Genomic DNA, 57,671 nt, shown 5'->3' on the forward strand with positions numbered 1-57,671 from the left:
TAATTCTGAAATCTGCGTCGGTTTTCTTCGCGGCCGAGCTGGACCGGCCCCAGCGCTGATCGTCAGATACATCAGCGACCACCAGGGCCACCGCGTCGACAGTGGCCTGCGATGGGGTGTCGAGTCGATCTGGGCCGCGCTCACCGAGCTCGGCGTCAAGATCGCCCCATCGATGTATTACGAACACCGCCGGCGGGTTTCAAGCAAGCGGGACCGCCGCGACGAGGAACTGAAGGTGGATATCACGCGGGTCCACCGCGAGAACTACGGCGTCTACGGTGTCCGGAAAGTATGGTTGCAACTCAATCGCGAGGGCATCGAGGTGGCCCGCTGCACCGTGGAGCGACTGATACGGCAGCTCGGGTTGCGGGGCGCGGTCCGTGGTCGGATCAAACGCACCACGATCGCCGATCCGGCCGCCGCACGGCCGGAGGATCTGGTGCAGCGCAGGTTCGCGCCGATGGCGCCGAACCAGCTGTGGGTGGCCGATATGACCTATGTGCCAACCTGGTCCGGCTGGGTCTACGTAGCGTTCGTGATCGACACTTACGCACGCAGGATCATCGGCTGGCGTACTGGCACCACGATGACGACCGAGCTGGTGCTCGATGCGATCGAGCACGCCATCTGGACCCGCGAAAGAGCAGGATGGGATGTGAAAGATGTTGTGCACCATACTGATGGGGCAGTCAATACACCTCGTTCTTCTGCTCGAGCAGACGGTTCCGGCGGCGCAATTCCCGCAGTTCATCCGACTCGACACTGGTCGTTCCGGGCTTGACGCCTTCGTCAATATCGGCTTGACGCATCCACTTGGTCAACGTCATCGGGTGAATCCCGAAATCAGCGGCGACCTGTTCCAAAGTCACGCCTTCTTCGCGGTTGCGGGCGACCCGGACCACATCGTCACGGAACTCCTGCGGGTAGGGCTTGGGCACGATGACAGCCTTCCAGGATTGCCTGTCGGCAAGCCAGATCGGTGTCACCTATCCGTGCAGCAGCCCCGGATCCAACCTTATGTGATACGAATCATAGAGGTCATTCAGTGACCTATTGCCGTCCTAGCTTTCTGGATGTATCGATTTCCTAGGAAAGGACACCGAGTTGGCAGCCACTTCAGCATTCCCGAGGGAATACACCCGAATCGTGCTCGCAGAACACCTTGTCCAAGAAGTAGAGGACAGCCAGTTCAGAGCCCGCACCGTCGAAACCAGGGAATTAGGGAAAGGCGAGGTGTTTGTCCGCATTGATTTCGTCCAGGTCGTTACGGCATTCACCGATCTCATGCGTGCCGACGCGGAGATCCCGATGCCGCCGTATCAGTTGAACGACACCGTCGGCGGTGCTGTTGTAGGGACCGTGCTTGAGTCGCGATCCGTGGACTTCGAAGTGGGGGACCTGGTCTTTGCGTTCAGCGGCTGGAGCGAGTATCAGATCGCCGATGCCGGGAAACTGACCAAGCTCGACCGGAATGTCGTCCCAAGTCCTGCCTATTACCTGAATCAGGGTGTCACCGCTTATTACGGCATGGTTGATATCGCCGGAGTCGGGTCAGGGGATGTCGTCTACGTATCCGGCGCGGCCGGTGGCGTGGGATCCCTTGCCGGTCAGATCGCGAAGATCCGTGGAGCCGCCAGGGTGATCGGCAGCGCTGGCACAGACGAGAAGGTTCGCTATCTGGTAGAAGAGCTGCATTTTGACGCAGCCTTCAACTACAAGTCCGGAGATCTGGTTGAGAACATCACCTCGCTGGCTCCCGACGGCATCGATGTCTTCTTCGACAATGTCGGCGGCGATCAGTTCGAGGCGGCGATTCGTGTGGCGAAGACACACGCTCGCTTCGCCCTATGCGGTGCGCTGTCGAGCCAAGTAGCCAAGGATCCGGGTAGCTGGCCGCAGCTGAATCTGATGACTGCAATCACCAAGCATCTCAAGATTCTTCCGTTCGCCACTTACCACACGCCGAAGCAGATTCAGGACTGGGCAACACATTTCGGGCTGTGGCTTTCGGAAGGAAAGCTGGTCTTCCCGCATACTTCCTTGAAGGGTCCTATCACCGACGCGCCAGTGATGTTGAAGGATCTCATCAACGGTAAGTACTGCGGCAACGTCACGCTTGAGTTGGAGCACGCACCGCTGCCCGGAAGATGAAAGCATTGTTCGAGTAGTCCTCTAGCTTGTCTGTGTAACCCTTCTCATGCATTCGTCCTGGACGAAACGAGCTTGCAGGGAAACAAATGAGAAGATCCATCATGGCTATAGCCATTGCGGTTGTCACAGCAGCGGCTCTGCTCAGCGCTGGAGCCACCAGCCAGGCGCAGGCATGCCAGGGAGCCGATGCTCGCGGAGGCTGGAATGTCACTGTGTCCTACGAGAAAGTCACACACACCGCCAGAATCGACTACGAACATTCCGGCGGGGCGGTCCTGTCCGACGGGCCGCCACCCGGTGGCAGAGGTTTCGGGCACTGGGAAAAAACCTCGAAGTGCGGTTTCTATGCACGAATACAAGAAGTGCTGATCTCCGACGGAGAATATCTCGGACGGATTGATATCGACTATGACGCTGTTCTCGCCGGTCGGGACAGCTATACATCCACAGGGATTTCCACGGTCTACGACGTAAAGGACAACCCAATCAAGTCCGTGACATCGTTGCAGAGCGCCACCCGAATACACTAGAAGAACTGGGAGGAAATATTGTGCACCAAGCAGCGGAGGTGTGGAAAGAAGAACCCGTAATTCGGGATCAGTCCAAATGGTTCGGGTTGGCAATCATTCTCGCGGCAGCATTCATGGATCTGGCTGATGTCACGATCGTGAATATCGGGTTGCCGTCCATCTCGGCTGATCTCGACCCCTCGCCCGCAGGGCTGCAATGGATTACGGGAGGTTACTCCGTGACCTTTGCGGCCACCATGATCATCGCTGGTAGGCTGGGTGATATCTCCGGACGGAAACGTGTCTTCATGGTGGGTATCGCGATTTTCACCCTCTCCTCATTTCTCGCCGGGATCGCACTGGATGCGGGCATGCTCATCGGGGCCAGGATTGTTCAGGGTATCGGTGCCGGGTTGATGGTTCCCCAAGTCCTCTCCATCATAAACGTTACATTCGAAAAAAATGAAAGAGCAAAAGCATTCGGAATGTATGGCGCCACCATAGGCCTCGCCACTGTCTTGGGTCAGCTGATCGGCGCCTCCCTGATCGAGCTCGACCTAGCGGGAACCGACTGGCGGGCCATCTTCCTGGTGAATGTTCCTGTCGGCGTACTCGCAATCGTTCTCGGAATACGGTTTCTAAAGGAGTCCTCAGATCGGAAATCCGAGGGGATCGATATACTGGGTGCAATCGGGTTCGCGGCAACGTTGTTCCTGATGTTGATCCCGGTCACAGTCGGACGCGAAGAGGGATGGCCGGTGTGGTGTTGGTTGATGATGGCGCTGGCCGTCGTTGTCGGTGCCGCAGTTGTCTATCATCAGATCGTGGTTGAACGTTCCGGAAAGAATCCACTGGTACCGCTGCGAATATTCGAAAAACGGTCGACAATGGGTGGATTCGTGGTTCAGGTGTTCTTCGCCACGGCTTCGGGCATGTTCTTTCTCACCTGGATCATGTACATGCAGATGGGGCTCGGTTGGTCGCCGATGCGGGCCGCGACGACAGGCCTCGCCTTCGCGATTGCTGCAGCTATCTCTTCCGGGATTGCGATCCAAATACTGGCGCCGAGAATCGGACGGGGAACCCTCTTCATCGGTGCAGGCCTCATGCTCGCGGGCGCAATCTTGTTTCTGGTTCTCACCGAGAAAACCGACATGACGCCGATGATCATGGTTGCCCCGCTGGCAGTGATGGGACTGGGTATGGGCGCTATCGTCTCGCCGCTCGCCGACCTTGTTTTGACCGAGGTGGATTCAGCGGAGACCGGATCAGTTTCGGGCGTCTTCAATACTCTGAACCAGGTCGGTTTGGCAGTCGGCATCGCCTTGACGTCCTTCGGATTCTTCGCCGTACTGGACAACCACGTAGAGGCTGACCCGGTCAGTTCCTATACGGCAGCCTTCCAGACGAGCCTGCTATGGATCATCGTTTTGCTGATCGTAGTCATGTCGACCGTCTTGATCATCCCGTCCCGGCTGCGGTTGACCACCGCCCTGAGAGCCGGTGACTTCGAAACGAGCGAGAGAATGAGAGCATGAGCACAGACCCGGCGGTCGATCTCTTCACCATAGACATTCCGGAGTCCGCGTTGGCTGATCTAAGAGCTCGATTGCGAGGGACACGCTTCACTTACGCTCCCGGATATCTCGGGAGTGACGCCGGAGTCGAAGCTACCCGAGTCGAGGATCTGGTACACAAATGGGCCATCTTTGATTGGCGTGGTGTTGAAGCAAGGCTGAACAACCTCGCGCAGTTCGTCACCGCCATCGATGGCCAGAGATTCCACTTCGTCCATGAGAAGTCGGATTCCGAAAGCGCCATCCCGATACTCCTGCTGCACGGATGGCCGACTTCGTTCATCGACTTCGAGCCGATCATCGACGGCTTGACGGGATCGGATGGGCCGCGCTTCGACGTAGTGGTTCCGTCACTACCGGGGTTTGCTTTCTCCGGGCCTCCCGTAGAAAGCGGCTGGGGCCGATACCGGACCGCGCGAGCGTTGGTCGAACTGATGGGTAGATTGGGATACGACAGATTCGCTGTTCACGGCGGCGATCTCGGATCGTATATCGCAGTGGAGTTGGCCAGGCGATTTCCCTCGAATATCATCGGCATACATGTGAATCAGCTCTATTCGATGCCGAGCGGCGAGCCTGCCGAGCTGGACGGCCTGAGGGCGGAGGACAAGGAGGCTGTCGTCAGGATGAAGCGTTTCATCGAGACCAAGATGGCCTACATCAAGCTGCACTCGACTCGGCCACTGGATATTGCACACGCGCTGGCGGATTCACCGGCCGGGCAATTGGCGTGGGCTGACCAGCTGTACGGTCCCAGCTTGCCCGACGAGTTCATCCTTACCACCGCATCACTGTATTGGTTCACTGAAACTATGAGTTCGGCGATCCGATTCTATTGGGAGGACGGTGATATAGGGGAACGTAATCCACCAGTCGACCCTCCCACCGAGGTTCCGGTAGGTGTGGCGTCGTTTCCGTGGGATTTTTCCGGAATCCGTAGACTGGCAGAACGCGATCATACCAAGATTGTGCGTTGGATGGAGATGGATTTCGGTGGTCACTATCCAGCCCAGCAAGCACCGGAACGGCTGCTCGCCGAGATCGAGGCGTTCTTCGGGAAAGACGTAAGCTGAGGAGTGGGCTCTGCCCTATCGGCCACAGAGGCTTTCAATGCTGGGCTTCGCCTCCGACCCCGTTTTCAGGCCGAGCTGCCAGCCTGCCGTTGCTGCCAGCCTGCCGTTGGCACCGAATGGTTATCCAAACGCTGGCTCTGTCCCGCTTTCGGTGGTGACTCGGGGGGCGGCACGATGTGCTGGTGGGTGATGTGAATATGTCTGTGGGCGTGGCATTTTTGGGATTGTCGCCGTTGTTGGTGGAGGAGGTCAGTGACGAGGGTTCTTGGATCAGTGTGCGGGTCCGGACCCCGGATCGCTCGGCAGCGTGCTCGGGCTGTGGTGCGGTGTCGGACAAGGTGCACAGCTATCACCAGCGCACTGTCGCTGGTCTGCCACTGGATGGGCGTGCGGTACGGGTGCGGCGGCTGGTGTGCCCGACTGTGTTCTGTCGCAATACTTTTCGTGAGCAGGGACCGGGAGTGCTGGAGCGCTACCAGCGACGCACCATGTGTCTGATCGGGCAGGTTCGGTCGGTAGTGCGGGAGCTGGCCGGACGGACCGGAGCCCGGCTACTGGCGCGGCTGGGGATCGGGCTGTCATGTTATACCGCAATATGGGTGCTGCAGGGGATCTTGTTCGTGTTGATCACCGGGATCGGGTGGGAAGACCTGCCGCAGGAACTGAGGTTCGGGTCCGGGATGACCTGCTGGCGCAGATTGCGGGACTGGCAAGCCGCCGGGACCTTCGAGCAGATCCATCAAGCCGTGCTCGCTCGTGCCCATACCGCCCGGTTGATCGATGTCGACCGGGTTCAGCCTCTACGCGGGCGGGCGGGCCGGCCTCGTCGCCGACTCACCAACCTGATCGCAGACAAGGGATACCACTACCCCAGCGTGTATTCCTAGCTGAGACAACGCCATATCACCAGCTACATCGCTCGCCGTGGCACCCGCGACACGGTGACCGCCGGTCGCTGGATCGTCGAGCAGACCTTCGCCCTGCTACACCAATACCGGCGGCTGGCCATCCGATGGGAACGCCGCACCGACATCCACCACGGATTCCTCAACCTCGCCGCCGCTCTCATCTGCTGGCGACGACTCAGCAACCGAACCCGATAGGAGCTCTGAGCCCACCCACTTCCTCGCTTTCCTCACCCTCGCCGCGACGTTGACCTACTACGCGAAACTCGCGAAAACAACCACATGAGGCATAGTTGGATAAATGACATTAAGACTAACCAGCAATGCGACAGCGTACTGAAAAATATGTAAAAAATACACAACTACCGAAAGGTGTGGCGCTAGAGATTGTTTTTCGCTGTAGAATTCGGAATAAGGAATCATTCGGAATCGGGGATGGGATCGCCATCTTTCGATTGCTTACCGAATAAAGTGAATTTAAAGTAAACTCTAGCACAAGGAGCGTCAGTGTGACCCGAACTATCATTCATATCGCGCAGCAAGATGTGCAATTGGCTGACAGATCGAGTTCTGTTTTCGGACAGGGTCTTGCGTCGCTCGTCGAGTAGGGCGAAGGAGTCGGCGTGCATTTCGGCGTATACCGGACGGGCATCACCCTGCGACGCTGGCTGCCGCTGCGGCATCGATACGGTCGTTCTTGCGCCGGTCGCCGCGGGAGAGCTGCCGAACTCGCGCGGTCGCGGAAGGTGCCACGTCGACTATTGCCTCGCCAGCGGCGACCAGCCACTGTGCCAGGTGGTGGCCGAGGCCTTCGGCGTTTTCCACGGCCCAGGTGTGTTCGGGCCATTGCCGTGCCCAGGCCAGCAGCTGTCGGTAGCCGACATGGCCGGCGTCGATGCGAAGCGATCCCCGATCGGAATTCGTCGCCGGATCCAGCGCGGTCGCCGTGTGAGTGGACTTGTGGGGATCAACGCCGATCAGCATCATCAGGTGCGGTTTCCTCGCCTCGTCGAATGGGGTGATCCACAGCCGACAGGTCGACTTCCAGAACCCTTCGCAGCAAGTAGTCATCACGCCTCTGTCGAGTCGGACCGTGAACGGAGACCAGGCGGTGGACATATCGCGAGCAAGTCAGCTACACCGGCGACAGACAGTTGGCGATTCACCCGCCCGGTCACCTACGGGACGTTACGAGGTAGCGAACCTCGACCACGAACCGCTGCGTATAGATGAGTCGGCGGTTCAATCCGGGGAGCTTCAACATGGAGCAAACCAATGTCCTTCACCTTTTCGGAACAGGATGCGATTGTTCTGGCCAAGAGTGCGATCTGATCCGGGGATGGAGGGCTGATGCCAGTTTTTGCTGGTTACAAAGGAATGTAGAGCTCTTCGAGTACCGTATAGAGCTATGGCTCAGGACAATCCGCGTTTCCTGAGCGGCTCCCCGCTGCCACGCCGACAGCAACCTGCAGCATCGCAGGCTGGTTCATTGTCCGCGCCTGAGTGCTCCGGTTAGCGCAGTTTCGCTGCCATTGCGGGGACCTCCACTGGATGGTTCTCTAAATAGAGACCGAATAATTCGACGTAGAGAAACTTTCGATACTTGGAGGGGTTCCTGCAATGGATGCGACCGTGTTGGGGCAATTCACCGTCACGCTAGAAGGCCAATCTATAGTCCCTACTGCCGCAATGCCGAGGCAGCTACTGAGCCTCTTGGTGCTACGGAGATCTAAAATTGTGACTCAAGACACACTTATCGACGAACTGTGGGGTGAGGCTGTGCCATCGAGTGCCCCAACAACCATTCAGACGTACGTGATGAAGCTACGCAAGCTCATCGACTCGGTGCTGACCGGCGCCTATCGCGGAAAGGAGATCCTGGTGACGCGGACCGGCGGTTACTCGATGGAGGTGGACGACGATATGTGGTCGCTCGATTTGGACACCTTCCGTTCGCACAGTAGACTGGGGGCGATCGCCTTCGAGCAAGGCAAGTTTGAGTGCGCCTCGTACCGATTTCGTGACGCGCTGGACAAATGGACCGGACCCGTCCTCCAGGACGTACGTCGCGGCGAGGCGCTGGAGATCGAGACGGTGCGGGTTGAGGCGGAGCGTGTGGCAGTTCTCGAACGCAAGATCAACGCTGACATCATGCTCAACGATCTCCCCACTGCAATCGCGGAGCTGCAGGTTCTCATGCGTGACGACCCGCTCAACGAGAACTTTTGCGCGCTCTACATGCTTGCGGCATACCGCTCCGGCTGTGCGGCGCAAGCGATTTCTGCATTCCACAGATTGCGGGATCGTCTCTCTCATGAGCTGGGGATAGAACCGGGACCGATATGTCAGGACCTCTTCCGAGCTGTGCTGCGGCGTAGCGAGGAACTCGGCAGCTTCAATCACGTCGCGCAATGGAACCCGCGATCGGCGCTTGTATCGTAGACGCATGCGGAGGCGGCCGTATTTCTCAAGGCTCGTTGCAAGGAGTCTGAGTATCGTGAGAGGCTAGTGTCGAAGCATATTCGAGATAGGTGATCGCAATCGAAAATTTTGCGTGCGAAAAATACCGTGAGGACTCCGGGACAGCCAGCCTTGGCGGCCATTCGGTCGGTGCTGCCGATTCGCTGGATTCGATTGCCGATCGCGTGCGAATGCTGTTCGCTAATACTGTTACACCCGAGGGCAAGAAGTGGACTGGCCGTAGTGTGGTAGCGGAAGCCAAATCGCATGGTCACGCCATATCGGAGGCTACACTGTCGGAAATCAAGAGCGGACAGGTGACCAACCCTTCTAAGCGAACGTTGGAGGCTCTTGCAGTCGCGTTTCGGGTTGATCTTTCCTACTTCGCGAACACCATCGATGATGCGGCGCAGCGGCGCGCGCAGCTCACCGAGCGCTATCGAGCTGTTGCAGAGAAGATCGGCTTACAGAACATCGAATATCGCCTCGGCTCGATGGATGACGCTATGCTGCGGTTTCTGGTAGAGATGCTGGAGACGGACTATGTCGACCCCGTCCAACTCTGACGCTCTTCGATCCGCACGATCATTGCCGACCAGCTGAACCCTCCGCCGACGCCCAGCAGGCAGACGATGTCCCCTGTGGCTACGCGGCCTTCGCTGATCGCGATGTGTAGACCAGCTATCTGGTCCCCTGCGCCGAGGTGCCCAACAGTGCGGCCCCAATCCCACAGCGTCCGTGCCCAATCCAGTTCCATCGGCGCCACCATTTGCGCTGACAGGCGTGCGCGCCCCATATTGGGCAGAACGAACAGCGAGACATCGCCGATGCCGATGCCTGCGCTCTCCAGTGCTCTGTCTAACACCTCGGACTGATGAGTTTCGAGCGCGCCGACGACGACCCCGAGCCCGAGCTCTCCGGTGCCTTGTACCTTGGGTTCTTGCAGGTCCAGCGGCCATCGATCGGAGGAGAATCGCTGTAGCGGACGCGAAAGCACCTCCAGATATGCTGCCGAGGCCTCCTCAATAGACAAGATCCTGGCTATGCGGTTGCCACCCGGCCTGAGAATCAACGCTGCGGCCCCATCAGCGTAGACGCTTCCCGGATCGCTCGACCACCGGTCGAACTGAGGAGAGGGGAACGTGTCCGCAGTCACAATCATCACAGTTTTGCCTTGCTGCGCATGCGGCAGGGCTAGCCCGACGGCAGCCAAGCCACCGTTAGACATCTGGCGAACCTCGATGGCAGTTGCGGTCACAGCACCGATCTCGTGCTGCAGATACGACATGACTGGCCAGAGCAAATGCCCTTCGTCGTGATTGCGGACATACAGGATCAAGTCGAGGTCGGTGCCGGACAGGTGGGCGGTGACAAGTGCGGCACGCGCGGCGGACACCGCCATTGATGGACCATCCGTGCCGCTCTTAGCCACGCAGACGGATTTGATGCCGGTGCGCCGCAGATCAGCCTGCGTGAATCCGTTCGGCAGCACGGCATCCTGGGAGAGCACACGTGGCGGGAGTTCGATTCCTGTGCTCGTGATGACGACATCGGAAATGTGCACGACTCGTTCACCCCGTTCTTATTCGTCGCTTGGATCTGTGATCGGCGAATACGGTACGGGCAGTGAGTCAACTATGACTGGAGTTCTAGTAGTTCTCGGTGATCTACTGTTCCTCCAGCGTGATGATGGTGAGCGGATGTCATAGTCCGATGCATGAGCATGCCCAATTCTCATCGTGACGATCCGATTGTCATAGTGGGTCGTTCTTTTCGCTTGCCTCATGCGAAAGGCGACAATACGTTCTGGGACACGATGCTGGCTGGCCGTACCGCGTTCCGTAGCCCTGGTTCCCGCCGCGGAGAAGATCCCGTATGCGTCGGCACCCCGCCGTTCGACATTGCCGCATTCAGTCTGAGCGCCGAAGAAGCCGAAAGCACCGATCCACAGCAGTGCCTCGCGCTTGAGCTGTCCCTGCTGGCCATCGAAGATGCGGGATTGTCGCTTCACGTTCTCAGGGAGAGCACCACTTCGGTGGTGTTCGGAGCTATGGCCTGTGATTTCCGTACCCGCGAAAGCGCCTATACGCCATCGGCGTATTCACTCGCTGGGACGTCGATGAGCTTTTTGGCTAACCGGGTGTCCCAGACGTTCGGGTTGCACGGCGCCAGCGCCGTGGTCGATACCGGACAGTCGTCTTCGCTGGTGTCAGTGTACGAAGCATCACTGAAAGTGATGACCGGGGAGTGCGACTACGCGCTGGCGGGTGGTATGCAACTCAACTCGGCGGACAGTGCAACCGACACTGTGGCGGCGGCCGGGGTGTTGTCCAGATCCGGTGCTCCGGTCTTGTTTTCCGAGGACAGCGACGGGTACGTGCGCGGTGAAGGCGGCGCCGTCGTCGTGCTGTGCCGCCGGTCCGTCGCGGCCGCGCACGGTCTGCGCATCCACGCGACCATCGTGGGCGCTGCAGTGAACTGCGGCAGGCAGGGAAGAAGCCTCACGGCGCCCGATTCCCACGCCCAGCAAGCAGTGATCGAGGCGGCCCTAGCGCGGGCAGGACTCGGTGCCGACCATATTGACTATGTCGAAATGCACGGAAGCGGAACCAAAATAGGTGATGCCTCCGAGGCCGAGGCGATGCTCAGGGTATTCGGAACCCGTAGCGAACCGGTGGTGGCTGGTTCGTCGAAACAGACGATAGGCCACCTGGAAGGCGCAGCGGGCATTGCGAGCCTGATCAAGACGCTCTTCGTTCTTGAGCACCAGATCGTGCCCGGATCGCACCTGGGGGAGTTGTTGCCAGTCGTCCGGAGGCAAGACACCATTCGGCTGAGCGCGACTGCGGTCGGCCTGTCCGGATCGGATGCTCGTGCCGGTCTCAACGCCGGAGTGTCGTCGTTTGGGCTGGGAGGGACGAACTGCCATATCGTTCTTTGCCGTGATCCGGAAAAATACGACACCCCAGCGTGTGAACCGGTTTCCGCCAGGAACGCGAGGCAATTCGGGATCGCCGCGTCGTCCCCCCGCCACCTCCGGGCACAGGCCAGCACTCTCGCGCAATTCCTCGATTCTGGCGCGGGCGCAGAATTTCCTCTTGAGGAGGTGGGGTTTGCTCTGGCTCATTCCAGGGATTTCGGTAGCCACCGTGCCGTGCTAACTGCGGGCACCCGTGACGATCTGAGCGCGCGCTTACGGGGACTCTCCTCCGGACAGACACAATATTCCATTGTGGAGGATTTTGCCGACGGAGGTTTGACCGTGTGCATGTTCCCCGGACAGGGAAGCCAGCGCAAGGGAATGGGGCGCAGGCTCGTGCGGTCAGACCCGGATTTCGCCGAGGCATTCTCCGTGGTGTGCGTGGAACTCGATCGCTATCTTGAGCTACCGCTTCAGAATATTATGTGGAGTGATAATCCCACCGCTGTTCACGACACGCGATATACCCAGCCTGCCCTGTTTGCCTTCGAATGGAGCCTGTTCCAGGCACTGTCCGCCCGGGGATTCGAACCGGATTTCGTGATCGGGCATTCGGTCGGAGAGATCACGGCGCTGTGTGCGGCAGGAGCGCTGTCGCTGGCGGATGCTGCCAGGATCGTGACCACGCGCGCCGCTCGGATGGCCGACCTGCCTCGGGAGGGGGGGATGCTTGCTGTCCGCGCACCGCAATCCGTCGTAGAACCCGTTGTCGCCAGGATGGAGGAGCACCTCCGCTTTGCCGCAGTGAACTCCCCGGAAGCATCTGTGGTATCCGGCTCCGGGGAGCAATTGCGTGCTGTGGAGCTGTGGTGTCGGGAGGTCGGCGTGAAGTGCCAGCGATTGCAGGTGAGTCACGCCTTCCATTCGCCGTTGATCGACCCGGTGAGAGGATCGATGATTGCATTGCAGCGCAGCGTCGAGATCGGTGTGCCACGGATCCGCGTGATCTCTACCTCGCTGAGGACCGAGATCAGCAGAGGCCCCAGTGGGCTTCCGGACGACTTTTTGGCAGTGAACGCATCGGGCACGGTGTGGTTCCGCGAAGCCGTCGACATTGCTGTGGCAGCTGGTGCGACGAAATTCGTCGAGGCTGGCCCAGGTCGTGCATTGACGACGTTCGTCGCCCAGAGCAGCTCAGCCCGTGGCTATGCAATCTCATCGAAAGCGCCGGGCGAGGAACGGGCACTCGATCGAGCAGCCGCGCGTCTGTTCTGCTGGGGTTCGGCCCCGCATATTTTGGCCGGCCCTCGCAATGGGCGCCCGGTTGCCAGGCTGCCGCATACGGTCTTCCTCCGGGCTCCGGAGCCCGAACAGCCAGCAGTGGAACCTAGCTTGCCCACGAAAGTGAGCCCGCATCTGGATCTCGTGCTCAGATCACTGGCACGGCTCCTTCCTGCCGGTCGGCTGGACCCGCACCGCAGCTTCTCCGATCTAGGACTCGATTCCCGTGGCGCTGTGCAGCTCTCGGAAATCTTGTCCGGTGCACTGGGCAGCCAGGTCGCCGACACCGCCGTTTACAGAAATCCGACCCCGGCCACCCTCGCGGACGCGTTGGCTTCTCGGTCGAAGACTGATCGTGCCTCGACACTACGCATGTCACGCCGGCGGCGGCGCCGGGGTGGTGAACGAATCGCGATAGTCGCCAGCAGCTGCAGGCTTCCTGGCCGGATCGACACACCACGGCAGTTGTGGGACATACTGCGCGGGAACAAATGCGTCATCGGTGATTTCCCAGGTGACCGTGGCTGGGATTTGGCGGCTCTCTACGATCCGCAGCCGGGCAAGGCCTGTAAGACCTATGTCCAGCGTGGTGGGTTCATCGAGGATGCAGGCCATTTCGACCCACAGTTCTTCGGCATCTCGGCGCGGGAAGCCCGGGCGATGGATCCACAGCAGAGGATCGCTCTCGAACTTTCCTGGCGCCTGGTCGAGCAGGCGAAGCGGAAACTGCCCACGAGCACCGGAGTCTTCATCGGTGCCACCAACAGTGACTACGGGCTGCGGCTCTACGAGCCGGGTATCTCGGACGGCCAGGGACATCGGCTGACCGGAACCGCGCCGAGCGTGTTGTCCGGGCGGGTATCCTACCAGCATGGGCTTACCGGTCCGGCTCTGACCATCGACACCGCCTGCTCGTCATCGCTGGTCGCCGTGCACACGGCAGCCGAATCTTTGCGCGCGGGCGAGTGCGAAGCGGCGATAGCGGGCGGGGTGACCGTGATGGCTACACCGGGAATGTTCGTCGAGTTCAGTGCCCAGCGCGGCCTGGCGCCCGATGGCCGCTGTAAGCCATTCTCCGAGGCCGCCGATGGGACGGTCTGGTCGGAGGGCGCGGCTCTGTTCTTTCTGGAACTCGAATCGGTTGCGGAAGAGAACGGACACCACGTCCTTGGCTATATCTCGGGTAGTGCGATCACACAGGACGGGAAATCCAATGGCCTCACTGCTCCCAACGGGCGTTCACAGGAAGAGGCGATCACTGCCGCGCTCAGCAATGCCCGAATCGATCCGGGAGATGTGGACTTGCTCGAGGCACACGGCACCGGTACGCCGCTCGGTGATCCGATCGAGGCCGCCGCAGCATCGAACAGCTACGGTCAACCCGGTCGGCCTGGCCCCCTGTTCCTCGGTTCGGCGAAGTCGAACACCGGCCACACACAGGCGGCTGCCGGTGCTGTGGGTGTCTTGAAAGTGCTTTTGTCCATGCGGCACAAAACCATTCCGAAAACCCTGTACGCAGAATGTCCGAGCACAATGATCGACTGGGCTGGCTCCCCGCTTGCCCTGGTGCAGGAGAACCTGCCATGGCTTGAACCAGAGCGACGCAGACGTATCGCCGCCGTATCCGCGTTCGGCATCAGCGGCACCAATTGCCACATGATTGTTGAGGAGGGCCGATGACCGCACTCTGGCATGCGCAGCCGCGGGCATTGCGCTATCTGCAATTGTCCGCCAAGACTCGGCCCGCGCTCGATTTGGCCGTGAAGACGAACACACGCTGGTTGAGCGAGCAGACCGATTCGGAGGCAGCCGTCGCGGCGTTACGGAGACAGCACACCGTCTTCCAGCACACTGCGGTCGCTGCCCACCACGAAGAGTCCAGTCTGGGCGAGGCTCTTGAGGGCAAGAGTGGCTGGTTCTCTCAGGGCGAGCTGATCCACGGTAAAGATGTCTTCGTCTTCCCCGGACAAGGTTCGCAGTGGGTGGGAATGGCGAATGCGCTGCTCGCTGAGAGCCCATTGTTCGCCGAGATCATCGGCGAATGTACCCGCTTGATTGAGCAGCATGCGGGCTGGAATCTGCTTCGCGAACTGGAAGTCGGAACTCTCACCACAACCCGGAAAGTTCAGCCCGCTCTATTCTCGGTGATGCTAGCCCTTGCCGAACTGTGGGCTCAGGTTGACCGGGTCCCGGATGCAGTGATCGGGCATTCTCAAGGCGAGATCGCCGCATCGTGTTTCGCGGGCAAACTTGACCTGGACTCAGCGATCAGGCTTGTCACCCTGCGGGCCAGGATTCTTTCCGAGCATGCGCCTGCGGGCGCCATGCTGGCGGTGGAGGCGCCACGAGAGCAGTTTTCCGGCGAGCTGGCGCGCATGGGGTGCGATATCGCCGTGGTCAACGGCGACGACGCTGTGGTGGTCGCGGGCTCGAAGACTGCCGTTCAAGAGGCAGAGGAATGGCTCGAACGGCACGAAATCGGCATGCACAGAGTAGACGTGGCATATCCGGCGCACACTGCCGCACTCGCTGGCGTCGCCGATCTCGTCGAGGCCGAGCTGGCGCACACCCCGCTGCGGGAAGGCAAGGACAGGAACATCACCTGCTTCTCAACAGCGCATCCCGGGCGGACAATCGATGCCACGGATGTCGGATATTGGCGATCCAATATTCTACGGCCCGTCGAATTCGCTGCTGCTGCTGCTGCTGCGGTCGCGGATGGCTGCCGGCGCTTCATCGAGGTGAGCCCTCATCCTGTCCTGAAGTCGCCTCTGACCCGTCATCTCCAGCCGATCGAACCGTCTGCGAGAGTCTTCCCTACACTGCGGCGCGACAGAGGCGGAATCGAAGAGTTCATGGCGTCCATCGTCGAGGTGAAGGCCACGCGGATCCTAGCCGACGAGATGGCCGAGGCCGACACCGCTGCCCCGGCTAGCGACCCGCCGGGGTATGTGTTCGCGAGACAGCATCTGTGGATACCCAGCGCGCACACATTCGTCCGGGCTCACTACCTGGCTGAAGATGATGCGCAGAAACCGCCCAGGTTCCGGGTCGCGGCCGAGCACGAACTCGTCGCCGATCATGTGGTTTGCGGAGAGGCGATGGTTGCGGCGGTGCATATTGCCTCGATGACACTGGCCGGTCGCTGGGGCAGTGATAGCGGGATGGTTGGCCTGGACGAGATCAGCATCATGAAACCCTGGATAGTCTCTGGAACTGGGGATGAATCGCTGATCGGAGTGACAACGGCCGATGCAGCATCAGGGTACGTCTCGACAGCCCTGACGACAAGCAGCGGGCGTGACGTCGGGTGGTCGGTGGACGCGGCCGATTCCGCGCTGCACCTTCCGGAAGGAGTGCTTCCGGAAGCCGAGTTCGGGGCCGAGGTCACGGGTTCCGATTTATACCGCACCCTGCGGAAGGCCGGCTACTCGTACGGGCCGTCCTATCGCACTGTGCGCGCATATCGTCGGTCGAGAGGCGCACTGATCGTGCACACACAGGTGATGAGCCCGCAACCCCAGAACCTGCCCTTCGCGCCGACGACGCTCGACGGAGCGCTGCAAGCATACCTAGGCGACACATATACGGGACATAGCCGATCGCCAGGAATCCTGGTGCCCTTTTGCTTCGAAGACTTCGTGGTGAATACTGCGCTCGGGAACTGCGCATCACCGTACTTTCATGTCATGCCGACCGGCCCGCTGACTATCCGTGTCGACGGATACGACGATACCGGTACGTTGTTCCTCTCCATCGGCACGATCCGCTTCGCGGAGTTAGGCGAGTTCGGAGACATGCCCGCAGCTGGAACCCTGCTCGCCAGATTCTGGGAAGAAGTACCGTGCGACACGGCGCGCCCGGATTCGCCGGTACCCGTCGCGGGGAGCACGGATGGACTGCCAGCTGCATCGGCAGTGCCTCTAAAGGAGTGGCTGCTGACTGCGGGGCCTCGCATCTATTGTTTGATGTCTCAGTCCTCCGCGCAGCACGATCCGCTGGCAGTCGCCGAGCAGACACGCCGGATCATCCGCGCAGTCCTGGATTCACCCGTGACCGGCCGGAGCACGATCGTGGTGCCCGCATCGGCGGAGTTCGGCTCGGCGATTGGACTGATACGCACGGCTTGCCGTGAGCATCCGAGGCGCTTCCAGCTGGTGCACCGCCAGTCGGATGCCAGCCCTGCAACCTTGTTCGAAGCTGTCCGCCATCCGGCTGCCGAGATCGCCGTCGGCCGCACGAGGCTCAGTGTTCCGCGCTACCGCACACAAGAGCTGATGCCTGCTACCCACGTCGGGACGGCCAACGACAGAAAAGAACTGCTTCCGGACCACATCGAGATAGCGAACTACTACGGCGGCGTCAACTTCCGCGATGTCACTGTCGGCCTCGGAATGATCACCGGTGAGCAGGGAGTCGGCATTGAGTTTGCGGGTATTGTCACGACGACCGGCTCCGATGTCCGCCATGTGTCCGTTGGCGACCGGGTGATGGGCATCGCGACAGGCGGTGCCCTGGCGTCCGACCTCCGCATCGAGGCCGAACGGGTGGTGCGGGTGCCGGAGGGCTGGTCGCTGCAACTGGCCGCAGCGGTGCCCATCACCTACATCACCGCTTTGCAGAGCCTTGCTGATCGGGCCTCAATCAAACCTGGTGCCAGAGTGCTGGTGCACGCGGCAGCCGGAGGTGTCGGCCTCGCCGCCATCCAGATCGCTCAACATCTCGGTGCTGAGGTGTACGCCACCGCCAGCGCCGGAAAACGCCACATTGTGCACGCCGCGGGCGTGCCATGGAACCGGATCGGCGATTCACGGTCGACCGACTTCGCCGGACAGTTCGAGTCCGTGCTCGGGAGTCGGCTGTTCGATTGCGTGCTGAACAGCCTCACTGGCGACAAGATCGACGCCAGTGCCCGGCTACTGCGCGCTGGGGGGACATTTGTGGAGCTGGGCAAGACCGACGTGCGCCCGGCTCTCGCCGCGGACTACGGGATCAGGTTCGAGCACTACGATCTGATGTCGTACGGCACCAGCGAGATAGCAGCGTCGTTGCGGCAGCTCACCGAGCACTTCGTCAAGTTCCATGACCGGCCCTCGATGCCTATCACTGTGGCTCCTGTGAGCAAGTATGATGTGGTGACAGCGAAATTCAAGGAGGGCCGCACGACCGGGAAGTACGTGCTCGCCACTCGCCCACTACTGGGTCCCGGTCTCAGGGTGCTAATCACGGGAGGGACGGGCGGGATCGGCCGGATCATCACCAAGCACGCTGCGCGACGCTACCATGTTAGTGAAATTCGATGCGTGTCCCGAACCACCAGCAGTCCCGACGAGAACATTGCGGGCACAAAGATTTCCTATGCTCGCGGCGATGTCGGTCACTACCCGGACCTGGAAGCCATCGTCGGGAATTTCCGGCCTGACGTCGTCGTGCATGCGGCGGGCGTACTCGACGACGTCACACTCGAGAATATGCAGCAGACGCATCTCGCCGACGTCATCCGACCCAAGGCGGAGTCTGCGGCCCATCTGGAGCGCTTGTGTGATCGCTTCGGTGTTACGGCGGTGGTGCATTTTTCGTCGATTTCCGGTGTCGTCGGCGAACCAGGGCAGGGCAACTACGCTGCGGCCAACACCTACCTGGACAGCCTGTGTGAGCCCGGACGCGGGTTTGGCGGGGCCTGCAGCCGACTGTCGATCGCTTGGGGAGTGTGGGAAGAGAAAAGCGGAATGACCGCACACCTACGTAGCTCGGACTTTAGGAGAATGGAGGCTGCGGGACTGCGGTCGCTCAACACATCGGACGCTTTGCAGCTGTTTGATCAAGCGCTCACTACAGTCGGCAGCCATGTACTAGCGGCAGTGAAGTTCGCTGATGACACGGAGAATCTCCCCCCTATTCTTGCGGCCCCGGTCGGCCGGGCGCGGCCCCGGCGCGCGGAACCTGCGCTCAGCGAACCTCCCGCTGGGGACGATAGACCTATGGAAGCAGTGAGCATCCTCGATGAGATCGTGCTCATGGCCTCGGAAATTCTCGACCGCGACGGTCTGCTGGCCGAGGACGAGCGTTTCCGAGACGCTGGTTTCGATTCGCTGACCAGTCTCGAACTCCGGAACCACCTCATGACCCGTCTCGGTCGCAAGCTGCCACCCGGAATCGTGTTCGACAACCCCACCCCGAGGCTGCTGGCGGCGGCGGTCTCGGCATAACAGTAGCGGGTTGATTTCCAGGTACGTTGGAAGCGAGCAGTACACGCCGTCGGTGCTACTGCGATTCGGTTCAGCGAAACGCCAGCGTATTTGCTATGCCCCGTATTTGCTACACTCCCTAGTAGGACACTTAGTGCCCTACTAGGGAGTGTAGTGGAATGTCGGTCAAGACAACAAGTGAGCTGGTACTCGAGCTACTCGGCCTGTTGCAGACACATAGACAATGGGCCGGACCTGAGCTGGCGCAGCATCTCAACATGACGACGCGGACTCTTCGCCGCTACGTGGAGCGCATTCGTCAAATGGGCTACCAGGTCGAGGCGGTCAAAGGTCGGTACGGTGGTTACCGTCTGGTCGCGGGCAGTTCGGTGCCGCCCCTCGTCTTCAACGACGCGGAGGCCGTCGCAATTGCCGTGAGCCTCCGGGTAGCGGCGGTGCAAGGGATCGCCGCTGGGCAGGCCACCACCACCACGGCGATCGCCAAACTGGAGCAGATATTGCCTGCACGGCTGCGGGCTAGGGTATCGGCTGTAGCCGAGCACGTGACGCCACTTTCTTCCGGCAGTGCCACTCCAACCCCGGCCGATATTGGTGCTCTAGCGTTGGCCTGCCGGGATCGTGAGGTGATGAGGTTCTACTACACGAAGCCCGAACGGCAAGTCGAGGAGCGCAGCGTCGAACCGGTCGCGCTGGTGCATTCGGAACATGTATGGTTCGCTGTCTGCTGGGACCGTCACAAAGGGGACTGGCGTACATTCCGCGTCGACAGAATGACCGGTGTCCGGACAACAGGTGAATTCTTCCGGCAGCGCGATTTTCCGGCGGACTCACCGGCGGAATTCTTCCGGCAATCTTTTTTGCGTATCAGCTGTAGGTACAAGGCGGAGATCGTGCTTGAGGTCGGCCTGCGGGAGTGGGTCGACTATGCAAAGGGATGGGCACAGGGAAGCCACGCGGTGGACCACGTGACCACCCGCTGGCCCATCATGGCGGACAACCTCCAGGACCTAATGATCCGACTGAGCTGGATCCCGGATTCGGTGGCGTACACCGTCGAAACCGACAGCGCGACTGCGGAAGGCCTCCGACATCTTGCAACCCGTGTGGCCGTGAACATCTGAACAAGCTATGCCTGGTATTTCGGTGCCGGCGGTGATACGCATTTTCTAGGTGATCTGGCCCCCGCTGGTCGGTCCGCTCTTACGAGAGTTGAGGAGTTGGTTTGGTATCGAGCCACAGGGTCTCATACTCGGTGGGGCTGAGGTGGCCGAGGTAGGAGTGGCGGCGTTCGGCGTTGTAGAAGTTGTCGATCCAGTCGGCCATCGCGATCGTCAACTCGAGGGTTGTCGACCATTTCCTGGTGTTGAGAAGTTCGGTTTGCATCCGCCCCCAGAATGACTCCATCGCCGCATTATCGAAGCAATCACCGACAGTCCCGAACGAGGGCAGAAGCCGGTGCCGGCGGAGATTCTCACCGAACGACCACGAGGTGAACTGTGGTCCGTGATCGGCATGCACGATCAGCCCCTCGGTGGTGACGCGTTCTGTCATTGCCGTACCTCCTGCGGGTCAGTCTGCCTCAACTCTGGTAACCGCGGCCTCCTGAGCGGAGGCCAGATCAGCCGGTCGCATTCACGGGGAGCGGGTCAGTCCCTACAACTGGAATCACCTCATACAGAGGAGGTACATGGCTCACGATAAGCGCGAGTCCGGCGACCTGTGATAGATCCGGTCACGAATGCTCTCCAGGTCGGTAAGGCTCTCCGCGCCCTGCCGCAAAGTCGGCAGGATCAGCGAGTCTGCTGGGCTGCCATAAGCTCTATAACTCGCGCGACGTGCAATCACGGATAACGTTGTACCAGGACCGATTTCGACGATGCAATCGATTTCCGGTTCCGCCACCGCCTCCCGAACTGCGTTCCAGAACATCACAGGCTTTGCAAGATGGTCCGCCCAGTATCGGGGATCGCGGTAGGATTCCGCATTCGGCTTACATCCGTCATAGCCGGAGTAAAATCCGATCGCCGCCTGCCTGAACCGCATCTTCTCAGCATTGCGCTGTAGCCTGCCGTTCCGATCGCCCATCACCGAGTGATGAAACGGCCTGGTGCTTGCCAAGCGCACGAACGGGATCTCGTAACCGTGCAGTATCCGCTCGGTTGCAGCGAGTTCCCGGGTACACCCGGAGATCATCGTCTGACTGGGTGCATTAAAAGCGGCGATTTCGGATCCCTCAGGGAGCAGGGCTGCTAGATCACCAGCCTTGGCTCCTGCGGCGAGCATCCCGCCGGCGGGACATCCGAGGGCGTGGGATATGCGTGCTTCCAATATCAGCAGCGCCTCGTCGAGGGAAATCACCTCCGCGATGACCGCTGCGACGAGTTCGCCCGCGCTGTGGCCGAGAACGGCAGCCGGGCGGATACCCCAACTGTGCAACAGACGATAAAGCCCGTACTGCACAGCCAGCAGCAGAGGCTGCGACGTGGTGACATCTACTAGGCCGCTTCCACTCGCTAGTCCCCGATGCTCGGCCGAAAAGATGCCTGTCAGAGCATTGAATCCGGCAAGCACCTCATCGACACCTGCGGCGAACTCGACACTTTCTCGGTATAGCTCGGAACCCATCCCCTGATACTGCGAACCCTGCCCTGGTAACAGATACAAGATCCCCATGGTCTATCCGCGCTCAGGCTGTGATCTGATTTAGGAAGCCGTTGGCGACCGTCAACAAATGTCGTGGCGTCTCGACCTCGTTGACCACATCCGCACTGAGGATGATTCCACGCTCACGCTTCATCAACGAAATGCACTCCATGATCGCCAATGAGTCAAGGCCGACGTCTTCGAACGTATCGTCCAGATTCGCCGTGCTCAGTGGTATTTCCTCATCCTCACCCGCACTGCGGATGAGGAAATCGAGGAATTCGGCTTCGGTCAATTCGCTAGTCATTGGTTCTCCTGGATAATATCGGATGCGGTGATCACCACTGCGGAGCAATAGCCCCCGACTCCTCTCGAGATCACGAGGGCGTTGTGCACCTCGGCCACCCGAGGGGCGGAAGTAACCAGGTCGAGCCCTGGAAGATGGTTGATGACATTGGGCGTCGCAGGTATAATGCCGCGCTGGATGATCAGGCATGCTGTCAGGACGTCGACCGCGCCTGCGCCTGCGAGAAGGCGGCCAAACCCTGCTTTCGGCGCGGTCACGGCGACACCTTGCGTGCCGAAGACCTGCCTGATGGCCGCAGCTTCGCTGGCATCCTCGTCGAGGTGCCCGGCAGCATCAGCGATCACCACATCGATCTCCTTGGGTGAGATCCCCGCATCATCAACTGCACGCATGATGGTCGCGGCGAGAGCTGCACCACTGCTGCGGCTCTCGGGTGTCGGCCCGAAGCCGGATGCGGTTCCGGCGAGCAAAGCCAGTGGCGCAGGTCCTCCCCTGCGCCGCCACGATTCGACGTCCTCAGCGACCAGGATGGCCCCACCTTCACCGAGAATCGCGCCAGAAGCGTCCGGAGAGAACGGGAGGTAGGCACTGCCAGGATCTTGGGACGCCGACAAACGGCCAGTTGCGATATTGGGCGACCATGCCCACGGACAGATGGGGCCGTCCACGCCGCCGACGAGAACCGCCGAGCAACCAGATGCCAGCAAGGAACGGGCTTTGCCAAAGACGTCCAATCCACCCGCATGGTCAGCGACGACGACGCAGCTGGGACCTTTCAGCCTGTGACGGATAGAGATCTGCCCGGTATTCACGGCGTAGAACCATGCGTAGGACTGGTAGGCACTAACGTAGTCCTTGCCTTTGGCCCAGAGCTTCTGCAGCTCGCGTTGCCCGAATTCGACCGCTCCTCCGGTCGATGCCGTCGCAACACCCATCGAGTAGTCACCGCCGGGATCCACCTCGATACAAGAGGAAGCCATCGCCTGGTCCGATGCGATGAGCGCATACTGAGTGGATTTGTCGGTCTGCTTTCGAATTCGGCCAGTGAGATAGTCGGCCGCACAGAAATCGTCCGGTACGGTGGCCCCGAGTGTAACGGGATACTTCCCAGCGTCGAAACGCTCAGCCGGTACCGTTCCAATATGGTTGATGCCCAAGATGATCGAATCCCAGTGCGCTGCGATGCCGATTCCGGATGGCGCGACGATGCCCGCTCCTATGAGAACTGCATACCGGGTCACATCGTCTCCAATGTCAGTGCGCTCTGGAATCCGCCGAATCCACTCCCTATGGTGAGGATCGCGTCGACGCGAGTCTCGCGCGCAGCATTGGGTACGTAGTCCAGGTCGCATTCCGGATCCGGTTCAGTGAAGTTGACTGTGGGCGGGACGACATTGTTCTTCATCGCGAGTATGCAGGCCACGATCTCGAGAGCCCCGATGGCGCCGAGCGAATGGCCGATCACCGACTTGATGGAACTCATCGGAGCGTCATACGCATGCTGACCAAGCGCAGCTTTCACGGCGCTAGTTTCGTGTATGTCGTTCATTCTGGTACCCGATCCGTGGGCATTGACGTAATCGATGGCCTCGGCACTCAGACTGGACTGCGACATGGCTGCCCGAATGGACTCGGCCATCTCGCTACCGTGTGATGTCAAGCCCGTCATATGGTGTGCGTTACACCGTGACGCGTAACCGCCGACCCGCGCATGAATTGGCGCGCCCCTGTTCTTCGCGTATTCCAGTTCTTCGACGACGAGCACCGCAGAGCCCTCGCCCAGCACGAGGCCGTCCCGGTCAGCAGAGAAGGGACGGCAGGCGCTGTCCGCCTCATGATTTCGCGTGCTGGTCGCGTGAATAGCGTCGAAGCACGCGTAGGTGATCGGGGATATCGGCGCCTCGGCACCTCCTGCTATGACCACATCGGCACTTCCGGCACGGATCACGTCAGCGGCGTGTCCAATTGCATCGATCCCGGAAGTGCAGCCAGTGGACACCATGGCACAGGATCCGGATGCTCCTACCCGGGTAGCAATTTCGGTAACAAGAGAACTTGGTACGAAATGGTCGTACAGTTTCGGAACTGCGTATTCGTGGTCTACTTCCCAAAGTACGCCACTGTCGCTCATCACACTGTATTCCCGCTCCAGGCTGGTAGTCAGCCCTACTGCGCACCCCAGCTGGACCGCAAGGCGATCGGGCCGGATTGCGTCGAGTTCTACGCCTGAGTCAGAGAGGGCCTGCCCAAGAGCTGCAATAGCAAACTGCGTAGCCCGGTCGAGCCGTTGCTCCCGTGGGCCAAGCGAGAATGCCCTCGGGTCGAAATCACATTCGGCGGCGATCTGGGAGTCGAATTCCCTGGCATCGAATGCCCTGACGAGACCTGATGCTGACTTGCCCGAGGTCAGCGCAGTCCAGTATTCCGCGATCGAATTGGACCTGGGGGCGATAACTCCCATTCCCGTAATGACTGCCTGGCGCATATCACGCACCTTGCCTCTCAGCACCCGTCTGATGAACGGGGTTCTGACTGTGGACGAAGTCAGCAAAGCGCTGCAGCGTCTCACCAGGGCTCGGACCCTGCAGTGCAGTCCAGATGGCAAAGGCATCCGCACCGTGCCGGTGAAGTTCAACATGGGCCAGGGTGACTTCTGTTCTGGTGGGTGAGAGCGATACGAACGATACATGGATGCGACTGGCAAGATCGTCGTCGATGATCGGCTGCCAGCGCCCGTCTATCTGCCAAGTCATTTTCAGTGAGCGAGGACGACTGAATTCAGTGATGTACCCCCACACCTCCCGTCCTCCATCCTTGTCTTGCTCCTCATACGGTTCGCCGATGGCGCGCCCGAAGGTCAATTTGGTTCTCGAACCACGTACCAGGACATGTGATGGTGGCCACCAATCGAGTGGTCTCTCGACGAAGTAATCGAAGACGGATTCGATATCCGATTCGACTACCACAGACTTGCGAACGTCAGGTGTCGACACATCGTCGAATTTCTCGGTCACGGTGATCATCCTCCTGGCAGAGGCTCAAGGATCGCTTACGCCGCTGAATGGCGTCTCTATAGCTTCACTGGACTGTTCGACTAGGGGAGTCGTTCAGGCTGTGTCTGCAGCCCGTACAAGTCCGGAGGGAACAGAGATGAACAATCGTGTTGCATTCATTACCGGTGGAACCAGCGGAATCGGACACGCATGTGCCCTTTCCTTGTCGACAAGCGGTGCCGGGGTATTCGTGATGGCGCGCACCGAGGGTTCGGTCGATGACACCGTGGCGCGGTTGAAGTCTCTCGGCGCGGTGAATGTAGCTGGCACGACAGGAGATGTAACCCTCCCCGGCGATATCGAGAAGGCTGTCACCGAATGCGTCGAGACGTTCGGGCACATCGATATCTTGGTCAACAATGCCGGCCGCGGCGGCGGCGGCCCAGTGACCTCAATGTCCGACGAACTGTGGGACAACATCATAGAAACGAATCTCAACAGCACCTTCCGTGTCACCCGGTCCGTTCTTCGGAAAGGTAGGATGCTGGAGCAAGGATGGGGGCGGATCATCAACATCGCATCGACCGGAGGAAAGCAGGGTGTCGCACTCGCGACGGCATATTCGGCCTCGAAGAACGGTGTAATCGGGTTCACCAAAGCTCTCGGGCTCGAACTGGCAGCCACCGGGGTGACCGTCAACGCGGTGTGCCCCGGTTTCGTCGAGACTCCCTTGGCCGAGCGGGTACGTGCCGGGCATGCACTGCACTTCGACCGGTCTGAGGACGAAGTGAAGAAAGAATTCGAATCCAGGATTCCGATAGGACGGTACACAACGGCCGACGAGGTGGCAGAAATGGTGGTCTATCTGTCAGGCAGCACGGCCGATTCCATCACCTGCCAGGCTATGAACGTATGCGGCGGCCTCGGTCGCTACTGACACCTCCCTTCCAGTTTCAGCAAAACGTGAGACCTGCTATGACTGCTACACCTTCCGATGTGTCTGCGTTCGGCATCGTCGATGAGATCGCATCCGGCATCTTCAGCTTCTATCAACCTCCGGGCGGATGGTGCGTGAACAACTCCGGCTTCATCCGGGGCAGGGACACAACCATCATCATCGATACAGTTGCCACACAATCACGAGCCCTGGGGCTACGCCGGGCTGTCGAAACCAACTGCGGCAGTGCACCTGTCACGATTGTCACCACACACCACCACGGCGATCACCATTTCGGGCACTGCTTCTTCACCCGCAGGGCCGCAGTAATCGCGCACGCCAATGCCCAGAAAGAGATCAAAGCAGCAGGTCTCGCCTTAAAACAGCTCTTTCCCGGGGTCTGCTGGGGCGACGACATCGAACTCGTGCCACCGACGATCACATTCGACGGCTCGATGGACTTGTTCGTCGATGATCGCGTCGTCGAACTGCGCCATTTCGGACCGGCTCACACGACCAACGACATCGTGGCCTGGCTTCCGGAAGAGCGGATCCTGTTCGCAGGGGATCTGGTGATGTCCGGCTCCACGCCGTACTGCCTGATGGGTTCGGTCACGGGGTCAATTGCCGCACTACTGCGGTTGAAAGCGTTGCGGCCGCAGGTTGTCGTTCCCGGTCACGGTCCTGTCGGCGGCGCCGAGCTGATCGACGAAAACCTTCGCTATTTGGAGTGGGTACACATCCTGGCCACCGACGGCTACCGCATCGGCATCGAATCCACCGCTCTGGCCACGAGCCAGCGGGCGCAGTACGATCGCTGTCTGGCGGACTCCGAGCGGCTGGTGAGCAACATTGATCGCGTCTACGCCGAGGCCGAGGGTGGAGCCCTGGGATGCCCTATCGACATAGCAGGCTCGTTCAAGCGCATGATTGAAATCAATGGCGGTCCGCCTACATGCTTCGCCTGAGCACGACCCTACGATGCCGCGAGGTTGCTGAAAGCTTCGAGTTTTTCTCTCTCCGACTCAATAGCGCGTCGTGTTTTCTGCCGCACATCGACTAGGTGCCGGATCCGGACCGACCGACGGCCGCCTGATTCCTGCACGAGCTTCCAAGTACCGGTTACGCGTCCGTCAGCAATAACGAAGCCCGGAAAGACGCCGTTGCGGGGCGCGAAGGCCTTGTAGACAGCGGGATCTACCACCCGGACTCTGTCGGCATTCGAGACCACAACATGATCGAACGGTGCGATGAGGCGCGGCGGGGCTGGAGTGGCACCGTCGACGACGATCGCGTCGGCGAGATCGTAGAGTGTCTCGCCCGCTGGGCCAACGAGAGTGATCAGCTCCCCACGCCCAACGGCGGTAGCGAGGTATTTCTTCAGCCCTGTGACTCCCATCCAGGTCTGGATGCCCATCAACGTGGACGGCCCGAAGCTGCGCAGATACCGCACGGCGACATCGAACAATGGATCGCTGCCGGTTACGGTGCTACTGGCCAGCATCCGGTAGGTGATAGGCGCCGAGGCTTTCCATGTTCCCCGTGGGGGAATCTGTGCCATCGGGATGGAGCACCGCGCGATGGATACGAGCGTCGCCGGGTTTTCCCCCGGCCACCGTTCACTCAGCCGCTGGCCAAGTTCCTTCGCCGGCAGATCCGTCTCGGCCAATAGCCGTGATGCCACGAGGCGGACCTCGTCGATACTGACTGCTTTGTTGAACCGAGGGCGAAGTATCTTTTCGGCCTCGGTGTCCATGGCCTTCTGAGAGGTGGCGCGGAAAGAGACCGCATCGGCGGCGGCCACCGCCATGATGGTGCTTCGAAACAGCGCCATCCGCAGAACCGATCCATCGTTCATACACGCGTCGAGGGCTCTCGGATCGAAGGACATACTGCGACACCATAGAGCGAAGAACGCGGCCTGCGGATCCTGGCACTGGATCGCCAGGAGATCTGCTACTAAATCGACCACGGGAAGCGGTGAAGGTTCGAGCAGATGCTGCCTGTGCAAAAGGGTCCGGTTCCACTGCTCCATGGTCAACGTGCGCCGTTGTGACTTGGTCATCAGGTCATAGTCCTCCCGTCCGGTCACCTACCATCGTCCCGAACGAGTTGTCTCCGTGGCTGTCTCGTGGGCTGCAATGACCACGTCTTCCCTTGGTATGGAGTCACGCAGCAGATAGTCATCCACCATGAGGTCGACTTCTCCGATTCCGCCGAGATAGGTGACCTCATGAGCCGCGGATCCGGCCAGCACGATCATCCGGTCGTCCAGGAGCGCGGCGGTTTCGCGAGCTCCCGCCAACGGGCTGAAGACATCTCCCTCGGACTGAACGATGATGCCTTGGGAGTACCGCCGCTCGTGGAACATCGTAGGAAGTTCCGGACGCTCGTAGGAGACGAACGTCCCGACCCACGGCTGGACACGCATGACCCCAAAGCCGAACGGTGAGGAACTACGGGTGTCGCGCATACGCTCGTAATACACATCGAGATCCCGCGTCCAGACCGATTCGCACGTGGCTGCATCGAGAACGGCGATCCGGGTCGATCCTTCACGATCCTGTGGCCGCCAGATGGTCTGGGTCGAGACAGCCTCCGCCACGGCTGCGAGATCACTGCTTGCTACAGCGTTGCCAACCGTGGACGCCAGCTGCTGCAGATCCACCCACTTGCTCCGATCCGCTGTCATGCGTCCCACCGCACCGTCGAACAGTGTCCGCAGATGCCGCGCGCCGTCGCCGAGCCCGGCAATTCCGTGGGCCAATGCGTGCAGATACTGGTCGATGTCACCGATGGTCGAGCAACCCATCCAGTTGCCAGGTCCGGTCGCCAGCACCCATTCGGCCCACTGACCGCGGTTCCAGTCGAGAGAGATGATCCCACTCATGAACCGTTGCTCCCAGTCCCAGCACAGGTTCACGCTGGAGTCGAGGACTGTCTTCCCACACTCACCCGGAAACATCTCCCCATAGACGGCAGCGACCAGGCTTCCGTACGCCCAACCAATGAAGTGCAGGGCATCTTCTTGCATTCCTTGCCTGATCATGTCTAGATCACGTGCCGTGTTGCGGGTGGTGATGTGCTTGCGCAACTCACCGCCCCGGCCTGCCAGCGCTGATTCCCGGTCGCTTGCATCGATGGCGATCGCTTCGAACAACTCATCACCGGGGCGTGAATCGAAAGCAACCTTGGGAGTGACGACATCGGCGATGATCTGCGTGGAGTCGCCCATTCCGCGCAGATCTACGCCTAGGATGTCATACTCTGCGGATATGCGTTTGCCCAGAAACCGGTAGACAATATCCTTTCCCTCACCGTCATTTCCTCCCGGCCCACCGTTGACTGCGACGAGAACCCCTCTGCGCCGCAGTGGATTCTCGGCCCGCAGACGTTTCATCCGGAGTGTGATCGTGCCCGGTGCCACGCCAGAGTAGTCCATCGGGACATCCATTGCTGCTTCCTCGACCTGTACGTCCGAGGTAGCGTGCCATTCGATAGCCATAGGTATGCTTCTATCCCTCCTCTGACAGCGCCGCGGCTGCGTATGCCGCGAAACCTGTAGCGGCGCCGGAAATCATCTTGTGAGTGGATGCCGTGTAGGCATCGCGGAAGAATCGCTGAATTGCGGATGACTGACCGAAGGGAGAGGTACCGAGCAACCGGCTACTGCGCTGCATCGCGGCGACTGCATCGCGGGCCACTAGTGCCACGTGGCCGGCAACTTCTGGACCGACATAGCCTAGATCAAATTGCTCCGCCAGCAGCCGCAAACTTCGCTCGGTGTGCCATATCGATACCATCGCTTCTCCTGCCGCCGCCAGCACGTCCGTGCTCGGGTCTTTCAACCCTCCGAGATAGCACTTGAGAAGCCCTCGAAGCGCGCCGAGAAACGGCGCAAGGAACGTGAGGCCCGCGGTGGCAGCTACCGGAAGAGGGTCTCCCTCTTGTAGTCCGCTACCGGACATCGCCTTCGCCACGGGAACCGAGTGGTAATCCTGCACCCGGACACTCCTCAACACTGCGGTGTGTGAGCCGGTCGCACGCAGCCCGAGGGAGTTCCAGCTCCGCTCCACCTCGACATCGCTGCGGGCGACCACGAAGTAGCGTGGGGCGCCGTCTTCCCTCACCATCGCGCTGAGAAGCACATAGTCGGCGTCGATCACCCCGGAGACATAGGTCCAGCGACCGGACAAGCACCAGCCGTCCCCATCGCGAACAGCCTGACCCAAGGGTGGCAACCCAGCGGCTACCAGGACGGAGTGGTGACCGGACAGCAACGACTGCTCGACATCCCGGCCCAGAAAAGCCAGGATTCTGGCCGAGTGAGCGTGCACAGACGCCAGCCATCCCGTGGCAGGGCATACCTCGGACAGTGCCATGACGGCGGAGGTGAGATCAGCATATCTTGGGGAAGCGCCGTTCAGCAGAACAGGAATGGGCGACTTCCGCAGCAACTCCACCACCGAAGCAGCCGGTACACCATCGACGTCGGCACGTTCGGCGTGCAGCGCCGCCGCCTCTATCAATGCGGAGATACCGGGCAGGCTCCCCTCCGAGACAGCGTATCGCACGCCATCCGGAGCTCGCCAATATTCGATACCCAACCGGATCACCCTCTCATGTGCGGAAGCCGGCGACGACTGACCTCGTATTAACAATCAAACCGATTGCCATAGAGAGTGGCTCGAAGCCCGCTACATCGGCCGGTTGATCAACTGTTCCTCCGCATCGGTTCTAGTTGAACTTGAGCTGACTCCGTGACACTTGGAGCACCAGCCCGGATGGCTGCGCATGTACACGATGCCGAACGGAGAATCTCGGTGGAAAAAACAATCGATAGATACGCACAGTTAGCCGTGGTGTACGGCGAAGTCCTTAACTTCTATGCACGACAGATGCGATGGCTCGACAACCGTGAAATCGATATGTTCGCTTCTACATTCGTCGACGATGCCCTCCTGGTTCATCCCGACGGTACCTCTGACCGCGGCAGTGATTCGATTGCTGCGCGGCTCCGGGAGAAGGCACCAACGTTCGACGGACTGGTCGTTTGCCATTGGTTCGACAAGATACTCATCGAAGAACTCACTGAGAGAACTGTTTCGACATCTTATTATGCCATTGTCACGCGCACTAACAGCGAAGGCGAGACAAATCTGTCCAGCCCTTTCCTCGTGCGCGACATCCTGGTTCGCGGAGAAGAAGAAACCATTCGGACCGGGCATCGCACTATTTCGCTGATCGCGGCCTGAATTGAGCCCATTTTCGCATACCATCCGCGCCGAGAAAGAGGGATCTCCAATGACCCCCGAGGTCGCAAGTACTGAAAAAACCTTCCCGTACCCCCGCCAATGCCCTTTTGACAAACCCAGGGAGTACGAGACCTACAAGTCAGAGCCGATTCGCAAGGTGACGCTCCCAACCGGGCTGCAAGTATGGACGGTCACCGGCATGTCGGCTGTGCATGCACTACTGAAGGACAAACGGGTCAGCGCATCTCGCAAACACGACAACTTCCCGTTCTATTTCGATGCGCCCCCGGAGTTCCGCACCGAAACCTCATTCATCGGCTATGACGAGCCCGAGCACTCGAAGGTGCGGAACAAGGTCGCTGTAACCTTCACCGCCCGGCGCATCAGGCTGCTGAAGCCGCGCATCGAGGAGATCGTGGACCAGACGCTGGACAAAATGGCCGCGATGACTCCACCGGTGGACATGCACTACGTCTTCTCTCTGGAAGTGCCGATGACAGTGATCTGCGAACTACTGGGTATTCCCCAGGATCAGCATGCCTTCTTCGTCAAACATGGCACCGCTCTGCTAGGGGGACACAGTACTGAAGCTGAGCGCAAGGCAGCCATTGTCGAAGTGAACGACTATCTTTTCAATTTAGTTGCAATCAAGGAGGCCGATCCAGGCGATGATCTCATCAGCCGCGTCATCGAACAGTACCGGGCGAGCGGGGAGAGCTACGCGCCGATCGACATCGTCAACATGTGCCGGTTGCTCATGAACGGCGGACACGAAACGACAGCGAGCATGATCTCACTGGGAACCGCCTATCTACTCGAGCACCCCGACGATCTGAACGCCATGCTGGCGGACCCGGAGACTGTTCCCTCCGTTGTCGAAGAACTGGTGCGGCTGCTAGCCATCGGTGATATCGCGATCCCGCGCGTCGCTCTGGAGGACATCGAGATCGGTGATGTGGTCATTCCCGCAGGCGACGGCATCCTTTGCCTCGGCCTCGCCACTAACAGGGACCCCGAACTGTTCCCCTCTCCCGACAGCATAGATGTCGGGACGGCCTCGCGCCGTCACCTCGGATTCGGGCACGGCGTGCACCATTGCATCGGCGCCGATCTCGCTCGAACAGAAATGGAAATCGTATGGAAGAAGCTGTTTCAGCGCTTTCCGGAAATCGCGCTGGCAAAACCTTTCGACCAGATTCCCTCGAAAGAGGGCGCAGTCATCTACGGGCTGTGGGAACTCCCTGTGACTTGGTGAGGTGAGAGCTGATGCCGAAAATTACCTACGTCTCATCGAAGGGCGCTGAGACCGTCGTCGACGCCCCGGAAGGGGACTCGCTGATGCATGCGGCGGTGTGCAATGCCGTGCCCGAGATCATTGGCCAGTGCGGTGGAGGCGCGATGTGCGGCACCTGCCATGTATATCTGGACGAAGTGGATCCAAACGTGCTCCCGGCCATGCAGGAAGTAGAGGACGAGCTTCTTCAGGAAACCGCCTCTCCGCGAAGGGCTGCCTCTCGCCTGGGGTGCCAGATCCCTGTCGAGGGCTCCCTCGACGGAGCCCGGGTGCACACCCCACCAACGCAATTATGAACCGAAGCAATATCTACGCATCCTCCGACAAACGGACACTCGAAGTGACAGAGAATACTCACCAGCGGATGCACAGTATCTCCTGCCCGGCCTCAGCCGAAGATGTGTTTTCACTGATAGCCGACGCACGCAAGTGGCCGGTGATTTTCGGCCCGACCGTGCACGTCGATGTCGCCGACGCCGACGCCAGTAAGAACAGCACTGACGATCAGGGCATGTGTATCTGGGCACTCGCGCATGACCATATCCACAACTGGCGCTCGGTGCGGCGCGTGGATCCGGTCGCCAAGATCGTGCACTTCGAGCAGATTGAATCGCCGAAACCTCTGGCGGCGATGTCAGGAACGTGGACGGTGCGCCAAGGGCGGGAGGAAGCGGGTGGCTGCGAAGTCTCACTTCTGCACCGCTTCCAGCTGTCGGCGGACAGTGGTACTGATGATCTCAAGTATGTCGATGCCGCCGTGGACGATAACAGCGCTCGCGAATTGTCCGCCTTGCGGAGGGCCACTGAAGGTGAGAGCAGCTGCATATTTTACGAATTCACCGATCGCCTCGGATTTCGTGGCGCGTCACCGGAAGCGGTGCTGGACTTCATCTGGGACGGACACGAATGGCCGGTACGTTTACCCCATGTGGAGTCCGTCGAGCTGCGGACCGACGGAAACGATACCCAGCGGTTGACCATGGTGACACGGGCAGCCAATTCCTCCACGCATACCACCGAGTCGTATCGTGTCCGCGTGGCAGAGTCAAGAATCATCGCCTACAAGCAGACAGCTCCGCCCGCTACCCTCACCGCCCACGCTGGCCGTTGGTCGGTCGTGCCCGCGGAAACGGGCGATCCGTCGAACTGGATCTTGCAGTCATGGCACGGCGTGCTGATCGACCCTCGAGCCTGTCGTGATTTGCTGGGGGCTCCCGATGCTACTACTGCAGACATCAGGCGAGCGGTACGCAAAAACTTGGGAGGTAATAGCCGCACAACAATGCGCGCCGCTGTCAGTTTTGCGGAGAGGGTAAGCGGAACCAGCCGAACCACACGAGGGGGTCTGTCAAGTTAACGGCCCTGTCCCACTTTCGGTGGTAACGAATCCTGGCCTACCCCAACAGGATTCGGTGCCGGAGTAGAGGAAATCCCTCGCGGCCGTATATTTGCCGTTTGATCAGCTTCGTTTTCGTATTGACACCTTCGCATGGACCGTTGCTGTAGGGCAGGTATGATCAAGACTTCGGACTGATAGATCAGATCATCCGGAAAGGCGCTTTCCTTCCCGTCATCCACAGGTCCTGATCATTGCTCAGTGAGGTTCCGGCTTATGTGAATGTCACCGGTTGGCGGGCTGGATGATCACTGGCCGTAGTCTGCCGCAGGTGCCGGGCCGGGGCTGGCTCGTGAGGTTCCTGCCGCCCGTTCGGGCTGGCTCGCCGGGGGTTGGTGCTCCGGCTCGGCACCGGCCGCGGGCCTGACTCAACAGAGGTGTGGGACACACAGGCCGAAAGCCGGAATGTCACCCGCGGCTTCCTATATCCGACGAGGAAACAAGGAGACGTGGTTGACGGTGGTGATCGGGGTCGACCCGCACAAGTCCACTCATACGGCGGCAGCGCTGAATGAGGCAACCAACAAGACGCTCGAGACGATCCGGATCGATGCCACTCTCCCCGAGTATCGGCGACTTCTGTTGTGGGCGAAAAGATTTCCCGAAAGACGCTGGGCTGTGGAGAACGCGTGGGGTCTGGGCCGGCACCTTGCCCAATGGCTGATCACCCACGGTGAGACGGTCATCGACGTGCCATCCACGGCCACTGCGCGGGTCCGGGAATTGTCGAGGGGCGAGCGGCGCAAGAACGACAACATCGACGCGGCCGCGGCGGCCAGTGTGGCGGCGTTGCACGGCGATGCGGTGCCTGTCGAGGCCGAGGGCTCGAGCACCGCGCTGCGAATGCTCGATGAGCGGCGCACGAATCTGACCCGGCAGCGCATCCGGACAGTCAACCGACCTGCACGCGGTGATGCGAGAGTTGCTGCCCGGTGGCGTATCCACCGATCTGACCGCGAACCAGGCCGCCGATGCGTTACGGCGGGTCCGCCCGTCCTCACCGGTGGAACACGCCCGCAAGGAACTCGCCCGTGACCTCGTCGCCGATGTGCGGGCTCTGGACGCCCGGCTCAAGGCCAACCAGCAGCGCATGCGCGACACCGTCGCGGCGACGACCTCGACACCAAGATGCTCGCGCAGCCAGTCGGCGAGGGTGTCGGCCTTGCGGTCGGGTAGCGCGTCGACGCGTTCGTGGGTGTCGGCGTCGATCACGATCGTCGAATACGTGTGCCGACGCCGTAACACGAAGTCGTCGACCCCGGTCACCGCAGGGACCGACCGCTGCGGCAGCAGGATCCCAAGCAGCACCCGGATAGCGGTCTGCCTGGACAAACCCACCGACAGCGCCCTCAGCAAGCGGACACCGGCCCGCCCGACCAACTCCCGCACCACCGACCGGACCGATCCGTTCAACCGGGCGGTGCGACGCTGATACCACTCCAACACACCGGGCACCTGTTCACGGAACGTGCCGCGACAGTCCACCGTCGGGCACACGAGCCGACATATCCGCACCCGCACCACCACCGGGCGGCCATCCAGCGGCACGTCGGCCACCGTCCGCTGCTGATATCCGTGAACCCGCACAGACACGGCACCGCAACCCGGACACGCAGCCGGACGACCGACCGTCCTCGCCCGCACCCAGACCCCGCATGCCCTCATCGACTACTTCCTCCACCACCAGCGGTGACAACCCCGAAAACACCACAGCAGCAGGCACATCCACTACGCACACCACGACATAGTGCGTCACAGCAGCATCACCACCGAAATAGGGACAGAGCCGAAAGTGAGACAGAGCCGAAGTTCAGACAGTCCCCTATTCCAGGTGCACAAATATAGTAAGTTAAACCTTGGAGTTTTACTGATCAGTGCGACGTTGATATCCGGCAACGATCAGGCAGCCGCGCACGACCGAAAGAGGATTCCCAACATGTCAGAGTCGCTCGCCCCGACCTCGTGTCATCGGGCCGTCTCGCCGCGACCTACTCCGCCGAAACCAGCGACAGCGGGCCGGGAGCTGGAGGAGGAACTGCGGCAACGGATTGCTTCGGGCAACCTACCACCCGGCTATCAGCTCCCGACCGAACGCGAACTGTCCACCCATTACGGGGTCAGCCGCAATACCGCTCGGGAAGCGTTGCGTGCGCTGGCCAGTCAAGGCTTGCTCGAGATCAAACGCGGCGTTACCGGCGGAACCTTCGTAGCCACCCCGACAGCGGCAGAGGTGAGCGGCTCGCTGCAGACATCACTGACAATGCTGGTCAACTGCTCCGATCTGTCGGTCGCGGATCTGGTTCAGGTACGTGAGATCTTCGAGATCCCCGCAGTCGAAATCGCCGCGTTCACCCGTACCGACGAGGAGCTCGACACGATAAGAGAGTCGCTGTTCGAGTCGAGCCGGCCCAATCCGGCAGAGGTATTCACCGAGACCAGCGGTTTCCATAGGAGGATCATCCGGGCCGCTCACAACCCGCTGCTGGAAATCGTGACCGAGCCGGTCTTCCGGATCCTCGGTGAGCGGTTCACGCGAGCGAAAGCTCCTCGCGCTACCTGGGAAATCGTCGACCAAGAGCACCGTGAGATCCTCGGACATCTCGAAGTGCGCGACCAGGCAGGTGCGCGTGAGGCCATGCGCGCGCACCTGCGCGGGTTGCGGGTTCACTACGAAGGTATGGAGAGTTGACGGTACGAAGTGTCGGCGCCGCTCACCCCATTGACATCCAAAACATTGGAGGTTTACGCTGAAGGTGGCTGTTCAATAGCCCGACAAGTCGGCACCGATACACTGCTGTCGAGTCGGTCGCACAATCCCATGCAGATTTGGCATGCGCAAGTAGTGCCCGCGCCCTTTGCCGGCTGCCCCACTCGGGAAAATGACCAGTGCGGTTGCGTCCAGCAGAGTGCCGTATCACGGAGAAGCGAAAGGTGTGGTCATGGCACAGAAGACAGGGTGGAACGGACGGTTCTTCGAAGATTTCCAGGTCGGGGATGTCTACGAGCACCCACTGGGAAGAACCATCACCGAGGTCGACAACACGTGGTTCACGTTGCTGACCATGAATACTGCCGAGATGCATTTCAACGCCGAGGTCGGCGCAGCCTCGGAATTCGGCGGCTCACTGGTCAACTCGACACTGACTCTGGCTATCACTGCTGGTCAGAGTGTTATCGACACATCGTATAACGCGGTAGCCAATCTCGGTTGGGACGAGATCCGGCTCGTGAAGCCGGTTCTCGCCGGAGACACGCTCTGGTCGGAATCCATCGTGTTGGAGAAGCGGGAATCGAAAAGCCGCCCCTACGCAGGCATAGTCACGATCAAGACGCGCGCTGTCAATCAACATGGCGAGGATGTTCTGACCTACAAACGAACGTTCATGGTCTACAAAGCCGACGCTCACGAACGTCCGCAGGGGAACCGACCGAGGCCGATACGCCCGATCGCCGATTCGGTCGGCGACGAGGTGTCGTCGTGACCCCCCTCGCGAACCTCAGGATCATCGCCTTGGAGCAATACGGGGCAGGCCCTTTCGGCTCCCTGCAGTTGGCCGATCTCGGTGCTGACGTCATCAAGATCGAAGACCCGGAAATGGGCGGTGACGTGGCTCGCTATGTCCCGCCGTATGCGGAAGAGGAGGATTCGCTGTTCTTCGAGTCCCTCAACCGCAATAAGCGCAGTATCAGCCTCGACATCAGATCGCGTGATGGACGATCGGTATTCGAAGACCTTGTCCGTCATGCCGATGCGGTCTACTCCAACCTACGCGGGGATGTGCCTGCGAAACTCGGCATCCGATACGACGACCTCAAACATGTCAACCCTCGCATCGTGTGTTGTTCGCTGTCCGGGTTCGGCAGAACCGGACCGAGGGCGCACGACCCTGGCTACGACTATATCCTGCAGGGATATACGGGATGGATGGCGCTGACCGGAGAACCCGGCGAGCCGCCACAGAAGTCGGGACTGTCGCTGGTGGATTTCAGCGGCGGCCTGGTAGCGGCACTATCCCTGCTGGCAGGCGTGCACGCGGCACAACGGGACGGCGTCGGCGCCGACTGTGATCTCAGTTTGTTCGATACCGCGATCAGCATGCTGTCCTACCTCGCTACATGGCATCTCACCAAAGGATATGAGCCGGAACGAACCCGAAGGTCGGCGCATCCGTCACTGGTCCCTTTTCAGATCTTTGCCGCAGCAGATGGCTGGCTTGTCATCGGCTGCGCGAAGGAGAAGTTCTGGAAACGGCTCACCGAGGTCATCGGTCGCCCCGAACTGGCAGAAGATCCCCGATTCGCCACTTTCACCGACAGGCTGGCCCATCATGACGAGCTCGAGGTTATTCTCGACAGAGCACTCGGTGCGGAGACCGTGCGCACCTGGCTAACTGTCATGCGTGCGGTTTCGATTCCCTGCGCTCCGATTCACACTGTGGCCCAAGCATTGGCAGACCCGCACACCCGCGCCCGAGACATGCTGATCACCACTGACCATCCGCGATTCGGGCACACCACGCATGTCAACTCGCCCGTCCGCGTCGGCCTGCCGCGCACTCGACATCGTCGCGCGCCCTACCGTGGCGAGGACACCGAAAGCATTCTCACCACTGTGCTGGGGTACTCATCCGAGCGGATCGCCACACTCCTTCGGACAGGGGTTCTCGGATAATCGGATGCATTCGCTCAGTCATTGCTCGGCTCGCAGGGATATCAACTGTGCTACACAGTCCAGTGGTCAGGGTCGGCGCTCAGGTCGTGATACCGAATAAGCCGGTGGGGCTGGTGGCGACCACGGTGGGAGTAGCGGTGCCGGTGATCGGCGCCGACACCACCTGACCGGTGGTCTGGTCGGTGAGGAACAGGATGCTCCCGGAGGCGGTGATATCCACAGGGAACGACAGTCCGGTCACCAGAGGGGTAGCCGTGCCGCCGCCTACCGGCACCGTCGACACCTGACTGGCTGCTGCCTCGCAGAGGTAGAGAAGGTTACCGATCCGGACGAGACCCACGGGAATGCTCAGACCTGATGCCAGCACGGTTGGTGTGCCCCCGGTTCGCGGCACAGAGTACACACTGCCGAAGCCGAGGCTATCGGTGAAGAACAGCAGGCCACCGTAGGTGTAGGGCAGCGCGTTGCTGATGCCGTCCACGGAGGTGACAGTGACACCGACCGTGCCGGTGCCGGGTGGAGCGATGGCGTTGATCCGGGTATCGGAAACGATGGTGAAGGTGGTCGCCGCCGCCCCGAACCGCACGGTCAACGGGCCGGTGAACCCGCTTCCGAAGATCTCCACCGTGTTGCCGCCGGATTCGGGACCGGAGATCGGGTTGATTGCGGTGAGCATGGGTGGGGCCAGCAGGGCCGCCGCGACCGCCGCGAACCCCGATTGGGTCGGCACCCCATCGGTGATCCCGAGTATGCCGGTGGGGCTGGTGGCGACCACGGTGGGGGTGGCGGTGCCGGTGATCGGTGCCGACATCACCCGGGTGGTGCCCACGTTGGTGATGAACAGAGTGTTGCCGGAGACGACGATATCCGCGGGGAACGACAATCCGGTCACCAAGGGGGTCGGCGTGCCGCCGCCTACCGGCACTGTCGACACCCGACCGGCAGAGAATTCGCAGATATAGAGGAGGCTACCGACCCGAATGAGACCAAGGGCAACGTTCAGGCCGGATGTCAGCACGGTCGGTGTGCCCCCGGTTTGCGGCACCGAATACACCCTGTTGCCGCCGTCGGTGAAGAACAGCAGGCCTGCACCGCCGTAGGTATAGGGCAGCGGATTGCTGGTGCCGTTCAGCAGGGCTGTGACGGTGACCTCCACAGTGCCGGTGCCGGGTGGGGCGATGGCGTCGATCCGGGTATCGGAGACGATGGTGAAGGTGGTCGCCGTCGCCCCGAACCGCACGTCCAACGGGCCCGCGCCGACGAACCCGCTGCCGAAGATCTGTACCGTATTGCCGCCAGAGGTGGGACCGGAGCTGGGGTCGAGTGAGGTGAGCTCTGGCGGCATCAGTGGCCTCCAACGAAGAAAAGTGGTTGTTCTGCAGTGGATGTCGATGTGAACGCACCACTGTTGCATCCAGTAACCCACTGGCAGTGGCAGTTTCACAATGAATTCCTGGTCGCGGTTTCGCAACGAATCCCCTGACCGGTTCTTCGTTCTGGCCCCGATACTGAAAGCCGTTGTATACGAACTCGACGCGGAATTCGCGACTGCCACCATCCGGTGGCTGTCGGAAAACGTGTGAGAACACGCACGAGAGGCTGAACGAAAATTTTTCGTGCCATCCGAATCGGCTACAGACGGTCTCCATCTGCGACCGACACTCCGAAGCCCGGTACGACGCGCTCAACTCCTCCGAGGCGGGATTCTCACTCTCGCGACGCGCTCACGTAATGGTTTTCCGGAAGAAGGCTATTCTTGTGGTCGAAGCCCAGTGGGTGCGTTGATCGCGTCGCGGACGCTGGATTCTTCATGGCCGAGATATGTAGGGTCTGGGCGGGCGACCATTTCGAAGACGGCTTTGGTGGCGGCGAGTTGATCACGAAGCCAGCATTTGCGGTAGATGAAGTTGTGCGGCTGGGTGGAGTCGCTGACACCGGTGGTCTCGATACCCGCGCTGCGACACAAGGCGATGGTACGTGGCAGGCTGAAATCCTGGGTGACCACGATAGCTTGGCGGACACCGAAGATCCGGTAGGCCCGCACGCAGGACTCATAGGTGCTGAAACCGGCGTAGTCCAAAGCGATCTTGGCCTCGGGCACTCCTTTTCCCAGTAGATAGCGGCGCATGGCGGTGGGTTCGTCGTAGGTCGAGGTGCCGTTGTCGCCGGTGAGTAAAAGTGCCTTCACCTTGCCGGATTCGAGTAAGCGGCGACCGATGTCGAGACGAGCGGCCAAGTACGGGGATGGTTCGCCGCTGGCGTAGACTTGGGCGCCAGGAACGATTGCGACCTCGGCCGCAGGAACAGTCTCGACGGAATATTCAACAGCGCCGGCTTGTGAGCGGATCCACCCTACCGAGCCGACTGCCACTGCGGCGACCGCTGTTACTACGAGCACGATTAGTCGGAGTGCCACGCGGGCCCGAAGCCAGGATGGGAGCTTCCCCTTGATGTGTGTTATACGGTCGCGAAAACCCATTCGAAAAGTCTGCCAGGCAAGCCCTTCACCCGCTACACGGGTAAGACCAGGCGTCCGCTCGGCGCAACCAGCGACCCACACCACAATAGAGCGTATTCACGGTCGATAGCCATACTGTCGACTGTCGAACGAACGAGCGGTACAGCAGTCCGAGCCACATCACTCCTTCCGCATCCTGGTCGACAGTCCAGATGTAGTCGAGCCGATCAACGACTGGGCCGACAATGCATATAGAACTGTTATCAAGAACAATTCTTCACTCTGGGTAGTCGAGACGAGTCCGGATACCTATTCTGAGGATGGATTCGCGCGCGGCAGTCCGGTATTTTCACCGCATCCGCTGCCCGCGCTCAGTTACGCGCCGACAAGGAGTGATGTGGCATGAGCGCCTTCGATCTCACCTATCCGCGAGACATGGTCGGTTATGGGAAGAATCCTCCGCACCCGCAATGGCCCGGTGATGCGAATATCGCGGTGCAATTCGTTCTCAATTACGAGGAGGGCGGTGAGAACTGTGTACTCGACGGGGATCAGGAATCGGAGAGGTATCTCTCGGATCTCGTTCCAGCGGAGGCATTTCCCGACCGGAACATGGGTATGGAATCGATGTTCGAGTACGGATCACGGGCCGGGGTATGGCGAGTGCTACGAGCGTTCGAGAGCCGCGGCATTCCACTGACGATCTTCGGAGTCTCCCGCGCGTTGGAGCGCAATCCCGCGGCGGTGGCGGAATTCAAGCGACTCAACTGCGAGATCGCCTGTCATGCGCTGCGCTGGATCGATTACCAGACAATGGCCCCTGAGTCCGAGCGGCAGCACATCGATGAGGCGGTACAGATCATCACGAAACTGTTCGGCGGGCCGCCGCGCGGCTGGTTCACCGGGCGATGTTCACCGCAGACCCGTGAGCTGCTGGTCGCACACGGCGGCTTCACCTACGATTCCGACTCGTTCGCCGATGACCTGCCGTACTGGGTGAAGGTGGACGATCAGGATCATTTGGTAGTGCCGTACACCCTGGAAGCCAACGATATGCGGTTCTCCTCCCCCGCGGGTTTCGCCAACGGCGAGGAGTTCTTCGCCTATCTGAAGGATGCCTTCGATGTGCTCTACGCCGAAGGGGCAGCGGGCGCCCCACGAATGCTCTCAGTGGGCTTGCACTGTCGCCTCTCCGGCAGGCCCGCCCGCGTAGCAGCACTGCACCGCTTCCTCGATTACGTCCAGTCACATGACAAGGTCTGGACTACCCGACGAATCGACATCGCCGATCACTGGATGAAAGTACACCCACCGAACTGAGCGCGGCGCCTTTCACGCTGTGTGACAGGACGATGCGTGACAATCAGTATGCTGAAGCCGTGATTACGCTCAGGAAAGAAGACGGCGCAGCAGACCTCGCAGGAATCACCGAGCTGCACGTAGGGGTGAGCTGGGACCCTTCCTCTGGTACGAGCGGTGGCGCACTCGGTTGGGCCCGCCGCAAGCGCGGTGTGGACCTCGACCTGATCGCCATCCTCATGCAGGGCGGTGAACCGGTGCGCTTCGCGGGTCTGGATTCACTGGATCCGTTGGGCAACGGCGCGGTCCTGCACACCGGCGACGAACAGACCGGCGCCGCCACCGGTGATGACGAAACTGTCCGCGTCGTCTTCGGCAATGTCCCCCCATTCATCGACGCCATCGTCTTCGTCGCCGCGGCATTCAAGAAGGGCAGCTCCTTCGAAAAGGCGAACAACGTCTCCTTCAAGATCTATGACGCCACCGGCGGAAGCAATCAGCAAGTCGCCGACATCTGGCCCTCGCTACTCGGTGCCGACAACGGCAATGCCGTCGCTCGCGCGTTCCGCAACGGTGACCAGTGGCAACTGGAAGTGCTCAACCGACAAGGAAAAATCAAGCAGGGCGACATGCAGGCGCTGCTGCACTTCGCATTACAGTAGCGATAGTGTCGAGCTCGGCAGCATCGCCGCTGCTCGACTGTGATGCTGTCCGGTCTCCGAGCGACTCGGCGACTGGACAGCATCGGTGTCACAATCCAACGTGCGCCGGAACCGCTTTCCGTTGTCTACGTGCCATGGCGATGCGACGTCCGATGACGCCCTGCTGTGGGGCGAACAAGTACACGGCAGCGAAAGCGATGCCCTGAACCACCACAACCATCCCGCCCGGCGCTGTATCGAGGTGATAGCTCAGATACAGGCCGGTGACGGCGCAAGCCACCGAAATGATGGGGGCGATGGTCAGCATTCGGCCGAAGCGATCGGTGAGTAGATAAGCGGTCGCGCCCGGGATGATCAGCATGGCCACTACGAGGACGACGCCGACTGCTTGGAGTGCGACGACAGCGGTCAGGGCCAGCAGGCCTAGTAGGGCTGTGCCGAGCAGCCGGGGGTTGAGGCCTATGGCGTGCGCATGCGTGGGGTCGAAAGCATACAGCGTGAAATCACGACGCTTGAGTATCAGCGCGGCGAGGGTTATCGCCGCGAGAGTCACAATCTGTACCAATTCGGCACGGCTGACGCCGAGTAGATTGCCGAACACGATGTGGTTGAGGTCGATCTGGCTGGGCGTCACGGAGACGAGCACCAGACCGAACGCGAACAGTGTCGTGAATACGATGCCGATAGCCGCGTCCTCTTTGACACGGCTGGTATCTCGAACCACTCCGATCAACGCGACCGCAAGGAACCCGAACACGATCGCACCCACCGCGAACGGAAGCCCGATGATGTAGGCCAGCACCACACCGGGCAGCACTGCGTGGGAGACCGCGTCTCCCATCAAGGACCATCCGATGAGTACCAGCCAACAGGACAACACCGCGCACACCAGTGCCGCTGTCACGGTGGTCGCCAATGCGCGCACCATGAACTCGTACCGAAGGGGGTCTATGAAAATCTCTGTCAGGCTCATTCGTCTATCTATCTCGCATTCGGCCGGGCTCACACCCGGCTCATCACATCCAAGCCGAACGCCCTGGCGAGGTTCTCCGGCCGCAGTACCGTCTCCGGATCGCCCTGGGCGAGCACCGTCCGCATCAGCAGCACCGCCTCATCGGCGAGGCCGGGCAGAGCCTGCAGGTCGTGCGTCGATACCAAGATCGTGGCGCCGTCGGAGGCAAGTTCACGTAGCAGCCTGGTGATCGTAGCCTCCGAGCGTTTGTCCACCCCCGCGAATGGCTCGTCGAGCAGCAGGATGGTCGCACCTTGCGCCAGGCCACGCGCCACGAAGGCACGCTTCTTCTGCCCGCCGGACAACTGGCCGATCTGCCGGTCGGCGAGATCGGTCAATTCCACGCGCTCCAGTGCATGCGCGACAGCCTCGCGATCAACCCGACGCGCTCGACGGGTGAACCCGAGGTGTCCGTAACGGCCAGTCATCACCACGTCGTACACCGAAAGCGGGAAGCTCCAGTCGACGTCCTCGCTCTGCGGCACATAGCCGAGCACACCGGCTCGTCGGGCCGCTACCGGTGCCGCGCCTGTGACCCGCACCGCTCCTCGGTCGGGTCGTACCAGGCCCATGATGGTCTTGAACAACGTCGACTTGCCTGATCCGTTCATACCGATCAGACCGCAGACCCGGCCAGCGTCCACGGTGAGGTCGACTCCGTCGAGCGCGGACACCTCGCCGTAGCGGACGGTGACACCGCGCATCTCGATCGCCCGCGTGCTCATGTTCGTTCTCCGGTCAGTGCGGAACCGATTACCTGCGCGTCGTGGCGGATCAAATCCAAGTAGGTCGGCACAGGGCCGTCGGCCTCCGACAGCGAATCGACGTACAACACACCACCGAACACGGCGCCAGTAGCCTCGACTACTCGCTGCATCGGTGCGTCCGATACTGTGGACTCGCAGAATACGGCGGGCACCCGATACTGCCGGACGAAATCGATAGCCGATGCGATCTGTTGCGGTGTGGCCTGCTGTTCGGCATTGACCGCCCAGATGTATTTTTCGGTGAGCCCCGCGTCCCTGGCCAGATAGGAGAATGCGCCCTCACAGGTCACCAGGGCACGCTCGTTCGGTGGCAGCGTGTTCAGCGTCCCGACGAGTTCATCATGCACTGTGCGTAGTTCGGCCTTGTACTTGTCGCCGTTGTCGCGAAAAGCGTCCGTATGCTCCGGCGCGAGTTCACTGAATGCCCGCACCATGTTGTCGACGTAGATCTGCGCGTTCTGTGGTGACATCCACGCGTGCGGGTTCGGCATGCCCTGGTAGGCGTCCTCGCTGATCCCGATCGGTGTAATGCCGTCGCTGACGACGACGTGCGGCACCCGCACATCGGAAACGAATTGGGCGAACCAAGCTTCCAGGTTCAAACCGTTGTCCAGGATCAGATCAGCCCGCACTGCCTTCTTGATGTCACCTGGCGTCGGTTCGTAACCGTGGATCTCGGCGCCCACCTTGGTGATCGACTCGACGGTCAAGTGCTCGCCCGCCACATTGCGCGCGATATCGGCCAGTACCGTGAACGTAGTGAGCACCACGGGCCGATCACTACCGCCCTCCTTGCTTTCCCCGCACGCGGTGAGCGCAATAGCCAAGGCGCTCACCGCAACTGACACAACTACCCGGCGCGCGCGCCGGGCACGCAAACGGTGGAGCCGAACTTTCATACCCCGAGACAATAATATTCGCCTTACCGAACTTACAAGTTCGTGTTGCGAAAGTGTGACTTGTCCGGTAATGAGCGTCACTCCCGACTCGAGGGCGCTATAGGCACCCGAGTGCCGGTGACCACTATCTCCCTGGCCGACAAGGACCCGATCGGTCATTGTCGGGCCCCCGGTTCAGCGCATTACACCAGGAGAGCCTGCGACTCGGGAAAGACGACGGGCAAAGCACTCAATGCGCGATGAAACGGGCCCGGTCGCCAGGCCAGCTCGCATGGAGGCACGGCCAGGCGTATCTCGGGCAAAGCATCGAGTAATTGGTCGATCGCATCCTGGGCGATCAGATAGGACAACGAATTGGCCGGACACATATGCGGCCCGTTACCGAAGGCCAGATGAGCGCGATTGCCCAGGTACTCGTCTGTACTGATCGTCGGGTCGGTGTTGCAGGCGGCCATGCCGATCACGACTGGTTGCTGGGCGGGCAGCCAGACATCATCGATCAGAATCGGCTGCTTCGGGAATCTGATACAGAGGTTCGAAATCGGCGGATCGTTGAACAACACCTCGTCGAGGGCATCCCGGGGCGACAGACTTCCACCGAGCACACTGCCGCCGAACCGTTCGTCGCTGAGAACCAGCAACAAGGTGTTGACGATCAGATTCTGCTGCGGTTCGATGCCTGCCCCGTACAAAGTGGCCACCTGATGCACCAGCTCCGTATCGCTCAGCTCGGCTGGATGCCGCAGTAGCCGTGTCGCCATGTCGTCGCCGGGTTCAGCGCGCTTGAGTTCGATCAACTCCGCCATCGCCTCGAGCAGTGTCGTGTTTCCACGGTCGGCGTCGACACCTTCTAGGATCGCGGCCAACCCGGTCGCGGCGCGCTGCGCCAGTTCTGCCGGACAACCGAGTAGGGCGTTCAGCACTGCGAAAGAGAGCGGGAACGCGTACTGGCGGATCAAGTCTGCCGATCCGTCCGCACAGAACGAGTTGATCAGCGGCACCGCGACTTTCGCTACAGTCTCGTGCAAGTCATAGTGATCGACCGCCCTCAAACCCGCGATATTTGCCTGCCGATAGCGGGCATGCGCGGCGCCGTCACTGCGTCGCGCGTTCGGCCGCCACTGCATAATCGGCAACACCGGACAGTCGGCGGGAACGTTCTGCTGCCAAGTACGTGGATCGGCTGGAAAATGTTCCGGATCGTTCAAGATCCGCACTGCGGCGTAGTATCCGATCACCAAGGTCGCAGGCACTCCCGGCGCCAGCTCTACCGGCACCAACGACCCGTATTGCTTACGCATCTCGCGATAAGCGCCATGCGGGTCTGCGGCGAACTCCGGCAGATGCAACGGAATCCGCGGGCCGTCGGTGTCGAGCGGCGAACTGTGCGATGCACGGCCGGATGAGCTGTGCGCTGAGATCGGGGACATCGTCATCGGAGAAGCTCCATGTGGTCGAACTACAAGCCCAGGCGAGCCTATGCAGCTTCTCGATCGAATGTACCGAAACCCACTCAACGGGTGGGTAATTCACTCGTACTGCCGCATACGAGCCTTCTGCGGCGTCCATAGTCCGCGCTTGCCGACAGCGGCGACCTGGATGGCGCGATGCCGCACACAAAGCGCCCGCTGCCTTCTTCGAACTGACCGAGGCTTCGTAGTGGGTGCCCAGCGATACCCTCCGCAGGGGTGGGATGCTGTCGCGGTACTCGCAACTACCGTTCAAGCTGGAATAACGCCAGCAACGGAATAATGCCAAGAACCACCGAGATGGACATACTTTTCATCGATGTATTTCCTGAGCCGAGGTTGACTTCTGGGTAGATAGGAGAAACTGCTGAGGGTCCATGGGTAGTTCCTGAGAAAATAGAATGTGCACTCTCCATCGGGTCCACGCTCGATGTGGTGGAAGGTATACACGCCGATCTTCTCAGTCTTGTAAGGAGCGCCGAGCCGCCCACTGTCGAGCGTGTCACACATAGTGGCCGCCCGATCCATAGCGTCTCGTGACACCAGCCAACCGATCCGGCCTGGGATCTGGAACCAGCTCAGCGCCAAAGTAACCGCGATGAGGCCGGGCACCAGAAGCCCGAACCGCCGCCATCCCGTGTACAGCCTGACACCGACGAGAGCGAGCACCGCCCACGCCACCACCGGTACGGTGACCGCGAAGCCTGCCACCAACCAACCGATCCGACTCGAGAACTGGAACCAGTTCAGCGCCAATGTAACCGCGATGGAAATGGGCACCAGAAGCCCCAACCACCACCACCTGTACAGCATGCCACCGATGAGAGCGAGCACCAGCCATATCACCACAGGTACGGTGACCGCGACGCCAGAGAAAAACTCGATTTCGTCATCGTCGAACGCTGTCACGTCTGCCCATAGGAACCATAGGCAGCACATAAGCGTCAAGATGGCCGGTACCGTCATCGCCACTTTCCAGGCCATAGGAACAGAGCTTTCCGGAACAGAATCCTCACTCACAAACGCCGAATCTACCGAATATTGCAGAGTTTGATCGTTCCCGATGTTCGTTTGACCGGAGCCGTATGAGGGTTGTTCATATATTCTGATTCGACGCTTCCGATTGACTTGCCGCACCAGCTTTCACGGCTGTAAGGTGTTTCGCCTCCGGGTTTTTGAGCAGGAGGTTCGGAAGGAAATCGAACGCGGATGGTGAGTTTCTTCGTCGAGCAAGGGGATCAGCTCGTGGCCGAACGGTTGGCGGTCAGCCCGTGGGCGTCGACCATGCTGAGCGGGACGGGGGTATGCGGTCTGCTCGCTCGTGAGCTCGAAACCCACTGCCCCGATGGTTTCGTCCCGGCACGGTTCACGGTGGACTTGTACCAGCCGGTGATGAATGCCGCCTTCGATCTGGGCAGCATGATGGTTCGTCGGGGCTCGCGGATCACCGTCGCCGACGCGTCGTTGCGCCAGGACGGCCGGGAGCGTGTCCGAGCGACAGTGGTGTTCCTGGCCACGGGCGAGCAGCCACCAGGGCGAGTATGGAGCCCGAACGAGAACCTGCCGATGCCTCAGGAGAGCTGTGTGTCACCCGACGGCTCGCCACCGCTGTTCAAAAGCGGCGACCACGACTGGACCGGAGATTACGCGACGAATCAGAATGCCGAGCGCAAAGCCTCCTGGCACAATCTGCCGCCGCTGGTAGCCGGGGAGTCGATCACCCCGTTTCAACGAGCCGCGATTCTCGGCGACGCTACCAACCACGTATGCCACTGGGGCTCTGAAGGCGCCGGCTATATCAATGCCGATGTGACCGTGACCCTTTCCCGACTTCCTATCGGCTGCGAGCTAGGTCTGCGCGCCGACCGCACCATCGCCTCGGCGGGCATCTCCATCGGCAGCGCGATTCTCTACGATCGCACCGGCCCTGTCGGCACCTGCGTAGTGACCACACTGTCCAACGCCCGTCGCCGAATCGACTTCGCGAGTACCACGAGCACCGAACTCGCCGACGAGCCACACTGATCAGCCGACTCCAAAACGCTCCCGCTGGCTCTTTACGGCATCTGATCGATGTCGATATCTCGATCGATACGGGTGAGTAAAGGTCCGCGGCCGGTCGCGACCGGCCACCCTCGACCGACTGCTTCGACTACTGTGTGCGCTGCTGAGATCTTCTCGCGTTCCGCACCGCGCAGTCTCGACAACAATATTCCACACTGGTGGGCGGCATCGACGTCGAGTTCAGTGACGATCGTGTTCGGCAAACCGAGCACCACATCCAAGATGTCGGTGTCGCAGTCTTCCAAGCGCGCTCGAGTCTCGGTGAGCACCGCCGCGGGCACAACCAACACCCCGTCGGTGAGCACTACGCCCCACACCACCGACTCCGGGTACGGCTGCCGCTGGCACGCACCGACCAAGGCGGCCACGTCCAGCACATAGCCGCCCACAGCGGGACGCATCAAGCTGCGCCGGTGATCAGATCCGGCCGCCCTAACCGGTGCAGCACCTGCGCCACCGTGTCAGTCGGCGGCCGGCCACCGAACACGGCCTCCAGCTTGGCCAGCGATGCCTCACGATTCATTCGCTGCTGCACTGACTCGGCGACATATCCGGACACCGAGTCGATCTCGCCCGACTCAGTCCATCGAGACAGAGTGTCAGCCACCTGCTCCGGGACCGTGATGGTGATCTTCCGAGTCCTCGCCATACCAGAATCGTAGTACATACATACCGAAAAGTCTGGTTGACCGACATCGAAGGCGATCCGGCAGCACTCCCGGCGGAATCGGGTGGCGAGAGGACCTAATGGTTCTATTGAAGAGACAGCCTTCATCCGCCAGGCCTGTTCGCCGTCGTCTACCGCGTCCATCCGCACTACACACCACGACTCACCGAGCGTACTGGCAGCGCGGCCGAGGCGGCCATACGTCAAGTAGTCGTCGGCGCCCTGGTCGAACTGATCACCGACTGAGAAGGCGATCTCGATGCCGCGTTGGGGCAGAATTCCGCGTACCGCTGATTCTCGACCACCACGCGCAGCATCGCTACCGGGCTGCGCCGAAGATCGGCCGACGCAGCCCGCGGACCTCATGTCAGATTGGGGTAATCGTTGTAGCGGGTGGTGAGCGCTTCTAGGTAGTGGCCCGCCGGATCGGCGAAGTACACTCCCCTGCCACCGTGGTTGGTGTTGATCTCGCCTGGTCTGCGCCTCTGGGGGTCGGCCCAGTACATGATGCCCCGAGTGCGAAGACGTTCGATGATCTGGTCGAACGTGTCATCTGCGACCAGGAATGCGTAGTGCTGACCGGGGAAATCGATAGGTGGTTCGGCGAAAGCGAGTACCCGGCCGTCGGTCAGATGTACTGCGATGAAGCGTCCTTCTACCTGCGGCTCGGGCAGGCCGAAGATCTCGGTGAAGAACTGTGCGGACTCGTGTTTGTCCCGAGCGGCGATGATTGTGTGATCGAAACGCACATCCACCTGTGGATGCGACATGTGAGAATTCCTTCCTCCGTGGACTTCGATCTGGTGATGTCATGGAGGAGGGCGGGCCCCGGGCCCGCCACGCGGTCAGAGAGCCGCCGGGAACTCTTCTCGCTCGCGGCGCGTAGCCGACCCGGCAGTCACATCGCTGATGGTAGCAGCACCGATAACACGGTTTCAACCGGGAGCGATTACCGCGAAAATGAATGAGAAACAGCAGATCTAGTAGAGTCGATGATGCAGGTGAGGCCTGCTGGCCATGGAATCGAACACGGCCCCGAATGCAGGAGATCGGAGCACAGCAGGCCGATGAAATCATCGAGTATCCGGCCGGTGGTGTGCTCTTCTGTGGGGACTCCTGTCCACAATTCATACATCGACTGTTCTCCCGGGTCGAGGTCGGGTTCGTTCAGTGTTTCGGCGACCTGTTCGATCTGCGAAAGTTTTTCGAGATATGAATAGCGAGCTGTATATTCCGTCATTTTCTTGCAGTTCAGACGAGAGGGCGTGATCGGATTGACAATCACGCCCTCTGGCGATATCTGCTCAGAATCCACGCAGACGGTCGGGAACGACCCGGATCGGAACAGGGTAGTCGGCAAAGAACTGTTCCCTGGTCATCCCGTTGTCTGCCAAGCCCTTGGTGTACTTTTCGATGAAAGCATCACATTCGGTGGCAGTTACACCGTCCGCATCGACCCGGGCTACCCCAGTGAGTACCACCACATCCCAGCCGTTAGCGGCGGTATTGAGATTCAGCGAAACACGCGGATTGACAGCAATATTGCGCAATTTCGGAGTGTTCGGCTGAGTGAAGATCAGAAACTCCCCCTCCATCCACTGGAACCAGACCGGGTTGGGTTGCGCGGTACCGCTGGGGCTGATGGTGGTGAGCCATATGATGGTGTCCCGCGCCAGACGTTCGGCGACCCGCGCACCGAAATCGGTGCTCGCATCGATGAGAGGCGTGGAATTGGGCATGGGGTCTCCTTGTGGGACGTCGGGCGAACCGGTTCGTACTTCGTCAACGTTTTGCTCTTCGTTGATATTCCAGGAAATTGGAGCCATCGAGCATAAATTGCGCCGCCAGGCGTATCGGGCTGCGCGGGAGATATACCGTTGATTATGAGGCATATCCAAGGCGGCAGATCGACTGCAAAGTAGCGGAACTCTCCGGACTCAGCAAGATCGACCAGAACCGTTGTCGCAGTTCATCGAGGGCGCCCATCGAGCGGCTCACCGGTGACATGCGGATCGCTCGAGCGGTACGGTTCGGCGGCGGGACCGGTAGCGAAGCCGCGTAAGACCATAGCGATGGTGCGGTGGATCGCACGCTCGCGTTCGTCGTCGTCCGCGGCTGCCAGCGGACCGTCGATGATCAGCGATGCCAACCCGTGCACAGTAGACCACGCCATGAATTCAGCGTGCACTCGTTGGCGTTGATCCATGAACCCCACCGCGACGAGCCCATCGAGCGCCACCGAGATCAGATCGAAGATCGGATCGCCATGCTTTTCGTTCCTTTTATCCGGATGGATATCGTTGGGAAAGAAAGCAGTGCGAAACAATTCTCGCTCGCACGCGGCGAACTCGACGTATCCGCGACCCGCGGTATACAGCCGGGCGATCGCTGTCTCCACGGGATCTTCTCGAATCGGAACGGCTACCATCGCTCCGCTCAGCGCATCGAACAAGCATTGCCGCGCGCGTTCTCGTACTGCTGCCAAGAGTTCGTCGTGGTTTGCGAAGTGCCGGTAAGCGGCGGTCGCGGTGACTCCGACTGTGCGCGCTGCCGCGCGAACGGTCACGGCCGAAGGGCCACCGGCTTCGGCCAGCTCGGTGGATGCGTTCACCAGCGCGTTACGGAGGTCTCCGTGGTGGTAAGAGCCTGTGCGCACCGCGTGTCGCGCCCCGTCTCCGGTGAATTCCATCTCATCGATGTTGACACCAGTACAGATCAATAGGCAAGTCGGCGCTCGCCGAGCATACGCGTGTCGATACTCTGTGCGTGCACTCCTTCGCGGCCTTGTTCTTGCGACGAGATCGGTCGTTATCACGCTATCGAGGGGGCAGGCCAGAAGTCTGCTGGAACTGCTCGGTGTCCGCGTTTTCGATAACGCGGGGTGGTTGTTTCCGGCACGCACTCGCCCCTCAGCGCACTGCCCGGTACCGCAGCATCATTTCGTGGTCTTCGTGATCGAGCAGATGACAGTGCCAGACATAACCCCGCAGTTCTTCGGAGTCCGCAGAACTCTGCGACTGGGTCAGGGTATCGGGCGGCGCTGAGCTGGGCAACCGGGAGAAGGGGGCATCGGGGTCGAATCCGAGTTCTTCTTCTGTCGGGAAACGAACGATGATCCTGCTGACCGTGCCACCTTCGACCCGCACGGTGTCTTTCCGCCCGGATTCCCACGCGGCAGGCGGATATTGTGTGCCGCCGAGGAACGCCTCCGCTGACGGTGTCCACTTCACCCCTAACGGTGGTTGCGGATTGGCCAGCTGATATTCGACAGTTCGTAGTGGCGTACGCCCCAAAATACGGAAAGTAACCAAGTGCAGATGAATTGGGTGCGGATCCGGAGTGATGTTGATGAGGTTCCACTGCTCGACAGTGCCCTGGCGCGGCATCTCGATAGCGGTATCCTCGAAGCTCAGGTTGTTCAGTGCCATGAGCGCTGGTGGGAAGCGCAACTCGTAGCGCTGGCTCAGCGTCAGATTCCGGAAGACGGTCGGTGCCTCCAGCGGGGGCAATGCCTGAGGCAATCCGGAACCACCGCGCAATCGTCGCGGGACGCCCCCGGTGAACCCCCGGCGGCTGTCCGCACGGAAACGGCAGAACAATGGCATGGTGACCTCACCGAGAACGGCCGCCTGCGCAACCGGAGGCAGATCGTTACGCAACTCGACCGTCTCGCCAGGTGCGAGGCCAGAGAAATCGACCAGCAGATCGACCCGCTCCCCCGGAGCCAGCTTCATGTTCGCTGTCGCCACCGGCGCGTCGAGCAAACCCTGGTCGTTACCGATCACCCAGAACCGCATGCGATTGCTGAAGAAGAGATTCCACATACTGAACGAGGCCGCGTTGAGTAACCGGAAGCGGTAGAGTCCCCGCGCGACGTCCAGCCGAGGCCACGCTACACCGTTGACCACTCCGACGTCACCGACGCCGCCTCCTTCCCACGACCCTTGCGGGACCACTCGCGTAGTCCTGACGCTCTGCTTTCCGTCCTGCGTGAAAATCTTCTCTTGCAATACCAAGGGCATTTCGAATTCGCCTGCGGGTAACCCGAGTGGGTTGCCCGGCTCGCCGGTATCGAACTCGTCACGCAGCAGCACCATGCCCGCGAGTCCGGCGTACACGTTCAAACGGGTGATCCCCATCGCGTGATCGTGATACCACGAGTTTCCCGCACACTGGCGTAACGGATAGTGGTGTCGTGCGCTCTGTCCTGGGAACACCATATGCTGGGGATTCCCGTCGCTGGCGGCCGGAGTGACGCCACCGTGCAGGTGCAATACGGTCGGTGGCACCGTTCGGAAACTCTCGTCGACGCCATACAACGTGGTATCGATGTCCGCGGCGAAGGGATGAGCGGTCACTCGGTTCGTGAACTGGAGATGCAATGGTTCGTCGACTCGACGTTCGATGGTGGGTCCCAGGTAGCTCATCCCGCCATAACCCAGCGCCGGTGAATCGGAGAGATCCCGGTGAAACCGGTGCGTCGTTGTGGTGGCCGTCAAGTCCAGATGCTCGCCACGCAAGACCGGTAACCGCGGTATTTCATCGACGAATGGCTCGATCTCGGGGGAATGGAAGATCAGCGGGCTCTTGATGCCAGGAGGCCATACGGGTCGCCCGTCGGCGCGGCTTTCGGTCCAGGACATCGCAGCCGCGGCGGCGCTCATACCGCGCAGAAAGCTACGGCGACTGATGGCTCGAAACATCCTCCGACACCTCCTGGAGCTCTTCGGCGCACGAGGTTATCGCCGCTGGGCGATACCCGGTTGTAGCGGTCCTATGCGTCAACTGACCAGCTCGGATGTGTCATAGCGTCGGCCATAGGATCGGGGGCCTTCGCACCTCCCCGGGACAGCGGCCATTCCACCGGGCTCGGCATCGGACGGCTCCACCCGTCTCCCGGACGAGGTTTGTTGTCTCCTCGGTAGAAGCGCGTCCTGCTTCGATGCGGTACCGGCGGAGCTGAAGACAGTGCGTCCGTAGCTCACATCGTCTGTATCACCACAGTCACCTTCGGCGGAACATTCGCGCTGTGGTCCGACCCGAGCTCGTCGACACCGATTGTGTCAGTGGGTCGTGCGAGGATCCCGCGCATGGCCGGTCGATACCACGGCCTACCATTACTGATTCTATAGTGGAGGTTCCCGGATGCTCGATCATCTCGCAATTCAGGTTACCGACTTCGCGGCCAGTGCCGCCTTCTACGATCGGGTACTCGCTCCTCTGGGAGTGATCAGGGTGATGGATTTCGACAAGGCCATCGGTTACGGGGACGCGAACCCTCCCAATCCCGATTTCTGGCTGGGGCCGTTGTCCACGGGAGAAGGCTTCCGCGAATCGCATATCGCTTTCGCTGCGAAAGACCGAGCAACGGTGCGGGCCTTCTTCACCGCAGCTGTGGACGCCGGCGCGGAGGTTCTGCACGAGCCTCGGCTGTGGCCGGAATATCACCCCACATACTACGGTGCGTTCGTGCGCGATCCTGACGGCAACAACGTCGAAGCAGTATGCCACGATCCCGAATAGCCTCGAGTATGCGTCCGCCACCGCAGCGCCGGTGGCGGACGCGTTACCGCACAGGGCGACACCAGAGTACTGATCAACCGAGCGCCGGTACAGGGACCAGTGCCTAGCCGCGGCAGCTGACGGAGTCCGGCCCGGTAAGGCTCAGCCCGCGCCGGTAAGGCTCAGCCTGCGGAAACTTCACTGCGGTCGCCGCTCCAGAGCGTGTGGAACTTGCCTTCGGCGTCGATGCGTTCGTAGGTGTGCGCACCGAAGAAGTCGCGCTGCGCCTGGGTAAGCGCGGCCGGGAGACGCTCGGCGCGTAAGGCATCGTAGTACGACAGGGACGATGCGAACGCGGGCACCGGGATTCCGAGCAATGTCGCGGTGGCGACAACACGTCGCCAGCTATCGATGGCCGTCTCGATCGCCTCACGGAAATACGGCGCAAGAACCAAGCTCGGCAACGCCGGGTTCTCATCGTAGGCTTCCTTGATCCGGTTCAAGAAGCGGGCCCGGATGATGCATCCGCCGCGCCAGATGGTGGCGAGGTCCCCAGGGCGCAGGTTCCAGCCGTATTCGGTGCTGCCTGCGGCGATCTGGTCGAAGCCTTGAGCGTACGCGACAACCTTCGACGCGTAGAGCGCCTGCCGGATGTCCTCGGTGAACTGCTCGATATCGGTCGGCTTCTGCGCCAACCGTCCCGAAGCCAGACCGGTCGCGGCTTTCCGCTGCGCGCGAGAACCGGACAGCGCCCGCGCGAAGACGGCTTCGGCGATTCCCGTCACCGGCACCCCGAGGTCGAGCGCCGACTTCACCGTCCAGCGTCCGGTGCCTTTCTGCTCGGCGGCGTCGACGATGACATCGACGAGCGGTCGGCCGGTTTTCGCGTCGACTTGTTCGAGGACTTCTGCCGTGATCTCGACGAGGTAGCTTTCCAGGTCCCCGGAGTTCCACTGGGTGAACACGTCGGCGATCTGCTTCGCGTCGAAGCCGAGCGCGTCGCGGAACAGGTGGTAGGCCTCGCCGATCAGCTGCATGTCGGCGTATTCGATACCGTTGTGCACCATCTTGACGAAGTGCCCCGAACCGTCAGGGCCGATATGGGTGCAGCAGGGCGTTCCGTCGACTTTCGCCGAGATCGATTCCAATAGCGGACCGAGCGACTCGTAGGACTTCGCGGGACCGCCCGGCATGATCGCGGGGCCGTTGAGCGCTCCTTCTTCACCGCCGGAGATACCCGCGCCGACGAAATTCAGTCCACGCTCCCGCAGCGCGGCTTCCCGCCGGATGGTATCGGTGTAGAGAGCGTTGCCTCCGTCGATGATGATGTCACCCGGCTCCATCACCGCGGCGAGTTCCTCGATGACGGCATCCGTGGGACCGCCCGCTTTCACCATGATCAGAACTCGGCGCGGCTTCTCCAGCGCGGCCACGAACTCCTCGATGGTTTCCGTCCGCACGAAGTCGCCATCGCCACCGTGTGCCTCTAGCAGTGCGTCGGTCTTAGCGATGCTGCGGTTGTGCAACGCCACCGTGTAGCCGTTCCTGGCGAAATTGCGGGCGATGTTGCTGCCCATAACTGCCAGGCCGGTGATCCCGATCTGTGCACGCGCGGTAGAGGTCGGCATCAATCAGCTCTCTTCGTTCGTTCGATACAGGTAGTGCTGGGTCCGCGCGAAGTTGGTCGGCGGTGGCATCGCAGAATCTGTTCTACGACCCCTTCAGACCTTACCTACTCGGGCGAACCGCGATCACTCGTGCCGCCAGAGGCGGCGCGTCCACCCAGATGCGGCTGATGGCCGACTGCGGCAGCCGATGAGCAGCGGCCTGTTATCGGTGCTCGGTTCGACGCGTGGCTCTTCGGTCCGAACAGAAGAGGGCGCATATCGCCGCTGACAGCAGCCCGGTGCGTCGACTAATATTTGATCTGTGTCGTCGGAATAGCGAATGGCTGGAGAACACCGAGACACTCGGGCTGTGTTCACTTATTCCTCAATGTTCACTTCTTCCTCGATCTACAGTCGCCCGCTGCGAGACATATCGGCCAGCAGGACGGAGGACCGGGCAGATGGCACTCGAAGAGTACCGGCAAGGAACCGCTTTCCCTGGAATCATCGGGCGGACGACCGATGTCTCGACCCCCGCGTGGCCACAACTGGTGCGGGCAGTACCTGGAGCGCCGAACCTGCTGTTCATCGTGCTCGACGACACCGGCTTCGGGCAACTCGGTTGCTATGGCAGCCCCATAGCAACACCTTGTATCGATGAGCTCGCGGCAGGCGGCCTGCTG

General features: G+C 60.8%; 51 protein-coding genes and 6 pseudogenes (1 of these 57 running past the window's edge). 28 read left to right on the top strand and 29 right to left on the bottom strand.

The window, feature by feature from the left end; all coding sequences use genetic code 11:
• Positions 1-720: pseudogene (locus ACX4ZE_RS16305) on the top strand (IS3 family transposase); the annotation flags it as partial.
• On the opposite strand, the gene ACX4ZE_RS16310 reads toward ACX4ZE_RS16305, so the two are convergent.
• Positions 690-986, bottom strand: a complete 297-nt coding sequence (locus ACX4ZE_RS16310; protein WP_480274294.1) for a transposase — start codon at positions 984-986, stop codon at positions 690-692. The pseudogene ACX4ZE_RS16305 and the gene ACX4ZE_RS16310 sit on opposite strands and share 31 nt — an antisense overlap.
• A gap of 160 nt (positions 987-1,146) precedes the next feature.
• Between ACX4ZE_RS16310 and ACX4ZE_RS16315 the strand changes: the two genes are divergently transcribed.
• The 7 genes and pseudogenes from ACX4ZE_RS16315 to ACX4ZE_RS16345 all read left to right on the top strand — a co-directional run bounded on the left by ACX4ZE_RS16315 (position 1,147) and on the right by ACX4ZE_RS16345 (position 6,413).
• The gene (locus ACX4ZE_RS16315) at positions 1,147-2,151 is read left to right on the top strand and encodes an MDR family NADP-dependent oxidoreductase (RefSeq protein ID WP_480274295.1); all 1,005 of its coding nucleotides are present in this window, start codon (positions 1,147-1,149) and stop codon (positions 2,149-2,151) included.
• 101 nt (positions 2,152-2,252) lie between these two features.
• Positions 2,253-2,681, top strand: a complete 429-nt coding sequence (locus ACX4ZE_RS16320) for a hypothetical protein (RefSeq protein WP_480274296.1) — start codon at positions 2,253-2,255, stop codon at positions 2,679-2,681.
• A 20-nt stretch (positions 2,682-2,701) separates the two neighbouring features.
• Positions 2,702-4,198 carry an MFS transporter gene (locus tag ACX4ZE_RS16325; RefSeq protein WP_480274297.1) on the top strand — a complete coding sequence of 499 codons (1,497 nt, stop codon included), beginning with the start codon at positions 2,702-2,704 and terminating at the stop codon, positions 4,196-4,198.
• Entirely contained in the window at positions 4,195-5,310 is a 1,116-nt protein-coding gene (locus ACX4ZE_RS16330) for an epoxide hydrolase family protein (protein WP_480274298.1), read from the top strand. Before ACX4ZE_RS16325 ends, ACX4ZE_RS16330 begins: the two co-directional genes overlap by 4 nt.
• A 176-nt stretch (positions 5,311-5,486) precedes the next feature.
• Positions 5,487-5,915, top strand: a pseudogene (locus ACX4ZE_RS16335) (ISL3 family transposase); the annotation flags it as partial.
• Positions 5,913-6,101 (top strand): annotated as a pseudogene (locus ACX4ZE_RS16340) (transposase); the annotation flags it as partial. The pseudogenes ACX4ZE_RS16335 and ACX4ZE_RS16340, both read left to right, overlap by 3 nt.
• 150 nt (positions 6,102-6,251) lie before the next feature.
• Positions 6,252-6,413: a transposase gene (locus tag ACX4ZE_RS16345; protein ID WP_480274299.1), complete on the top strand. Its 162-nt coding sequence runs from the start codon at positions 6,252-6,254 to the stop codon at positions 6,411-6,413.
• A gap of 329 nt (positions 6,414-6,742) precedes the next feature.
• On the opposite strand, the pseudogene ACX4ZE_RS16350 reads toward ACX4ZE_RS16345, so the two are convergent.
• A pseudogene (locus ACX4ZE_RS16350) lies at positions 6,743-7,202 on the bottom strand (IS110 family transposase); the annotation flags it as partial.
• A 702-nt stretch (positions 7,203-7,904) separates the two neighbouring features.
• Here ACX4ZE_RS16350 and ACX4ZE_RS16355 point away from each other — a divergent pair.
• Together ACX4ZE_RS16355 and ACX4ZE_RS16360 are read left to right on the top strand one after the other, a co-directional pair.
• Positions 7,905-8,657 carry an AfsR/SARP family transcriptional regulator gene (locus tag ACX4ZE_RS16355; RefSeq protein WP_480274346.1) on the top strand — a complete coding sequence of 251 codons (753 nt, stop codon included), beginning with the start codon at positions 7,905-7,907 and terminating at the stop codon, positions 8,655-8,657.
• Positions 8,658-8,746: 89 nt separating this feature from the next.
• Positions 8,747-9,241, top strand: coding sequence for a hypothetical protein (locus ACX4ZE_RS16360; protein WP_480274300.1), 495 nt, complete (start codon positions 8,747-8,749; stop codon positions 9,239-9,241).
• Here the strand turns inward: ACX4ZE_RS16360 and ACX4ZE_RS16365 are convergent.
• On the bottom strand, positions 9,217-10,239 hold the full coding sequence (locus ACX4ZE_RS16365) for a ketoacyl-ACP synthase III family protein (RefSeq protein ID WP_480274301.1): 1,023 nt from the start codon (positions 10,237-10,239) through the stop codon (positions 9,217-9,219). The genes ACX4ZE_RS16360 and ACX4ZE_RS16365 overlap by 25 nt on opposite strands.
• 153 nt (positions 10,240-10,392) lie before the next feature.
• Here ACX4ZE_RS16365 and ACX4ZE_RS16370 point away from each other — a divergent pair, with 153 nt between their 5' ends.
• The 3 genes from ACX4ZE_RS16370 to ACX4ZE_RS16380 all read left to right on the top strand — a co-directional run bounded on the left by ACX4ZE_RS16370 (position 10,393) and on the right by ACX4ZE_RS16380 (position 20,206).
• Positions 10,393-14,556 carry a beta-ketoacyl synthase N-terminal-like domain-containing protein gene (locus ACX4ZE_RS16370; protein WP_480274302.1) on the top strand — a complete coding sequence of 1,388 codons (4,164 nt, stop codon included), beginning with the start codon at positions 10,393-10,395 and terminating at the stop codon, positions 14,554-14,556.
• Positions 14,553-19,085: an SDR family NAD(P)-dependent oxidoreductase gene (locus ACX4ZE_RS16375; RefSeq protein ID WP_480274303.1), complete on the top strand. Its 4,533-nt coding sequence runs from the start codon at positions 14,553-14,555 to the stop codon at positions 19,083-19,085. Before ACX4ZE_RS16370 ends, ACX4ZE_RS16375 begins: the two co-directional genes overlap by 4 nt.
• Before the next feature lie 158 nt (positions 19,086-19,243).
• Positions 19,244-20,206 (top strand): helix-turn-helix transcriptional regulator, encoded by a 963-nt coding sequence (locus ACX4ZE_RS16380; protein WP_480274304.1) that lies wholly within the window; start codon positions 19,244-19,246, stop codon positions 20,204-20,206.
• Between the two features lie 79 nt (positions 20,207-20,285).
• On the opposite strand, the gene ACX4ZE_RS16385 is transcribed toward ACX4ZE_RS16380, so the two are convergent.
• From ACX4ZE_RS16385 to ACX4ZE_RS16410, 6 genes are all read right to left on the bottom strand, one after another.
• The gene (locus tag ACX4ZE_RS16385; protein ID WP_480274305.1) at positions 20,286-20,636 is read right to left on the bottom strand and encodes a transposase; all 351 of its coding nucleotides are present in this window, start codon (positions 20,634-20,636) and stop codon (positions 20,286-20,288) included.
• A 141-nt stretch (positions 20,637-20,777) separates the two neighbouring features.
• Entirely contained in the window at positions 20,778-21,758 is a 981-nt protein-coding gene (locus tag ACX4ZE_RS16390; RefSeq protein WP_480274306.1) for an acyltransferase domain-containing protein, read from the bottom strand.
• Positions 21,759-21,771: 13 nt separating this feature from the next.
• Complete coding sequence (locus ACX4ZE_RS16395; protein ID WP_480274307.1) at positions 21,772-22,035, bottom strand: acyl carrier protein; 264 nt, start codon at positions 22,033-22,035, stop codon at positions 21,772-21,774.
• Positions 22,032-23,276 carry a beta-ketoacyl synthase N-terminal-like domain-containing protein gene (locus ACX4ZE_RS16400; RefSeq protein ID WP_480274308.1) on the bottom strand — a complete coding sequence of 415 codons (1,245 nt, stop codon included), beginning with the start codon at positions 23,274-23,276 and terminating at the stop codon, positions 22,032-22,034. The genes ACX4ZE_RS16395 and ACX4ZE_RS16400 overlap by 4 nt, the downstream gene beginning before the upstream one ends.
• Positions 23,273-24,520 (bottom strand): beta-ketoacyl-[acyl-carrier-protein] synthase family protein, encoded by a 1,248-nt coding sequence (locus tag ACX4ZE_RS16405; RefSeq protein ID WP_480274309.1) that lies wholly within the window; start codon positions 24,518-24,520, stop codon positions 23,273-23,275. The genes ACX4ZE_RS16400 and ACX4ZE_RS16405 overlap by 4 nt, the downstream gene beginning before the upstream one ends.
• Before the next feature lies 1 nt (position 24,521).
• Positions 24,522-25,049 carry an SRPBCC domain-containing protein gene (locus ACX4ZE_RS16410; RefSeq protein WP_480274310.1) on the bottom strand — a complete coding sequence of 176 codons (528 nt, stop codon included), beginning with the start codon at positions 25,047-25,049 and terminating at the stop codon, positions 24,522-24,524.
• Between the two features lie 136 nt (positions 25,050-25,185).
• Here ACX4ZE_RS16410 and ACX4ZE_RS16415 point away from each other — a divergent pair, with 136 nt between their 5' ends.
• Both ACX4ZE_RS16415 and ACX4ZE_RS16420 read left to right on the top strand, forming a co-directional pair.
• Positions 25,186-25,965 carry an SDR family NAD(P)-dependent oxidoreductase gene (locus ACX4ZE_RS16415; protein ID WP_480274311.1) on the top strand — a complete coding sequence of 260 codons (780 nt, stop codon included), beginning with the start codon at positions 25,186-25,188 and terminating at the stop codon, positions 25,963-25,965.
• Positions 25,966-26,024: 59 nt separating this feature from the next.
• Positions 26,025-26,933 carry an MBL fold metallo-hydrolase gene (locus tag ACX4ZE_RS16420; protein ID WP_480274312.1) on the top strand — a complete coding sequence of 303 codons (909 nt, stop codon included), beginning with the start codon at positions 26,025-26,027 and terminating at the stop codon, positions 26,931-26,933.
• 8 nt (positions 26,934-26,941) lie between these two features.
• Here the strand turns inward: ACX4ZE_RS16420 and ACX4ZE_RS16425 are convergent, their stop codons facing one another.
• Genes ACX4ZE_RS16425 through ACX4ZE_RS16435 form a run of 3 tightly spaced genes read right to left on the bottom strand, consistent with a single transcriptional unit; the run spans position 26,942 to position 30,572 of the window.
• Positions 26,942-28,057 (bottom strand): winged helix DNA-binding domain-containing protein, encoded by a 1,116-nt coding sequence (locus tag ACX4ZE_RS16425; protein WP_480274313.1) that lies wholly within the window; start codon positions 28,055-28,057, stop codon positions 26,942-26,944.
• A complete protein-coding gene (locus ACX4ZE_RS16430) occupies positions 28,058-29,470 on the bottom strand; it encodes an alpha/beta fold hydrolase (RefSeq protein WP_480274314.1) in 1,413 nt (470 codons plus the stop codon).
• Positions 29,471-29,480: 10 nt separating this feature from the next.
• The gene (locus ACX4ZE_RS16435) at positions 29,481-30,572 is read right to left on the bottom strand and encodes an acyl-CoA dehydrogenase family protein (RefSeq protein WP_480274315.1); all 1,092 of its coding nucleotides are present in this window, start codon (positions 30,570-30,572) and stop codon (positions 29,481-29,483) included.
• A 216-nt stretch (positions 30,573-30,788) separates the two neighbouring features.
• Here ACX4ZE_RS16435 and ACX4ZE_RS16440 point away from each other — a divergent pair, with 216 nt between their 5' ends.
• The 4 genes from ACX4ZE_RS16440 to ACX4ZE_RS16455 all read left to right on the top strand — a co-directional run bounded on the left by ACX4ZE_RS16440 (position 30,789) and on the right by ACX4ZE_RS16455 (position 33,871).
• Positions 30,789-31,220 carry a nuclear transport factor 2 family protein gene (locus tag ACX4ZE_RS16440; protein WP_480274316.1) on the top strand — a complete coding sequence of 144 codons (432 nt, stop codon included), beginning with the start codon at positions 30,789-30,791 and terminating at the stop codon, positions 31,218-31,220.
• 49 nt (positions 31,221-31,269) lie between these two features.
• Positions 31,270-32,475, top strand: coding sequence for a cytochrome P450 (locus ACX4ZE_RS16445; RefSeq protein WP_480274317.1), 1,206 nt, complete (start codon positions 31,270-31,272; stop codon positions 32,473-32,475).
• Positions 32,476-32,486: 11 nt separating this feature from the next.
• Positions 32,487-32,810 carry a 2Fe-2S iron-sulfur cluster-binding protein gene (locus tag ACX4ZE_RS16450; RefSeq protein ID WP_480274318.1) on the top strand — a complete coding sequence of 108 codons (324 nt, stop codon included), beginning with the start codon at positions 32,487-32,489 and terminating at the stop codon, positions 32,808-32,810.
• A gap of 68 nt (positions 32,811-32,878) precedes the next feature.
• Positions 32,879-33,871, top strand: a complete 993-nt coding sequence (locus tag ACX4ZE_RS16455) for an aromatase/cyclase (RefSeq protein ID WP_480274347.1) — start codon at positions 32,879-32,881, stop codon at positions 33,869-33,871.
• A gap of 37 nt (positions 33,872-33,908) precedes the next feature.
• Here the strand turns inward: ACX4ZE_RS16455 and ACX4ZE_RS16460 are convergent.
• Positions 33,909-34,025 (bottom strand): annotated as a pseudogene (locus tag ACX4ZE_RS16460) (transposase); the annotation flags it as partial.
• 344 nt (positions 34,026-34,369) lie between these two features.
• Between ACX4ZE_RS16460 and ACX4ZE_RS16465 the strand changes: the two are divergent.
• Positions 34,370-34,945: an IS110 family transposase gene (locus ACX4ZE_RS16465; protein ID WP_480274348.1), complete on the top strand. Its 576-nt coding sequence runs from the start codon at positions 34,370-34,372 to the stop codon at positions 34,943-34,945.
• Between the two features lie 75 nt (positions 34,946-35,020).
• Here the strand turns inward: ACX4ZE_RS16465 and ACX4ZE_RS16470 are convergent.
• Positions 35,021-35,651 (bottom strand): annotated as a pseudogene (locus tag ACX4ZE_RS16470) (transposase family protein); the annotation flags it as partial.
• A gap of 195 nt (positions 35,652-35,846) precedes the next feature.
• Between ACX4ZE_RS16470 and ACX4ZE_RS16475 the strand changes: the two are divergent.
• From ACX4ZE_RS16475 to ACX4ZE_RS16485, 3 genes are all read left to right on the top strand, one after another.
• Positions 35,847-36,599 carry a FadR/GntR family transcriptional regulator gene (locus ACX4ZE_RS16475; RefSeq protein WP_480274319.1) on the top strand — a complete coding sequence of 251 codons (753 nt, stop codon included), beginning with the start codon at positions 35,847-35,849 and terminating at the stop codon, positions 36,597-36,599.
• 250 nt (positions 36,600-36,849) lie between these two features.
• Positions 36,850-37,392 (top strand): MaoC family dehydratase, encoded by a 543-nt coding sequence (locus tag ACX4ZE_RS16480; RefSeq protein WP_480274320.1) that lies wholly within the window; start codon positions 36,850-36,852, stop codon positions 37,390-37,392.
• Entirely contained in the window at positions 37,389-38,582 is a 1,194-nt protein-coding gene (locus ACX4ZE_RS16485; protein ID WP_480274321.1) for a CaiB/BaiF CoA transferase family protein, read from the top strand. The genes ACX4ZE_RS16480 and ACX4ZE_RS16485 overlap by 4 nt, the downstream gene beginning before the upstream one ends.
• Positions 38,583-38,661: 79 nt before the next feature.
• On the opposite strand, the gene ACX4ZE_RS16490 is transcribed toward ACX4ZE_RS16485, so the two are convergent.
• Positions 38,662-39,927: an IPT/TIG domain-containing protein gene (locus ACX4ZE_RS16490; RefSeq protein ID WP_480274322.1), complete on the bottom strand. Its 1,266-nt coding sequence runs from the start codon at positions 39,925-39,927 to the stop codon at positions 38,662-38,664.
• A 405-nt stretch (positions 39,928-40,332) separates the two neighbouring features.
• Positions 40,333-40,980 (bottom strand): SanA/YdcF family protein, encoded by a 648-nt coding sequence (locus tag ACX4ZE_RS16495; protein WP_480274323.1) that lies wholly within the window; start codon positions 40,978-40,980, stop codon positions 40,333-40,335.
• Positions 40,981-41,442: 462 nt separating this feature from the next.
• Here ACX4ZE_RS16495 and puuE point away from each other — a divergent pair, with 462 nt between their 5' ends.
• A complete protein-coding gene (puuE, locus tag ACX4ZE_RS16500) occupies positions 41,443-42,360 on the top strand; it encodes an allantoinase PuuE (RefSeq protein ID WP_480274324.1) in 918 nt (305 codons plus the stop codon).
• Between the two features lie 59 nt (positions 42,361-42,419).
• On the top strand, positions 42,420-43,001 hold the full coding sequence (locus ACX4ZE_RS16505; protein WP_480274325.1) for a TerD family protein: 582 nt from the start codon (positions 42,420-42,422) through the stop codon (positions 42,999-43,001).
• 88 nt (positions 43,002-43,089) lie between these two features.
• On the opposite strand, the gene ACX4ZE_RS16510 is transcribed toward ACX4ZE_RS16505, so the two are convergent.
• From ACX4ZE_RS16510 to ACX4ZE_RS16530, 5 genes are all read right to left on the bottom strand, one after another.
• Positions 43,090-43,974, bottom strand: a complete 885-nt coding sequence (locus ACX4ZE_RS16510) for a metal ABC transporter permease (RefSeq protein WP_480274326.1) — start codon at positions 43,972-43,974, stop codon at positions 43,090-43,092.
• 29 nt (positions 43,975-44,003) lie between these two features.
• On the bottom strand, positions 44,004-44,738 hold the full coding sequence (locus ACX4ZE_RS16515) for a metal ABC transporter ATP-binding protein (RefSeq protein WP_480274327.1): 735 nt from the start codon (positions 44,736-44,738) through the stop codon (positions 44,004-44,006).
• Entirely contained in the window at positions 44,735-45,679 is a 945-nt protein-coding gene (locus ACX4ZE_RS16520; protein ID WP_480274328.1) for a metal ABC transporter substrate-binding protein, read from the bottom strand. The genes ACX4ZE_RS16515 and ACX4ZE_RS16520 overlap by 4 nt, the downstream gene beginning before the upstream one ends.
• A 182-nt stretch (positions 45,680-45,861) precedes the next feature.
• Positions 45,862-47,115 carry a cytochrome P450 family protein gene (locus ACX4ZE_RS16525; protein ID WP_480274329.1) on the bottom strand — a complete coding sequence of 418 codons (1,254 nt, stop codon included), beginning with the start codon at positions 47,113-47,115 and terminating at the stop codon, positions 45,862-45,864.
• 285 nt (positions 47,116-47,400) lie between these two features.
• Positions 47,401-48,285, bottom strand: a complete 885-nt coding sequence (locus ACX4ZE_RS16530; RefSeq protein WP_480274330.1) for a hypothetical protein — start codon at positions 48,283-48,285, stop codon at positions 47,401-47,403.
• Between the two features lie 72 nt (positions 48,286-48,357).
• Between ACX4ZE_RS16530 and ACX4ZE_RS16535 the strand changes: the two genes are divergently transcribed.
• Entirely contained in the window at positions 48,358-49,173 is an 816-nt protein-coding gene (locus tag ACX4ZE_RS16535; protein WP_480274331.1) for an acyl-CoA thioesterase domain-containing protein, read from the top strand.
• Between the two features lie 32 nt (positions 49,174-49,205).
• On the opposite strand, the gene ACX4ZE_RS16540 is transcribed toward ACX4ZE_RS16535, so the two are convergent.
• From ACX4ZE_RS16540 to ACX4ZE_RS16570, 7 genes are all read right to left on the bottom strand, one after another.
• Complete coding sequence (locus ACX4ZE_RS16540) at positions 49,206-49,613, bottom strand: hypothetical protein (RefSeq protein ID WP_480274332.1); 408 nt, start codon at positions 49,611-49,613, stop codon at positions 49,206-49,208.
• Entirely contained in the window at positions 49,613-50,245 is a 633-nt protein-coding gene (locus ACX4ZE_RS16545; protein WP_480274333.1) for a hypothetical protein, read from the bottom strand. The genes ACX4ZE_RS16540 and ACX4ZE_RS16545 overlap by 1 nt, the downstream gene beginning before the upstream one ends.
• Positions 50,242-50,649 carry a VOC family protein gene (locus tag ACX4ZE_RS16550; protein WP_480274334.1) on the bottom strand — a complete coding sequence of 136 codons (408 nt, stop codon included), beginning with the start codon at positions 50,647-50,649 and terminating at the stop codon, positions 50,242-50,244. Before ACX4ZE_RS16550 ends, ACX4ZE_RS16545 begins: the two co-directional genes overlap by 4 nt.
• Before the next feature lie 179 nt (positions 50,650-50,828).
• Complete coding sequence (locus tag ACX4ZE_RS16555) at positions 50,829-51,194, bottom strand: hypothetical protein (RefSeq protein ID WP_480274335.1); 366 nt, start codon at positions 51,192-51,194, stop codon at positions 50,829-50,831.
• Positions 51,184-51,618, bottom strand: coding sequence for a TIGR03667 family PPOX class F420-dependent oxidoreductase (locus tag ACX4ZE_RS16560; protein WP_480274336.1), 435 nt, complete (start codon positions 51,616-51,618; stop codon positions 51,184-51,186). The genes ACX4ZE_RS16555 and ACX4ZE_RS16560 overlap by 11 nt, the downstream gene beginning before the upstream one ends.
• A 230-nt stretch (positions 51,619-51,848) precedes the next feature.
• Positions 51,849-52,568 carry a TetR/AcrR family transcriptional regulator gene (locus ACX4ZE_RS16565; RefSeq protein ID WP_480274337.1) on the bottom strand — a complete coding sequence of 240 codons (720 nt, stop codon included), beginning with the start codon at positions 52,566-52,568 and terminating at the stop codon, positions 51,849-51,851.
• A gap of 220 nt (positions 52,569-52,788) precedes the next feature.
• Entirely contained in the window at positions 52,789-54,582 is a 1,794-nt protein-coding gene (locus ACX4ZE_RS16570; protein ID WP_480274338.1) for a multicopper oxidase family protein, read from the bottom strand.
• Between the two features lie 442 nt (positions 54,583-55,024).
• Between ACX4ZE_RS16570 and ACX4ZE_RS16575 the strand changes: the two genes are divergently transcribed.
• Entirely contained in the window at positions 55,025-55,402 is a 378-nt protein-coding gene (locus ACX4ZE_RS16575; protein WP_480274339.1) for a VOC family protein, read from the top strand.
• Between the two features lie 161 nt (positions 55,403-55,563).
• On the opposite strand, the gene gndA is transcribed toward ACX4ZE_RS16575, so the two are convergent.
• On the bottom strand, positions 55,564-57,009 hold the full coding sequence (gndA, locus tag ACX4ZE_RS16580) for an NADP-dependent phosphogluconate dehydrogenase (RefSeq protein WP_480274340.1): 1,446 nt from the start codon (positions 57,007-57,009) through the stop codon (positions 55,564-55,566).
• 440 nt (positions 57,010-57,449) lie between these two features.
• Here gndA and ACX4ZE_RS16585 point away from each other — a divergent pair, with 440 nt between their 5' ends.
• Positions 57,450-57,671, top strand: the start of a protein-coding gene (locus ACX4ZE_RS16585; RefSeq protein ID WP_480274341.1) for an arylsulfatase. The gene runs 2,130 nt beyond the window's last position; 222 of the gene's 2,352 nt are visible here — the first part of the coding sequence; the start codon lies at positions 57,450-57,452; its stop codon lies off the right edge, out of view.

The organism is Nocardia sp. TBRC8007, assembly GCF_056629435.1.

What these genes read in the sequence shown, in the direction of transcription:
- ACX4ZE_RS16320 (WP_480274296.1), top strand. Translation starts at nt 2,253, where the DNA reads ATGGCTATAGCCATTGCGGTTGTCACAGCAGCGGCTCTGCTCAGCGCT.
- ACX4ZE_RS16330 (WP_480274298.1), top strand. Translation starts at nt 4,195, where the DNA reads ATGAGCACAGACCCGGCGGTCGATCTCTTCACCATAGACATTCCGGAG.
- ACX4ZE_RS16355 (WP_480274346.1), top strand. Translation starts at nt 7,905, where the DNA reads ATGCCGAGGCAGCTACTGAGCCTCTTGGTGCTACGGAGATCTAAAATT.
- ACX4ZE_RS16370 (WP_480274302.1), top strand. Translation starts at nt 10,393, where the DNA reads ATGAGCATGCCCAATTCTCATCGTGACGATCCGATTGTCATAGTGGGT.
- ACX4ZE_RS16375 (WP_480274303.1), top strand. Translation starts at nt 14,553, where the DNA reads ATGACCGCACTCTGGCATGCGCAGCCGCGGGCATTGCGCTATCTGCAA.
- ACX4ZE_RS16380 (WP_480274304.1), top strand. Translation starts at nt 19,244, where the DNA reads ATGTCGGTCAAGACAACAAGTGAGCTGGTACTCGAGCTACTCGGCCTG.
- ACX4ZE_RS16385 (WP_480274305.1), bottom strand. Translation starts at nt 20,636, where the DNA reads ATGACAGAACGCGTCACCACCGAGGGGCTGATCGTGCATGCCGATCAC.
- ACX4ZE_RS16390 (WP_480274306.1), bottom strand. Translation starts at nt 21,758, where the DNA reads ATGGGGATCTTGTATCTGTTACCAGGGCAGGGTTCGCAGTATCAGGGG.
- ACX4ZE_RS16395 (WP_480274307.1), bottom strand. Translation starts at nt 22,035, where the DNA reads ATGACTAGCGAATTGACCGAAGCCGAATTCCTCGATTTCCTCATCCGC.
- ACX4ZE_RS16405 (WP_480274309.1), bottom strand. Translation starts at nt 24,520, where the DNA reads ATGCGCCAGGCAGTCATTACGGGAATGGGAGTTATCGCCCCCAGGTCC.
- ACX4ZE_RS16415 (WP_480274311.1), top strand. Translation starts at nt 25,186, where the DNA reads ATGAACAATCGTGTTGCATTCATTACCGGTGGAACCAGCGGAATCGGA.
- ACX4ZE_RS16430 (WP_480274314.1), bottom strand. Translation starts at nt 29,470, where the DNA reads ATGGCTATCGAATGGCACGCTACCTCGGACGTACAGGTCGAGGAAGCA.
- ACX4ZE_RS16445 (WP_480274317.1), top strand. Translation starts at nt 31,270, where the DNA reads ATGACCCCCGAGGTCGCAAGTACTGAAAAAACCTTCCCGTACCCCCGC.
- ACX4ZE_RS16450 (WP_480274318.1), top strand. Translation starts at nt 32,487, where the DNA reads ATGCCGAAAATTACCTACGTCTCATCGAAGGGCGCTGAGACCGTCGTC.
- ACX4ZE_RS16455 (WP_480274347.1), top strand. Translation starts at nt 32,879, where the DNA reads ATGCACAGTATCTCCTGCCCGGCCTCAGCCGAAGATGTGTTTTCACTG.
- ACX4ZE_RS16475 (WP_480274319.1), top strand. Translation starts at nt 35,847, where the DNA reads ATGTCAGAGTCGCTCGCCCCGACCTCGTGTCATCGGGCCGTCTCGCCG.
- ACX4ZE_RS16480 (WP_480274320.1), top strand. Translation starts at nt 36,850, where the DNA reads ATGGCACAGAAGACAGGGTGGAACGGACGGTTCTTCGAAGATTTCCAG.
- ACX4ZE_RS16490 (WP_480274322.1), bottom strand. Translation starts at nt 39,927, where the DNA reads ATGCCGCCAGAGCTCACCTCACTCGACCCCAGCTCCGGTCCCACCTCT.
- puuE (WP_480274324.1), top strand. Translation starts at nt 41,443, where the DNA reads ATGAGCGCCTTCGATCTCACCTATCCGCGAGACATGGTCGGTTATGGG.
- ACX4ZE_RS16510 (WP_480274326.1), bottom strand. Translation starts at nt 43,974, where the DNA reads ATGAGCCTGACAGAGATTTTCATAGACCCCCTTCGGTACGAGTTCATG.
- ACX4ZE_RS16515 (WP_480274327.1), bottom strand. Translation starts at nt 44,738, where the DNA reads ATGAGCACGCGGGCGATCGAGATGCGCGGTGTCACCGTCCGCTACGGC.
- ACX4ZE_RS16520 (WP_480274328.1), bottom strand. Translation starts at nt 45,679, where the DNA reads ATGAAAGTTCGGCTCCACCGTTTGCGTGCCCGGCGCGCGCGCCGGGTA.
- ACX4ZE_RS16525 (WP_480274329.1), bottom strand. Translation starts at nt 47,115, where the DNA reads ATGACGATGTCCCCGATCTCAGCGCACAGCTCATCCGGCCGTGCATCG.
- ACX4ZE_RS16535 (WP_480274331.1), top strand. Translation starts at nt 48,358, where the DNA reads ATGGTGAGTTTCTTCGTCGAGCAAGGGGATCAGCTCGTGGCCGAACGG.
- ACX4ZE_RS16540 (WP_480274332.1), bottom strand. Translation starts at nt 49,613, where the DNA reads ATGCGTCCCGCTGTGGGCGGCTATGTGCTGGACGTGGCCGCCTTGGTC.
- ACX4ZE_RS16545 (WP_480274333.1), bottom strand. Translation starts at nt 50,245, where the DNA reads ATGAGGTCCGCGGGCTGCGTCGGCCGATCTTCGGCGCAGCCCGGTAGC.
- ACX4ZE_RS16550 (WP_480274334.1), bottom strand. Translation starts at nt 50,649, where the DNA reads ATGTCGCATCCACAGGTGGATGTGCGTTTCGATCACACAATCATCGCC.
- ACX4ZE_RS16560 (WP_480274336.1), bottom strand. Translation starts at nt 51,618, where the DNA reads ATGCCCAATTCCACGCCTCTCATCGATGCGAGCACCGATTTCGGTGCG.
- ACX4ZE_RS16565 (WP_480274337.1), bottom strand. Translation starts at nt 52,568, where the DNA reads ATGGAATTCACCGGAGACGGGGCGCGACACGCGGTGCGCACAGGCTCT.
- ACX4ZE_RS16570 (WP_480274338.1), bottom strand. Translation starts at nt 54,582, where the DNA reads ATGTTTCGAGCCATCAGTCGCCGTAGCTTTCTGCGCGGTATGAGCGCC.
- ACX4ZE_RS16575 (WP_480274339.1), top strand. Translation starts at nt 55,025, where the DNA reads ATGCTCGATCATCTCGCAATTCAGGTTACCGACTTCGCGGCCAGTGCC.
- gndA (WP_480274340.1), bottom strand. Translation starts at nt 57,009, where the DNA reads ATGCCGACCTCTACCGCGCGTGCACAGATCGGGATCACCGGCCTGGCA.